This is a genomic window from Paenibacillus ferrarius (assembly GCF_002027705.1).
Classification (GTDB): Bacteria; Bacillota; Bacilli; order Paenibacillales; family NBRC-103111; genus Paenibacillus_E; species Paenibacillus_E ferrarius.
Genome location: NZ_MBTG01000022.1, coordinates 1 through 57,671, shown reverse-complemented (window position 1 = coordinate 57,671; position 57,671 = coordinate 1). Strand labels below are relative to the sequence as shown.

Below are 57,671 nucleotides of genomic sequence, written 5' to 3'. Positions count from 1 at the left end.
AGCAGGACGCGCGCGCGATGCGCGCCGCAAGTGCGAAGGCACTAGGCGTGGCGGAGCATCACGTCGGCGTGACGAGCACAGGCGTCATCGGCGAGTTATTGCCGATGGGCAAGGTGCTCAGCGGCATCGAGCAGCTGCCAGGCCGTGTGAAAGTAGACGGAGGCGAAGACTTCTGCCAATCGATCCTGACAACGGATCTTACGCAGAAGATGACGTGTGTCCGTGTTGTGGTTGGCGGCAAGGAAGTACATATTGCCGGGGCGGCGAAGGGTTCGGGGATGATTCATCCGAACATGGCGACAATGCTCGGTTTCATGACAACCGATGCACCGATCGAAAGCGTACACCTGCAGCAGCTGCTGGGCAGGATTACAGACAGCACGTTCAACATGATCACTGTTGACGGAGATACAAGCACCAACGACATGGTCGTGGTGATGGCTAGCGGGCTGGCCGGCGGCGAAGCGTTGAATCCGGAACATCCGGATTGGGAAGCGTTCGCGGCAGGGTTCCAGTACGTTGGCGAATACCTCGCCAAAGCGATTGCTCGCGACGGCGAAGGCGCGACGAAGCTGATCGAGACGACGGTAGTCGGCGCGGAGAGCGACGAGGCGGCTCGCAAGATCGTCAAGTCGATCATCGGGTCGAGCTTGGTGAAGTCGGCTGTTTATGGAGCTGATGCCAACTGGGGTCGGATCATCGCGGCAGTCGGATACTCCGGTCAGCCGGTGAACGTAAACACGGTCGATATTCGCCTTGGCGATATCGCGGTGTTGGAGCAGTCGCGTCCAGTGAAGTTTGACGAGGAAGCGGCGCTTGCTTATTTGAAAACAGACACGATTCAAATTCACGTGAATTTGCATATGGGCACTGGCAAGGCAACAGGCTGGGGCTGCGATTTGACATATGATTATGTGCGGATCAATGCGGCTTATCGCACATAAGGAAGCAAAGGGGAACGAACGGCTGTGAAGAACAATTGCTTTGTGATGAAATGCGGCGGGAGTACGCTTGCGGCTTTACCGTCCAGCTTTTTTGAAGATATGCGTCAGCTTCAGGACGAAGGCATCGTTACTGTCATCGTACATGGCGGTGGTCCTGCAATCTCGGAGACGCTGGGGAAGCTCGGAATTGAGTCTGGTTTCGTGAACGGCCTGCGGGTGACGAACGAAGCGGTGTTGGATGTTGTAGAGATGGTGCTATCTGGTCAGATCAACAAAGAGATCGTCCGCCGTATTCAATTAACGGGCGCAGCTGCACTTGGATTGTCCGGTGTGGATGGACATCTGATCGAAGCGAAGCCAGTGGCGAACAGCCATGAAGTTGGACTTGTCGGCGACGTGACGAAGGTCAATGCGGAGTTGATTCAGGGCATCGTGAATATGGGCTATATTCCGGTCATCGCACCGGTTGGACTTGGCGCAGATGGCGGACAGCGTTACAACATTAATGCGGATACAGCAGCGGGAGCGGTCGCTTCGCACCTTGGTGTCGAGCAAATGGTTGTTGTGACTGACGTTCCAGGCATCATGAAGACGGTTGACGGCGAGAAGCAAGTACTTCCGGTTGTGAGCGTGGCAGAGATCGAAGAAATGATCGTCAGCGGTGAGATCTACGGCGGCATGATCCCTAAGGTCCGTGCAGCGATTGCTTGTATACAGGGTAAGGTGCAGGAAGTTGTTATCGTGAATGGATCTGAGCCGAATGTACTGAGCAAAGTGCTGAAAGGCACCGGTATTGGTACGCGGATTGTGCGTTAGAAGGTTTTAATCATCTCGGAGCATATTCGTTTTGAAATAGCAGCAATTATCTATAGGACATCACTTAAAGGAATCATAATCAATACGCACAAAAGTGCGCATTGGAATAACCACTAAGGAGGGAATGTACATGACAGAAACGGGAAAAAGCTCGCTCTTTCCAACTTACACCAGATATCCGATTACATTGGTGAAGGGGGAAGGCAGCCGACTGTGGGATGACACAGGCAAGGAGTACATCGATTTGATGAGCGGCATCGCGGTGACGAACCTCGGACACGCGCCTCAAGCGGTGAAAGAGAAGCTAGTTGAACAGCTGGATCAGCTTTGGCATGTGAGCAATCTTTTTCATATTCCGAATCAGGAGAAGCTGGCCACTTTGCTTACGGACAACAGCTGTGCGGACGCGGTATTTTTCTGTTCCACGGGTGCGGAAGCGAATGAGGCGGCAATCAAATTAGCTCGTCGCTACTCCCAGAAGGTGCTGAACAATGGTCGGTACGAGATTATCACGTTCAACATGTCGTTCCACGGACGCACACTGGCTACGCTGACCGCTACAGGTCAGGATAAAGTAAAGGAAGGCTTCCATCCGCTTCCAGGCGGTTTTGTCTATGCGCCTTATAACGATATTGATGCTGTTCGCAGTCTCGTGAATGATACAACTTGCGCGATCATGCTTGAAATGGTTCAAGGCGAAGGCGGCGTTCTGCCGGCTGATCCGGAATTCGTGAAGCAGATTGCTGAGCTTTGCAAACAGGAGAATTTGCTGTTAATTGTAGATGAAATCCAAACAGGCATTGGGCGTACAGGTAAATTGTTTGCGTATGAGCATTACGGTGTGGAGCCGGATATTTTCACATTGGCCAAAGGTCTTGGCGGTGGCTTCCCGATCGGAGCTATGCTGGGCAAGGCGCATTTGGCTGAAGCTTTCAGCGCAGGCAGTCACGGCTCGACGTTTGGCGGAACACCAATTGCGACAGCGGCGGCTCACGCGGCTTTGGACACGATTATTTCGGAGAAATTGTCTGAACGTGCAGCAGAGTTAGGCGAGTACACGGTGAAGAAGCTGGAAAGCAAGCTTGCGGGCAATCCGTTAATCGCGAAGATTCGCGGTGTTGGTCTGTTAATTGGCATCGAGTGTACGCAACCAGCTGGTGAAATCATCAGTGAAATTCACAAACAAGGTGTATTGGTTATTCCAGCAGGGCCGAATGTGATTCGTTTGGTACCGGCTTTGACGATACCGCAAGCAGATTTGGATCAAGCGCTGGATGTCGTGTGTGATGTCCTCTCCCAGAAGGCATCGACGATCAGCAGCATTTAGACAGAGTTAACGTAGAGAGGTTGGATGAAATGAATATTACCTTACAAGAAGAAATGGCTGCCCAACTGAAGGGCAAAGATTTTCTTGCTTTGGTTGACTATACACCGGAAGAAATCGAATATTTGATTCACTATGGCATTGAGCTGAAACGCAAGCAGAAGGCTAGAGAGCCTCATGCTGTATTAGCAGGCAAAACGTTGGGGATGATTTTTGAGAAATCATCGACGCGTACGCGTGTATCTTTTGAAGTCGGGATGTACCAGCTTGGCGGTCAGGCGCTTTTCTTAAGCAAAAATGATCTTCAGCTTGGACGCGGAGAAACGGTTTGGGATACGGCGCAGACGTTGTCCCGTTATCTGGATGGAATTATGATTCGTACGTACGAGCACCGTAAAGTGATCGATCTGGCTCGTGGAGCAACGGTGCCGGTTATTAATGGGCTTACTGATTACGCGCACCCTTGCCAGGTTATGGCTGATTATCAAACGGTTCTGGAGAAAAAAGGCCGTCTGAAAGGGATCAAAGTGGCTTATATCGGGGATGGCAACAATATGGTTCACTCTCTGATGATGGGTGCGAGCAAATTAGGCATGGACTTCGCGATTGCTTCGCCGGAAGGGTATGACCCGGACAAAGAAGTGATTCAGATTTCCAAGGAAAATGCTGCGCAATCCGGAGGCAGTGTGCTGCTTACTCGTGATCCGCGCGAAGCGATCGAAAATGCCGATATCGTCTATACAGATGTATGGGCGAGCATGGGCTTTGAAGCGGAGCAGCAGGAGCGGGAAGTCGCTTTCAAAAATTTCCAAATTAACGAAGCGCTTGTGAAGTATGCGAAACAGGATTACTTGTTCATGCATTGCTTGCCAGCCCATCGTGGGGAAGAAGTGAGCGAGGGCGTCATCGATGGCGCGCATTCGATCATTTTTGATCAAGCCGAGAATCGTCTTCATGCGCAAAAGGCCATTATGGCCGCGACAATGATATAATAGCTATCAATCAGCAGAATTAGAAACGGAGAGATTAGTAGACATGGCTAAGGAAAAAATCGTACTCGCCTATTCCGGCGGACTGGATACATCGGTAATTTTGAAATGGTTAAAAGAGACTTACGACGCTGAAATCATCGCGTTCACAGCGGATATCGGGCAAAAAGACGAGCTTGACGGTCTGGAAGAAAAAGCGCTCAAAACTGGCGCATCCAAAATCTACATCGATGACCTGCGCGATGAATTCGCGAAGGATTTCATCAACCCGATGTTCCAAGCGGGCGCTCTGTATGAAGGGCAATACCTGCTCGGCACGAGCATTGCGCGTCCGTTGATCGCGAAGCGCATGGTCGAGATCGCCCGCGCTGAAGGCGCAACAGCGATTGCGCATGGCGCAACCGGCAAAGGGAACGACCAAGTGCGCTTCGAGCTTACAGCAGCGGCGCTGGCGCCTGAGCTGTCCGTTATCGCGCCTTGGCGTTTGGAACAATTCCGCGAGGAATTCCCAGGTCGCGCAGAGATGATCGCCTATGCCGAGAAGCATGGCATTCCGGTGACGGCATCGGCGGCGAAGCCGTATTCCACAGACCGCAACCTGCTGCACATCTCCTTCGAGAGCGGCATGTTGGAGGATCCTTGGTTCGATGCTGCACATGACGACAACAAAGGCATGTACGTCTTGAGCGTAGCTCCAGAAGACGCTCCGAATGAAGCGGAATACATTGAGCTTGAGTTCGATAAAGGTGACTGCGTAGCGATCAACGGAGCCAAATTGACTCCGCTGCAAGTGATGGAAACTTTGAATGAAATCGGCGGCAAGCACGGCATTGGTCGTGTGGACATGGTTGAGAACCGTTTCGTTGGCATGAAGAGCCGCGGCGTGTACGAAACTCCGGGTGGTACGATCCTTTTCACGGCTCACCGCAAAATGGAATCCCTCACGATGGATCGTGATGTGATGCACCTTCGTGATTCCTTGATTACGAAATATGCGACACTGGTTTACAACGGCTTCTGGTTTGCGCCTGAGCGTTTGGCGATTCAAGCGCTTGTGGCAGAAAGCCAAAAGAACGTTTCAGGTACAGTGCGTTTGAAACTATACAAAGGCAATGTAATCGGCGCTGGCGTCAAAAGCCCAGTATCCCTATACAACCCAGATATTGCAACGATGGAAGCAGATCCGACGAAAGCATACGATCAAGGCGATGCAACTGGTTTCATTCGCTTGAACGCGCTTCGTTTGAAAGTATCTTCCGGCGTGGAGCAAAACGCGAAGAAATAAGTTCGCAGTCTTTCAAGGGCTTTCCCACTGTGGAAAGCCTTTGGGCTGTCCATTAGAGAGGGGTAGTGCAACGTGTCAAAGCTTTGGGGTGGACGATTTACGAAGCAAACCGACCAATTGGTCGAAGAATATACAGCATCGATTACATTTGATAAAGAGTTGGCTGAGGAAGATATTCAAGGCAGCTTGGCGCATGTGACGATGTTGGGCAAATGCGGTATCTTGCCTGCTGAAGATGTAGAGAAGATCAAAGACGGCCTGCTGCAAGTCCAAGGCATGATCCGCCGCGGCGAACTCGAGTACACGATTCAGAATGAAGATATTCATATGAATATCGAGAAAACGCTAATCGACCTGATTGGTCCTGTTGGCGGCAAGCTGCATACGGGCCGCAGCCGCAATGACCAAGTGGCAACGGATATGCATCTTTACCTGCGCAAGCGGGTTGTTGAGTTTGTGGGACATCTGATCAAGCTGCAGGAAGCACTGATCGACCAAGCCAAAAACAACATTGATACGATTGTTCCGGGTTATACGCATCTACAGCGTGCGCAGCCGATCCTCTTTGCACATCACTTGATGGCCTACGTCAGCATGTTCCAGCGCGACTTGGAGCGCTTGCAGGACAGCTACAAGCGCGTAGATATTTTGCCGCTTGGCGCTGGCGCGCTCGCCGGCACGACGTTCCCGATCGACCGCCATTTCGTGGCGGAGCAGCTTGGGTTCGGACGCGTGTACGAGAACTCCCTGGATGCGGTCAGCGACCGCGATTTCATCTTGGAGTTCCTCTCTAACGCGTCCATGATCATGATGCACCTTTCTCGCTTTAGCGAGGAGATGGTGCTGTGGTCTTCGACCGAGTTCGCGTTCGTCGAGCTCGACGATGCTTTCTGTACCGGCAGCTCGATCATGCCGCAGAAGAAGAACCCGGACGTGGCCGAACTCGTCCGCGGCAAAACCGGCCGCGTCTACGGCAACTTGTTCGGTCTGATGACCGTGCTCAAGTCGCTGCCGCTGGCTTACAACAAGGACATGCAGGAAGATAAAGAGGGCATGTTCGATACGGTTCGCACCCTGCAAGGCGCGCTCCAATTATTCGCTCCGATGGTCGCTACGATGAAGGTCAACACGGATCGCATGAGACAAGCGGTTAACCAAGACTTCTCTAACGCTACGGATATCGCGGATTACCTTGTTAACAAAGGTCTGCCTTTCCGCCAAGCGCACGAAGTGATTGGTAAAACGGTTCTGCACTGCATCCAGAACAAAAAATATTTGCTCGATATGAGCATCGAGGAGTTCAAAACGTTCTCAGAACTGTTCGAATCCGATATTTATCAAGTTTTACAACCGGAGCAAGTGGTCAATGCACGTAATGTCTTTGGTGGAACTGCAAGCAACCAAGTGACAGAGGCGATTGCTCGCGCTGAGCAAGTTTTGGTTCAATCCAACGTGTGGCTCCAAGCTTTTCTAGAAAAAAGCAAATAAAACAAAAGCCTTCAAACTCATCGGTTTCGATGGGAATGAAGGCTTTATTATTAGTTGTTGGTTACTGAGATGGAACCCGTATCGGTTTGCACTTTCACTTGTTTGCTGCCATCACCGATGGCACCTTTGGCCGAATGACGCCCACTATTCTCGTTGCGCTCCATATTTACACCTGGGATAGTTAGATTAACATTGCCTATATCCGATCTTAAATCAAAACTTGCGTTCTTCGGAGCGGGATCCAATTTAAGGCGAATGCTGCCTACGTCCGATTGCAGCGAAACGGAATCACCGATATCGTTTAATTTCGCTGTAATACTACCGGTATCTGTTCTTAAAGCCACATTGCCCTGACCATTGTCGACGGTAATGCTTCCTGTATCCGTTCGTAGATTAAGCTGCTTTCCTTCATAACGGTCTATAGAAATATTGCCTGTATCTGTGGATGCTTCCAAGCTTGCCGCCTTGATTTCTTTGAGATGAATAGCTCCTGTATCAGAAGAAATGGTGATAGCTTTGAACATTTTATCGGGAAGGGAGATTTCTGTTTTTAGCTGTTTGCCGCGACTGGCAATCAGGCTTTTTAACTCGGACAAACTAATGCCAATATTAATTTGATTTTTTTTATGCGTAGCAACATTTACCCGCCACACGTTATTTCCTTCCGTAGCTGCATCAATGACGCAATCCTTGGCAGCCTTTTCCCCTACTGTTCCTACCAAGTGTACTTTAATTTCATCCGAATTGCTCGGAACAAAGGTGATCCCGGAGATATCATTTTGGAGAATTAACGTATCGATGTTAGCGGCGGAAATTTTCTTTTCGATATCGATGTTGGCTATTCCCTCGTTCAGGTCGACGCTTTTGAAAGAGACAGCTGTTCCAATAAGCCCAATGGCCAAGCAGGCAAAACCAATCAGCAAGAAAAATTTAGGTCCACGTTTCATGGCTTACGCCCCCTTTATCAATTTGGCATTGAATTGGATATATGTCCAAGTGAGTTTGAAGAATACTTTGAACAGCCAGGAGCTGAACGTTGTTAGAATAATTCCTAGGCCAAATAAAGCGAGCATGGCGAATCCGATAAAGCGCATATCGTTGTCGAAGGTTCCCGTAAAGGCAGTGAGAACTTCGATGATGGGTGCGATAATTAGCGCAAACCCTGAAATAAACAATGCGACCAGGGTTGATAACACAGCGAACCATGGCCCAACGATGAAGATAAGGTTGAAAAAACCAAGTCCAATGCTGACAATAATCGCCTTAATCCCTGTCTCTGGCTTCACCGGATAAGGGTAAGGAGCATTATTTGCATACGGGTTCGTTTGATAAGGCGGTGTATAGGGCGGAAACCCATTCGCTTCAGGGGCCTTGGTAGGTGCCGGTGGCGGTGTGGGTATTGGCTCTTGCTGGACATAAGCCTTCTTCTCTACGGGCTCAGTGAATGTGCTGCCTGCTGGCTCCTTATGGCTGCTTGGCGCTTCCTTCTGCCCATTCCATTGAGGTACGCGCGGGTAGCCTAGCGACTGGGCCACGTCGTCCTCATGTTTCCCGTTCTCAAGTGCTTTTTGAAATAATTCTTCATAGACAGACAATATATTTTGGCGCTCCTTCTCGGGAAGTCCGCGCAGTCGATAGTGGAGTTCTTTGAAGTAATCGATTTTGCTCATCGTCAAACCTCCTTGTTTGCTATTTCGTACTTTAATCATAATAGAAAAAAGTCATAATGACCTAGTAACTACAGTCACATGACCTTTTCTTTTTTTATCCATATTTGCTCGTAGGGACCATGACCTCGGTAATTAGCGAAATGCTGGCCCTTTCACGCCATCCTCCAGAAGAGGTTGATTGGACTCAGTCTGGTTGCCATCCTCGGGCTTGATATTCCCTTGATTTGCAGCGATCAAAGTGGGTACAGGCGAATATTGATCTTTGGAAATCAACTTTTTCTCCACGATTATGCCGTTCTCTCTTTTGGTGCGATACGTTTCAACCTTATACCCAACTTTACCCGTACTGATCGTTTGGGTCGCCCCCGCACGAAGGCTAGGGTTGTGCAAGTATTTGATTGGAGGTTGAATAGTTTCAATAATCGTAGAGTCGATATCATAGGAAATGGAGGGGGTCATATGCCCAAAAAGCTTCACGGTAACTGCTTGCTCCGTTGTGATCGTGCGTATTAATACAAAAGCGTCCGTATTATTGCGGAATTTGAAATTGATATAGCCATTGGCAAAAGTCGCATCCTGGCCTAATGGAACATAGCTGACAGGAAGCGAATGATTGCGCCTCTCGACGATTTCCAGTCCGCTTCGCAGAACAGCGTTATAAAGGGTCGATGACACTTGGCAAATGCCGCCCCCAATGCCAGGCACCAATTTGCCGTTCAGAATGACAGGCGCCTCTTTATAACCGAATTTCGCCTCGGTTTGTGCAATGATTTTGCTGTAATCGAACGTTTCTCCCGGTGCCATAAGCAAATCCTGAATAGATGCGGCAGTTGAACGGATGTTATGAATGCGGCCTTCCCCGGATAAAGGGAACGAGGTTGTGAATTCCGATATTTTGCCATCAATGCCTTGCTGTGTCAAGCTTTCAACCGTTATAGCTGGACTTTGCTCATACAAAGGAAGTGTCAGGCGCACGGGTGCGGTATTGTTGATATACGAAATAGAAGGAGCGATTTCTTGCAAATGCTCGAGCAGGTGAGCGATGTCGACGCGCAGCACGTTTTGTTCCTTTTCATAGGTTAGCGAGTCTTGTGCGGTGACGATTCTCTTGGCGGGAGTTGGCTGCTGGGCATAAAGCGCGCTCCAGGCTTCTTTGACAGCTTTGACGAGCTGCGCTTCATCGACCGTAACCTCGAGAGGAATATCCGCGTGACGAAGCGACCAGCGAGCTTTTATTCGCTCAAATGGCGAGCTGTCAAAAAGCTGTTTCAGCGACTGCTCAAGCGCCTCATTTTGATAATGAATGCCTAGTTGGCCTAACGTTAACTGTCGATTGGGAATATCGGGATAAGAGGTGTCTATTTGAATAGGAAAGGCTAAGAGCTGCTCAAGACGCTTGTTGTATTGCTGTTGAAAGGCTTCGTAACGCATATCTCCAACACGCCAGCCTGCGACAGAGAAGTTCGGCGGGAGGGTAGTTTGAGAGCCATACATATATAAAGCGATGCTAATGGCGCCAAACGCACCAAGAATGATCGACACATAGAAGATAATTTTTCTGATTTGAAATGGCATGTACAGCGGCTCCTTTACTTATGAATTAGTCTCGGGCCTGTACTACCATATGTATCGTTCATCAAGAGATTTTAGTACTTGCCTCATCTGCTCAAGCTTGATAAAAAAATAACCGCCGAAAAGAAGCTTCGACGGTTTCGTATTTCGCTTTATTTGGTTCCTGTAAAGGTAATGCCCTTGATGAAGAACCTATTGCCGAACACATACACTAGCAAGGCTGGCAGCGTGAAGACCATGGATGCTGCCATGATATAGTTCCAATAAGAAATGTATTGGCCTTTGAATGTATTCAACCCTAGCGGGAGGGTGAACATAGCGCGCTCTGACATGAAGAGCAATGGTTTCAGGAATTCATTCCATGAGCCCATGAAGGTGAAGATCGCCATAGCAGCGAGCGGTGGTCCGGCCAGCGGAAGCGCTACCCGGAAGAACATGCCGATACGGCTCATGCCATCCATCTCTGCTGCTTCTTCTAATTCTTTAGGGAAGCTGATGAAAAATTGGCGCATCATGAATATATAAGTCGCTTGCACCGCGGCTGGAATGATCAAAGAGCGGTAGCTGTTCAGCCATCCTAGGTCTTTGATGATCAAATATTGCGGAATGAGCGTAACTTTATCCGGCACCATTAGAATCGTTAAAATAAAGAAGAAAATAAGTTTGTTGCCAGGAAAGTCAAAGCGGGCTAAGGAATACCCGGCCAGAGAATTCAGCAGCAAATTGAGCAGGGTAACGGAGATGCCCACCATAACACTGTTTAGAAACCAGCGCGGGAACATTTGCTCGCTTGTGAAGATATATTTGTAATTATCGAGTGTGAAATGCTTGGGAATAAACGATAATCCGGTTGTAGAGATTTCCGCTAGCGTCTTGAACGAAGCGGAGAGCGCCCACAAGAACGGAATGATGGTGATTACCGCATAAAAAGCCAGCATGAGATAGGTTAACACGCGCGCGAAGGCGCGGGATTTGGTTGCTTCCATATTGGGTCTCTCCCTTCTAGTTCAATTTCTCTTCGCCGCCGAACAGCTTGCGCTGAATCAATGTCACAACCATGATGGCACAGGTTAACATGAAGGCCAAAGCGGAAGCGTAGCCCATGTCTAAGTTCTTAAAGGCATATTGATAAATCAGCAGGACAAGGGTCAACGTAGAATTATCAGGTCCGCCAGAGCCGTTAGAGATGATATAGGCCTGATCGAAAAGCTGGAAGGTTCCAATCAACCCCATCGTAACGACGAAGAATGTCACAGGTTTGAGCATGGGCACTGTAATTGAGATGAATCGGCGCCAGGTGCCAGCACCATCCAGTTCAGCTGCTTCATATAGCGTATCGGGAATATCCTGCAGCGCAGCCAAGTAAATAACCATAAATTGAGGCGCTGTGGAAAATATATTCATGATCATAATGCCTTTGAGGGCGACGCTTGGGTCTCCAAGCCAGTTGTAGCTGTCCAAACCTACGAGGTTGAGCAAATCGTTCAATAAACCATCGGATTTATATAGCCACATGAAAATGAGCGTTAATACCGCAGATGAAGTGATCGTCGGCATAAAATAAACAACTCGGAAGAAATTGCGAAACTTAATTTTTGAATTCAGTACCGAAGCCATCAGCATGGCGACGATGGTTTGTATCGGAACGACATAAATGGCATATTCAACGGTATTGCGGAGTCCTATCCAGGCACGGTCATCATCTGCGATCCGAGCAAAGTTGCGAAGCCCGATGAATTTGTAACTGACGCCGCCTAGCAGTTCCACCTTATGTAGAGAGAGGAACACGGCATACAGAATAGGCAGCAAGAAGAAGGCGCCAAGTATAAGCAGAGACGGAGAAACGAACAAATATCCCGAAATCACGTCCCGCCATTTGCGGCGGTTCCAGCGTCGTTTCATTATAAAGCTCCCCCTTTCCTGTAAAATACGTAAAAGAGGAAGGCTCTCCTCTTTTACGGTTACTATGCTGTATTTAATTATTTCGCAGCAGCAATTTCCTTGTTGGCAGTATCTTGCGCTTTCTTAAGTGCTTCTTCCAAGGTTACTTTGCCCTGATAAGCGGAAATAAACTGATTGTTGAAGTTGTTCATAATGGTTGGCAATGTTTCTTTGGCTTGCCAAGGAATGGAGTAGGAGTTGCCGGCAACCAAAGCAGCGCGAAGCGGGTCTTTGTCGAATCCGAGTTCTTTCGATACGGATTTGCGGGCAGGCAGCGCTAAGCCTTTGCTAGTCCAAGTTTTCATGCCTTCTTTGCCAGTGAGATAGGAAATGAGTTCCCATGCCTCTTGTTTGTGTTTCGAGCTTTTGTTCATGACATAAGCAACGGTGTAAGCCATTGTCGCTTTTTTGCCGAACGTGGTAGGGACTTCAGCTGTACCGAAGTCGAGATCTTTGAATGTCGTTTGCAGGTACGGAATTGCCCAGTTTCCTTCAATAACCATGGACGCTTTGTGCTGTCCGAACATTTCGCCGCCCCAGCCAGCGCCCAAATCTTTTGGCTCGCCTGCGGATTTATCTTTCAAATGCATATCGACAACAGGCTGCAGCCCTTTCAAAGCTTCAGGAGAAGCGTAAGCCGCATTGCCATTATCGTCGGATATTTTGCCGCCAGCCGCCTGGATCATGAACATTTGGCGAGCGAGCTCAGGCGCCGCGCCGAATCCGAAGCGGGAGACTTTGCCGCCGTCTGCTTTGGTAAGCTTTTTAGCTGCATCTTGAAGCTCTTCCCAAGTGGTAGGAACCTTCGTGATACCTGCGTCTGCAAAATCTTTTTTATTATAGAAAAGCGCTAATGTTGAGGTATCTTTCGGGAAGCCATAGCTTTTGTTGTCTTTCCCTTTGAAGGCATTCACAAGCGGTTCTTCGAAATCAGCCACGTCAAATTCAGGTTTGACATAGCTATCAAGCGGTTCAAGCACGTTTTTGGCAATGAGGCCAGGAGCTTCAAAAGCATCCAGGAAGAAGACATCAGCGCCTTCGCCACCGACTAAACGTGTTTTGATCACGTCCATGTATTGATCCGCGATAACGTCAAATTTAACGGTAATGTTCGGATGTTTGGCTTGGAAATCTTTCAGAACTTGTTGAAACAAGGCTGTTTCTTCCGGGCTGGAGCCCCAGCCATTCAAAGTGATGGTGACAGGTTCTGCTGTCCCAGCGGAAGTCGCGGCAGGGGATGGAGATGCGTTGTTCGTTTGGCTGCCGCAGCCGGAAATAACGATCATGGATGATACAGCAGCGAGTGAAATGCCAGTAAGCCATTTTTTCATGAGTAAATGCCTCCCTTTTTATAAACAGCTATTTATGAATGGTGAATCACTTGAAGCCCTGTTGTATTGTTCAATACTTGGACTACCGGGGTCTTCGTCTGCGGGCTCAGTTGAATAGATAGACTCAATTTGCCTTGCGCCACTGTCATATTGCGGACGGTAAGGTCCGTCATGCCAGATGGAAGCACAGGGTTTAAACGGATGGTACTGCCCAGCGTGTCAGGCTCAATACCAAGCATCGTTTGCAGAAATACGAGTGGAGTGCCGGCTGCCCAAGCTTGCGGAGAACAAGCGACTGGATAAGGCACAGGCTCGCCAATAGATTCGTCGTATCCGCAATATAATTCAGGCAGTCTATGGTATTCGAAACTTTCAGCAGCCTTCATTAAGCCTTCGATGACTTGCATCGTTTCGGCTTTGTAGCCGCAGCGGCTCATGCCGAGCAGTACAAGTGAATTGTCGTGCGGCCAAATGCTGCCGTCATGATAGCTCATCGGATTGTAGCCAGCTGATTCCGTACTCATCGTGCGAATGCCATAGCCGCTGAACATGTCAGGAGCTACCAGCCTTTGTACCACGGCTGCGGCGCGATCCGGCTGCAGCATGCCGGACATAAGAACATGACCCGGGTTAGTCGTCACGGATTGAACTTGCTTCTTGTCAGCGTCCAGCGCAATCGCGTAGAAGCCTTCTTCTTCCATCCAGAAGCTCGCTTCAAAGCGTTGGCGAAGCTCTTCTGCGGAGCTTTCGAGCTCCTGCGCCATCGCTTCTTTGCCAAGCTGGCGAAGGATCGGTGCCAGTTTCACTTTGGCATGATAAACGTAGCCTTGGACTTCAGCAAGCGCAATTGGCGCTTTGGCATAATCGCCGTTGCTGTGTACGACGGAATCACCGGAGTCTTTCCAACCTTGGTTGGCGATACCTTTGGATGATTTCTGGTAGTATTCCACGAAACGGTCGCCGTCTGCATCGCCATGCACGTCGATCCAGTTCAGGGCTTGCTCGATGTTCGGCATCAACTGCTCGATCAGTGCCGTATCACCGGTCCATTGCACATATTCTGCTGCAAGAAGCAGGAATAAAGGTGTTGCATCAATGGTTCCGTAGTAAGGCGTGAACGGAACTTGATTCGTTAGCGCCAGCTCGCCGTAGCGGATTTCGTGCATAATTTTGCCAGGCTCTTCATCACGCCAAACATCATGTTTGGTCCCTTGATAAGAGGCTAGGGTTAACAAGGTGCCTTTGGCCACATTCGGCTCGGCAGAAAGCATTTGCAGCGCGGCGATTAAACTGTCCCGTCCAAAAGGAACGGCATACCAAGGCAGTCCGGCAACGGGAAATTGTCCATGCCCGAGGTCGGTCAGGAGCACGCGCAAATCCTGCAGTCCGCGATCGTATAGATGATCGAACAGCGGAAGATTGCTTTCTACGGAAGTAGTGTTCGTGTCCCATTCTTGATAAGAAGCTTTCAGCTGTTGAATTGCCTGCTCGGCAGGTACTTGTTCAGGTCCTTGGCCATCGATATAAGGAGCGATGAAGAAGGTCACGGACTGCCGCTCTTTGGGAGCCAGCTCAAACGTGAACGCTACTGTGCTGTCTTCCTGAACCGTTGTTTCTTTGCGATCCCAGCCGATATGGGTTTGACGCTCGACACCGTCGGTCCCTTTGTAGCGCTTGACCAGCTTCTGAGGGTCCTGAATGTCCGGAAGCAGTTCGCCGAATGTTCCGTTCTGGAAGCCTCGAACGACGAACATGTCAGCGAAGTCGCTTTCGAAGCGAGCCGTAAAGTCGAAAGCGACCGGTTTAGGATAAAAATTCGTGAAGGCAATCGTTTCGTATAAAGCGCCTTCATAAATAAAACGTTGTCTTTCCAGTTCAATGGACTCTCTCCAAAGAATCAACTGCCCATCCGATTCCATATGAGGATTAGTCATACGAATGGTGGCGATATAGTTCGTTCCTGCGGAAGAACTAAGCAGAATCGGCGTCATGCCGTTAATACGAATCTCCATCCCACTTAAAAAGCGGGTATCCTTCGTATATAAACCGTGTCCTGCAGTATTCCCTGCTGGAATATCGCCGGTTTTATCGGTCATGAGGAATAGATCATTCTCCTTGATGACGCGGTAATCCATTCGGGCCACCCCTTTTCTCTGTTATTCTTGATGAATTTACAATTCTTATCCTTCCGAAACGTTTCGGGTGCGATTAAAAAGAAAAGGAAATTAAAATCAAAAGGGGATAAGCCCGATAAATTTTCTTTTCCAATTTTCAAAAATAAGCCAATGAATGTTTTCCGAAACGTTTTGGTAAACTACATTTTTGATTATACATAACGCTGTAACCATTTTCAATCCCTTTTATACATTTTTTAAGCGTTTACATCGTTTGATAATTAAGATTGAAACTGGAAGGGGAATATATTAATATAGAAATTATATAAAAATCCGCAAAATACACTCCAAAACGTTTTGGATGAGGAGCGAGCACGCTACGAATGATTACAATTAAAGATATTGCCAGAGAAGCAGGCGTGTCCGTCACGACGGTATCTCGAGCGCTTAACGGATACGATGATGTTAATGATAATACCCGGAAAAAGATTCAGCTTATTGCTAATGAGCTTGGTTATAGTCCTAATATGGCAGCACGCAGCCTAATCTCGAAGAAAACCCAGACCCTCGGACTTCTGCTTTCCGGCATTACTCGCAGCAGCTCCAAGGACAGCATAGCGTTTGAAATTCTTTGTGGCATGAACGATCGGGCTGGCGAGCTGAACTACGATCTGATTTTATTCAGTACGACTCCGCAGAAGCAAGCGGCAAAGTCTTACAAAGCGCTCTGTCAGGAACGCGGGGTAGATGGCGTTATTATTATGGGCATTCGGCTGGACGACCCTTATTTGAAAGAAATTGTCACTTCAAGCCTGCCCTGTGTACTGATCGACATTCCTTTCAAGAACAGCAACGTTGGCTATGTGACCTCGGATAATATTCAAGGTGCGGCTCGCATGACACAGTTCTTGATTGAACAAGGCCATACCAAGGTGGCGCTCGTGAATGGTCATGAGCAAGCGGATGTCAGCATTAAGCGGCTGGATGGCTACAAGCAAGCGCTGAAGCAAGCAGGTATCGCTTTTGAGCAGGATTTGGTGCTCGACGGAGGGTTCTCGGATGAGGGAGCACGTGATGCTACCTATAGGCTGATGTCCCAGCATCCGGACGTAACCGCTATTTTTTGCGCCAGCGATATTATGGCTCTGGGGACGATGCAAGCGCTCCGCGGGCTTGGGCTTGATATTCCTGGTGACGTCTCTGTTGCCGGATTCGACAACATCAGCATTTCCGCGTTTTGTTCTCCTACGTTAACGACGGTTAGCCAAAACCCCTATGAAATCGGTTATCAATCTGCCCAGATGATTATTGATATGCTGGAAGGACGCCAAGTTACCAAACAATTGGTACTTCCTACCGAACTTCTTATCCGAGCTAGTGTAGCAGCACCCAAAAATGCAACCAAATAACGAACAGGACCGTCCTATACAGGGCGGTTTTTGCGTATAGTATGGTTTTAGTGCTTGAAATGACTGGCGCTGAATTTCTCTAAATCTGCAAGATAATGATATAATGACGGTATTCACCATAAAATTCGAAACGATTTTAGAAGGATTATCCGCTTTTGTGTCGAATGGATAAAGGCTATCTAACTAATTAGGATGTGATATTGTGATCGAAATGCAGGACGTATGGAAAACGTACTCCAACGGCACTCATGCATTGCGAGGGATTAGTGTAAAAGTGGACCGCAACGAGTTCGTTTATGTTGTTGGACCTTCCGGCGCAGGTAAATCGACATTTATGAAGTTGATGTATAGAGAAGAACGGCCGACCAAAGGCCAAATTTTTGTGAATGGATTTAATTTAGAAAAACTGAAGCAGCGAAAGATTCCTTATCTGCGCCGCAATATCGGCGTTATTTTTCAGGATTACCGCTTGCTGCCGAAATTGTCTATTTTTGATAATGTAGCTTTTGCAATGGAAGTTATTGAAGCGCCGAAGAAACAAATCAAGAAGCGCACAATGGAAGTGCTTGAGCTCGTAAAGCTGAAGGACAAGGCGAATTCGCTGCCTTCACAGCTTTCTGGAGGCGAACAGCAGCGTGTAGCCATTGCCCGGGCAATAATCAACAACCCCTCTGTCATCATCGCCGATGAACCGACAGGCAATCTCGACCCTGAAACCTCATGGGGCATTATGAAGCTGATGGAAGAAATTAATTTCCGCGGCACAACGATTGTCATGGCTACGCATAACAAAGAAATCGTGAACACGATGCGCAAGCGAGTGATTGCAATCGAGAGTGGCCTTATTGCTCGTGACCAGTTGCGGGGGGAATACGGCTATGAAGATTAGTACAGTCGCACGTCATTTAAGGGAAGGTACCAAAAATGTTGTTCGGAACGGTTGGATGACCTTCGCTTCGATCAGCTCTATTGCCATCTCATTATTGATTCTGGGTATTTTCGTGCTCATCACGCTGAATGTGAATGATATTGCGGCTCAGATCGAAGATCAAGTAGAAATTAATGTTTATCTCGAAGTCAACACTTCGCAAGAGCAAATTGATACGCTGAAAACGCAGATTCAAGGGATTCATGAGGTCAAGAGCATTAAATTCGTCTCCAAAGAAGAAGGGTTAGTCTATTTGCGCCAGAAGCTTGGCGAGAGCGGCAAGGCCCTGCTGGATGGATTCGAGGGGGACAATAATCCGCTGAATGATGCCTTCACGATAGAAGTAGATGACCCAAGGAATGTGGCCGCGGTTGCAGATCAGATCAGCGCGCTGAATGTCGGCAAAGATCCAAAGCCTATTTACAAAGTGAATTATGGCAAAGGAACGGTTGAAGCCTTATTTAAGGTGACACAAATCGTACGTTGGATAGGATTCGGAATCGTTATTTTATTATCGTTTACGGCTGTTTTCTTGATTGCCAATACGATTAAAATCACAATTTTAGCTAGACGCAAAGAAATTTCGATTATGAAAATGGTGGGGGCAACGAATTCGTTTATTCGTTGGCCGTTCTTTATAGAAGGTGCATTACTTGGATTTATCGGTTCCGTCATTCCGGCTGGGCTTATCTTAGGCGGGTATTGGGAACTGCTCAACACGAGCTCATTGAATTTGAATTTGCTTATGATTCAGTTAACGCCTTTTGGCAAAATTGCTCCTACGATGGTGGTTTTGTTATTAGGTATTGGAATGGTAATTGGCGTCTGGGGTTCCCTAATCTCCGTCCGCAAATTCCTCCGCGTCTAACAAGGTAGCTTTAAAAACCGACTTTGATAACGAAGCTTCTCTGGAAGTATAGTCGGCGTCGAATCTTGAATGAAAATGGGGCACTGCGGTACTCATGTAGCTTGCTACAATCCGCTTCTCCTGCCCTCATTTTCATCCAACCTTCTCGGTTCTGAAAGCCGATTTTTAAAGCTTTTATTTATGTTTTCATAGATACATAGATTAACAGATTCAAAGAACAGTAGATTCACAAAGTAACATCAGGCTATTGATGATGGGGAGGCTACGTGCTTGAAGAAAAAGATTCTACCCTTGGTGATGACACTTGGGATTGCGGCTTCGGTTGCAGTTGTTCCCTATGCGGGTTATGCCGCATCCACAACGGATAAGATCGATCAGCAGTTGACTCAGCTTAAGAAGCAAAAAGCAGATGCACAGCAAAAGGCGAATGATGCGCAGAATCAGATAACGAAGGTACAGAACGAGAAAGATCAAACGGCTAAGGATATGACGACACTCTTGAATCAGGTTAATGAAGCCAGCAAGAAACTGACGATGCTGAATGAGCAAATCGATCAAGTTTCGGATACGTTGGAGAGCAATGCCAAACAGCTGGACGAAGCGGTTGCACGCGTGCAAAGCCGTGATAGTATGCTGAAATCCCGTGTTCGCTTGATGTATATGAATGGATTTGTTTCCTATATGGACGTGCTGTTGAGCGCGACCAATTTCTCTGATTTCTTGAATCGCGTTGAAGCTTTGAAAGCCATTGTGAGTCAGGATAAGTCTATACTAGAGTCAAATAAGAAAGATAAAGAAACAGTAGCTTTGAAGAAAGAAGAAACAGAGAAGCAGCTGGAGCAGGTAAAAGCGTTGTATGCCAATGCCGATGCTCTTCGTGATGATCTGCAAGCCAAAGAGAAGGCCAAGGAAGTTAAGATTGCTTCGCTCTCCAAGCAAGAGAAGGTGTTAGAGGATATTTCTGAGGAAAGTGATAAGCAGATTACGCAGATTGCCAAGCAAGAGGCGGAACTTCAAGAGAAGAAGCGGGCTGCGAGCAAAGCGAAGTCTCCCTTTACATATGCAGGCGGGAAGTTAGGGTACCCGCTTGCCGCGCAAGCACAGATTACATCAGATTTCGTGAATCGCATCAATCCGGTAACAGGCAAGTCGGAGAATCACAAAGGGATTGATTTGGGAGCAGCCAAAGGAACAGGAATTCTCGCTGCAGAGAACGGTTCCGTCATTTATGCTTCTTGGATGAACGGTTATGGCAATTGTGTCATCGTGAATCACGGGAACGGTTTATGGACGGTCTACGGGCATATTATGAACGATGGCATCTATGTGAAAGTCGGCGATGTTGTGAAGCGCGGACAGAAGATTGCAGGAGTGGGCTCTACGGGACAGTCGACAGGAAACCATCTCCATTTTGAAGTTAGGTTGAATGAAGTTCCGACCGATCCTAAACCGTTCCTGCGATAGGACAACTTGGTTATAAAATGGGAATAGCTTGTCATATACTACAAACAGGCGAACTCAAATGGGTTTAGGAAAAAAGGTGGTGTATCACGCTTTGCAATTCAAAGGTCGCACGGTCATTGTATTTGTTTTGTTAGCTATGTTTGCAAGTAGTATTGTCACACTGACGATTGTGGATTCATCCTTCTCATGGGGGCGTAATGAACAGCCGACAGGCAGTAAAGCTGCGGCTTCATCGAGCACCTCCGGACTCTCAAACAAAGATTTGAACAAAATTTCGACAACCTTCCAATTGATTGAAAGCAAGTATTTGAAGCAGCCGGATCATGATAAATTGGTTAACGGTGCGATCAATGGGATGCTGGAATCTCTGGAAGATCCGTTTACTGTTTATATGGATCAGAAAGAAGCTAAGCAGTTCGATGAAAGCATCACATCTTCTTTTCAGGGAATAGGCGCAGAGGTCTCCATTGAGGAAGGCAAATTCGTGATCGTGTCCCCGATTAAAGGATCGCCGGCGGAGAAAGCCGGTATCCAAGCCAAGGACGTCATTGTTTCTGTAAATGGTGATAAATTGGATGGACTCACGCTTAACCAAGCCGTCATGAAGATTCGCGGACCCAAAGGGACGCAAGCCAAGCTTGATTTATTGCGCCAAGGCGCCGGCGATCCCGTTCAAGTCATTGTCGTGAGAGACAACATTGATGTCGAGACGGTATACGGCGAAATGATGCAAGATCAAATCGGGAAGATTGAGATCCGACAGTTCTCATCCAATACGGCAGTGCGCTTCGCTGAAGAGCTGAAGAGCCTTGAGGCGAAAGGGATGAAAGGTCTTGTCATCGATGTACGCAATGACCCAGGCGGTCTTTTGAACGTCGTTGTAGACATTGTGAATCCGTTCGTGAAGAGCGGCAAGCCGATCGTTCAGGTTGAGAACCGCGATGGCAAGAGAGAGCCAACGCCTTCCACAGGAACAGGCAAAAATTATCCGGTTGCCGTTCTCATCAATAAAGGAAGCGCGAGTGCCTCGGAGATTCTGGCAGGAGCTTTCCAAGAAGCGGTCGGAAGCAAAATTGTGGGTGAAACTTCCTACGGCAAAGGAACCGTTCAGGTTACTTTCGAGAAGGAAATGGGCGACGGCAGCAATATTAAGATGACGGTCTACAAATGGTTGACGCCTAACGGCAACTGGATTCACAAAACGGGTATTACACCGGACATTCCCGTTGATCAGCCTGGTTATTTCAAAGCCGCTCCGCTTTCCAAGAAAAGCGTGCTTAAACAGGATACAACGAGTGATGATGTGAAAAACCTGCAGTTGATGTTGGCGGGTCTTGGTTTCAATCCAGAGCGTTCGGATGGTTATTTCAACGACAAGACCGTTACTGCGGTTAAAGCGTTCCAACGGACGAACGATTTGCCAATGACAGGCGAAGTGGACGTGGAAACAGCGAATAAAATTGAGAAATCGATTATGGTACAAATTCGCGAATCCAAAAATGACTTGCAGCTGAAAGCGGCAGTTGGACAGATCCAGAAACAGCTTGGGAAATAATTGTTGGTGTGTTAATGGAAATTCACTGCGGTTGGCAGGAAATGAAGCCCCTGTAGTCGAAATTAGGTAGGAAGGTTGCGTATGCAGCCTTCCTACTTCTTTTTTATCAAGGAGCCCTTGTATGGATGTGTTGAATCAATTTTTGGACAGGCTGCTGCAGGCTCTGGGGCAGTTGCTTGTGAATCCTTTCTACTATATAGGCATTTTATTTATTCTCCTGCACTATCGGAAGCAGATTCAGATGGAACGCAAGTTATTTCATACGCGTCTGCATTCATTATTAAATGAAACGTGGCGCACTGTGCTTTGGGGCTGGATTGGTGGACTGATCGCTTCCCTCCTTCTGCTCTTCATTGGTGTCAGTGTTGAGGCGGATGTGGTTATTCTTCTGTGGGTTCTAACGGTTGTTCTCGTTATGTTTCGGATTCGATTCCTCTGCCTGGCGTACGCTGTAGGCATTATGGGATTGGCGCAGGTCATTCTTTCCTGGCTTCCTAATTCAGCTAACCTTCAAGCGGATGTACCGATCCTTGGGGTGGTAGCAGGCGCGGACATTGCGTCCTTACTGGTAATTGTCGCTGTGCTGCATCTGCTGGAAGGTTTCCTTGTTGGATTTCAGGGCGCACGCATGGCAACGCCACTTTTCCTTGAAAGAAAACGGGGTCAGATTGTTGGCGCGCAGCAGCTGCAGGGCTTCTGGCCCGTTCCGTTATTTCTCTTAGTCCCTTTGGCTGGAGGGAGCACATTAAGCCTGCCATGGGAAACGCTGTTTGGATCGAACCTTGCTTCAGGATGGACGCTGCTTGCGTTCCCAGCGATGATCGGTTTCACGGAGCTAACGATCTCCAAGCTTCCGCGCAAACAAGCGCGTTTCAGTGCAAGTCTGCTTTATCTCTATGGACTTGTTTTATTAGGAGCAGCGATTGCTGCACACTACTGGTCGCCTCTAATACTCTTGGGAGCATTGCTTAGCATTGCGCTTCATGAAGGCCTAGTGCGTTACAGCCAATGGAAAGAAGAGAAGCAGGTACCTTTCTATGTGCATTCCCCACGGGGGTTAATGGTTCTTTCGGTCGTGCCGAACAGCCCTGCGCAAGATTTAGGCATTCAAGTGGGCGAGCTTTTGCACAAGGTAAATGGCCACAAAATCAAAACGAAGACGGATCTGCATGTCGCAATGGGCATAAACTCAGCATTTTGCAGGCTCGAAGTACTGAATGATCAGGGTGAGGTGCGGTTCCTTCATCGTGCGATTTATGCGGGAGAGCATCATCAGTTAGGCATCATTCTAGCGCCGGATCAAGATGCTTTGTACTTCACGGAACACCGTCCGATGCATCTATTTTCCTATTTGCGGAGTAAATTGACCGGTTTGTTATCCAACGATTCAACGAAATCCATGTAAATAAAAGACCCTATCTCTCCAAGTTTGAAGAGGTAGGGTCATCTTTATTTCAGCGTAGCTATGGGGGCTAGTCCATCACGCAGGACAATGATTTCGACGCGGCGGTTTTTGCTGCGGTTCTCATCGCTGGTGTTGGGAACTTTGGGCATCGTATCGGCGTAAGCCGTTGCGATGAATTTGTTGTTATCAAGCTTGGCGGTGTCGCTGAAATAGCGAAGCACCGAAAGGGAGCGGGCGAACGACAAGCCCCAGTTATCCTGAAAAGGCGATCCCGTAGCAAGCGGTAAATTATCGGTATGCCCTTCAATACTTACTTTACTGTTCAAAGTAGGGAACAGGGAGGCAAGCTTTTGCAGAATTGGTGAAGAGGCAGGCTTGAGATCGGCTTTGCCCAGATCAAATAGGAATAAGTCATTCAGCGTGATGGCAACACCACGTTCGGTATCGCTGGCAGATACTTGGGCTTCCAAATTTTGATCCTTAATATAAGCTTGCACTTGTTTTAAAAGATCTTGAAGCTCCTTCTCGCGCTTCTCTTTCTCACTGTCTTCCGGCTTCGTTTTATTCTTCTCTTCTTTCTTATCGTCCAGATTCTGCTTAGTAAAGTCTTTGTCCTTGCTGTCGGAGTCACCTTGTTTTGGGGTCATTTGACCGCTGATGCCATGGCCTTTATCCAAAACCGAATCTGCCTTTTGGAACTGCAGGTTTAAGACTTGGGCCAAAACGGCATACTTTTGAACATCGACTTTACTCATGGCATACATAATGATGAAGAATACGAGCAGCAAAGTGATTAAGTCCGCATAGGTAATGAGCCATCTCTCATGATTGACATGCTCTTCGTGCTTCTTACCTCTCCGCGCCATTGTCGGCTTCCTCCTCTTTGACTGTTTTTTTGGACGATTTATCGTGGAGGAAGGAATTCAGTTTTTTCTTAATTAACTGAGGGTTTTCACCCGCTTGCAGGGCAAGAATGCCTTCGAGCATCAGTTCCATTTCGGAGACCATCTCTTTGCCGCGCACTTTAATTTTGTTGGCAAGCGGGAGATAGATCAAGTTAGCGCTCATAACGCCATAAAGAGTAGCTGTGAAGGCTACTGCGATGGACGGTCCAAGACTGGAGGGGTCATCGAGATTGCCCAGAACGTGGATAAGGCCCATAACCGTACCAATGATTCCCATCGTTGGCGCATAGCCGCCCCCAGCTTCAAATACTTTGGACATATTGTCAACTTGGTGCTCAATCGCATCCATTTCCAGTTCGAGAATTTGCCTGGTCAGTTCAGGATCAGTTCCATCCACGACCATCAGCAAACCATCCTTCAAAAAAGGATTCGTATGTTCCTGTGCACGCTGCTCGAGCGCCAAAACGCCTTCTCTGCGAGCAATAGATGCCATATCGACAAGCTCATCAATTGTTGCGCTGGGATCTCTTTTTGCTTCTTTGAAGGCAATGCCCAACGCTTTGGGGATTTTGGCTAACGTGGAGAGTGGAAAGCTAATAGCAACTGCTCCAAAAGTTCCGCCGAATACAATTAACATGGCGCTTGGAATAATTAGGGAACTGATGTGACCCCCATCCCAAACATAACCGCCTATTAAACCTACAAGACCTAATACTAATCCTAAAACTGTTGTCAAATCCATGACTGTACCACTCCTAATTAGCGTAAAAAGAATTGAGATTTTACAAGCCTTTTGTGTGACATTCCAAGGGTGTCTAATCATGCTGCGGACGGGATGTAACAGATATTGCCGTTTGCATCCATGATTTAAAAAGAGTATAATGGAAAAACCAGAACAAACATTCTTATGAGGGCTATTGGAAATCCCTTCATAATTGGACTTTCGAGTTCCATAAACTTCTATATCGGATATTACAAATGGAAAATGAATAGGATAAAAGTTCGATTTATTTCATAAAGTGTAGGTGATAAGTGATGAGTGATCTTGTTGTTAGTTCTAAGAAGTTCGAGCTCGTATCTGACTTTTCTCCACAAGGTGACCAGCCTCAAGCGATTGAGGAAATCGTCCAAAGCATACAATCTGGCAAAAGGCACCAGACGCTTTTGGGTGCGACAGGAACAGGGAAAACTTTTACAGCGGCGCAAGTCATTGCCAAGTTGAACAGACCGACCTTGATTATTGCCCATAACAAAACGTTAGCCGCACAATTGTGCAGCGAATTCAAAGAATTTTTTCCTCACAACGCCGTCTCCTACTTCGTTAGCTACTATGATTACTACCAGCCAGAAGCCTACATTGCCTCCTCTGATACTTACATCGAGAAAGATTCCAGCATTAATGAAGAGATCGATAAGCTTCGCCATTCCGCGACCAGTTCCTTGTTCGAACGACGCGACGTTATTATCGTTGCGAGCGTCTCGTGTATTTATGGTTTGGGTTCGCCGATTGAATATGGCAATATGCTGCTTTCTTTGCGTGTAGGGATGGAGAAGTCGCGCAATGAGATTCTTCATAAACTCGTAGACATTCAATATCAGAGAAACGATTTGAATTTTGTCCGCGGGACGTTTCGCGTGCGCGGAGATGTCGTTGAGATTTTCCCGGCATCGCATGGGGAACAAGCGGTAAGAGTCGAGTTGTTCGGCGATGAGATTGAACGTATTACGGAAATCAACGTGCTGACTGGTGAAATCATTGGCGAACGCGAACATATTGCGATTTTCCCAGCGTCTCACTTTGTGACGCACGAAGATACGATGAAACGTGCGCTCGTGAATATCGAGCGGGAGCTTGAGGAACGTCTAGCTGAGCTGAAGGAGCAAGGAAAGCTGCTCGAAGCTCAAAGACTGGAGCAACGAACACGTTACGATATGGAAATGATGCAAGAGATGGGATTCTGCTCCGGGATCGAGAATTACTCGGGACCGTTAACTTTCCGTGAGCGAGGAGCTACGCCATACACGTTAATCGATTATTTCCCGGATGACATGCTGTTCATGGTCGATGAGTCGCACGTAACATTGCCTCAGATTCGTGCTATGTACAATGGCGATAGAGCGAGAAAAGAAGTATTGGTTGACCACGGTTTTCGTCTGCCATCCGCACTGGATAATCGCCCTCTGCGGTTTGAAGAGTTTGAAGAGAAAGTCAATCAAATTTTATATATATCGGCAACACCGGGACCTTATGAGTTGGAGCATTGCCCAGAGATGGTGCAGCAAATTATTCGTCCTACAGGCTTGTTGGATCCTATTATTGAAGTGAGACCAACGAAAGGCCAGATTGATGATTTGATTGCCGAGATTCATGATCGAATACGCAAAGATGAGCGTGTGCTCGTGACGACATTAACGAAGAAGATGTCGGAGGATTTAACGGATTACTTCAAAGAAATCGGGATTAAAGTTCGTTATCTGCACTCCGATATCAAAACGTTTGAACGAATGCAGATTTTACGGGATCTGCGGTTGGGAACGTTCCATGTTCTTGTAGGGATTAACCTGTTAAGAGAAGGGCTTGATTTGCCGGAGGTATCGCTGGTTGCGATCTTGGATGCGGACAAAGAAGGATTCTTGCGTTCGGAACGCTCTCTGATTCAAACTATCGGCCGTGCCGCACGGAACTCGGATGGCCGCGTGATTATGTATGGGGATAAGATTACGGATTCCATGCAGAAGGCTATCTATGAAACAAGCCGGCGTCGGAGTCTGCAAGAAGCGCACAACGAGAAGCTCGGTATTACACCACAGACGATTGCCAAGAAAATTCGCGATGTCATCGAAGCTACGAAAGTAGCGGAAGAGAAAGCCGATTATCTGGCAGATGTGAAGGGTGCGAAGATGTCCAAGAAAGACCGCGCATCGTTGATCGAACGTCTGGAAGGCGAGATGAAAGAAGCCGCGAAGAATCTGCAATTTGAACGAGCGGCACAACTTCGTGACGCTATTATGGAAATGAAAGCTGACGCCTAGATGGGCGTTAGCTCCACATAGGAGAGGAAGGGTAACGTGTCTAGAGACCAAATCGTCATTAAAGGAGCTAGGGCTCATAATCTCAAAAATATCGACGTCATAATTCCGCGTGATAAGTTCGTTGTTTTAACCGGCTTAAGTGGTTCGGGGAAGTCATCGCTTGCCTTTGATACGATTTATGCGGAAGGGCAGCGCAGATACGTGGAATCTCTATCTGCCTATGCCCGGCAATTTCTAGGGCAAATGGATAAGCCGGATGTGGATTCAATTGAAGGGCTGTCACCGGCGATTTCCATCGATCAGAAGACGACGAGCCGTAATCCCCGTTCAACGGTTGGAACGGTTACGGAAATTTATGATTATTTGCGATTGCTTTACGCTCGTATCGGGCGGCCGCACTGCCCGACCCACGGCATCGAGATTACATCTCAAACCGTGGAACAAATGGTAGACCGCATTATGGAATATCCGGAACGCACGAAGCTTCAAATTCTGGCTCCGCTTATTTCAGGACGCAAAGGTGAACATGTGAAACTGTTTACGGACGTTCAGAAGCAAGGCTTCGTCCGTGTGCGTGTAAATGGCGAAACGCTGGATCTCTCTGAGAAGATTGAGCTGGATAAGAACAAGAAGCATACGATCGACGTTGTTGTTGACCGTATTGTCATTAAAGAAGACGTCGCGACACGTCTAGCTGATTCTTTGGAAACAGCGCTTAAGCTGGCTAATGGACGCGTCATTGTCGACATCATCGATCAAGAAGAGTTGATGTTTAGCCAGAACTTGGCCTGTCCTGAATGCGGCTTTAGCGTTGAAGAACTGGCACCTAGAATGTTTTCGTTTAACAGCCCCTTTGGCGCTTGTCCGGATTGTGATGGACTAGGCAGTCAGATGATTGTTGATCCGGATCTGCTCGTACCAGACATGAAGCTGACGATCGAAGAAGGTGCGTTCGAAGCTTGGGCTGGCAGCACATCCAATTATTATCCGCAGTTTCTTGCCGCAGTTTGTGAGCATTACAACATCAAGCGGAATGTATCCGTTTCTGAGTTAACCAGCGAGCAGATGAAGGTCATCCTCTATGGAACGGGCGGCGAGAAGATTCGCTTCCGCTACGAGAATGATATGGGAGCTACGAAGGAGGCGTTGGTGCCATTCGAAGGCATTATTCGCAACTTAGAGCGTCGATTCAAGGATACGTTCTCTGAGGGCATACGTGAGCATATACAGACGTATATGAGCACTAAGCCTTGTCCGAAGTGCAAGGGACAGCGGTTGAAGCCGGAAACATTGGCAGTAACAATCAACGGCAAAAATATTGCGCACGCAACTTCGCTCTCTATCGGAGAAGCGGAGGAATGGTTTAAAGGTCTTGATTTGAATGAGAAAGAATTGACGATTTCCAATCTGATTCTCAAAGAAATCAGGGCTCGTCTAGGCTTTCTAGTGAATGTAGGTCTCGATTATTTGACGATGCATCGGGCAGCAGGCACGTTGTCAGGTGGAGAAGCGCAGCGGATTCGGCTGGCTACTCAGATTGGATCCAGCTTGATGGGGGTCCTATATATATTGGATGAGCCAAGCATCGGGCTCCATCAACGGGATAATACGCGTCTGATTCAGACGCTTGAACATATGCGTAATCTTGGGAACACATTGATTGTCGTTGAACATGATGAAGATACGATGATGGCAGCCGATTATATTATCGATATCGGTCCAGGCGCTGGTATCCATGGCGGACAAGTTATTGCGCAGGGAACGCCTGCTGAGCTGATGGAAGATGATAACTCGCTTACAGGGCAATACATGAGCGGCAAGAAGTTCATTCCTATTCCCGCTGTCAGACGCAAGCCGAATGGGAAATGGCTTGAGGTCAAAGGAGCCAAAGAGAACAATTTGCGCAATGTCTCGGCGAAAGTGCCTCTTGGGGTCTTCACTTGTGTGACAGGGGTATCCGGTTCAGGCAAAAGCACATTAATTAATGAAATCTTGTTCAAAACCTTGGCACGTGACTTGAATGGAGCCAAAGTGCGTCCAGGCGAGCATAAGGAAATTGTCGGACTGGAGCACATTGATAAAGTGATTGATATCGATCAATCTCCGATTGGTCGTACGCCTCGCTCTAATCCTGCAACTTATACAGGGGTTTTCGATGATATTCGTGATGTGTATGCCAATACGAATGAAGCCAAGGTACGTGGCTATAAGAAAGGCCGCTTCAGCTTTAACGTGAAAGGCGGACGTTGTGAGGCTTGCCGTGGAGATGGCATCATTAAGATCGAGATGCATTTCTTGCCAGACGTATACGTGCCTTGTGAAGTGTGCAAAGGCAAACGATATAACCGTGAGACGATGGAAGTGAAGTACAAAGGCAAGAGCATTTCAGAGGTGCTGGAGATGACGATTGAAGACGGCTGCGAGTTCTTTAAGAACTTGCCGCGCATTCATCGCAAGCTGACTACGCTTCTGGACGTAGGGCTGGGCTACATGACGCTTGGCCAGCCTGCAACGACGCTGTCCGGCGGCGAAGCCCAGCGTGTGAAGCTCGCGGCGGAGCTGTACCGCCGCAGTACAGGCAAGACGATCTACATCCTGGATGAGCCCACAACGGGGCTCCACATCCACGATATCGATCGTCTGCTGAAGGTGCTTCACCGCCTCGTCGAGAACGGTGAAACGGTGCTTGTCATCGAGCATAACCTCGATGTCATTAAGACGGCGGACCACGTCATCGATCTAGGCCCCGAGGGCGGCAACCGCGGCGGGCTGATCGTGGCTTCTGGTACGCCGGAGGATGTCGTGAAGGTGGCCGGGTCTTACACCGGCCAGTACTTGAAACCGATCCTCGAGAGGGATCGGGAGCGCTCTGAGAATTACGCGAAGCGATTAGCTGTTCTGGAAGAATCCGTAGGCTAAGCAGCAGCACATAAGCATGGCAATCCGACGCTTAAGTTGGAGGCCATGCTTTTTTTTGACCATAATCGAAAGTATAGGTTTTCGTTTTTCGAAAAGGTCTTTCTATTTGGTGATACAACCTACCTCTCAACGCGGTAACTCATTTTAGGGAATGGCCTCGATAGAGGTTTTTCTTATTTGGGCTGCTCAAAAGTGTGTCATTTTTCACACTTTTGAGCAAATTTTAATGAGTTTGTCAAGACTTAATTGAATTCGACAATTTAACCCTCTATCGCGGAACAAGAGAGTAGACTTATAATGAAAGTACAAGATAAGTTAAACATTATTGTCGCCGACCCTACTACTGATAATCGAGAGATATAGACAGATCTAATCTATCTGCATATTTGGAGGCCGTTATGAAACCTACGTTAGAGTTACAACAGATTGTATCTGCTTTAGGGATTGACCCGTTTCGTTTCTTGGCATGGCAAGAGAAAGAACAGGCTATTAAACAACAAAGCGTAGCAGCGCTGGAACAACATGCAGAATCAACCACTTCCTTTGAGTTAGTCGTTTAGTTGGGACTACCTATTGTTTATGGCTGCCAGTAGTGCCCGGATATCCCCTGTGGAGATTCGGGCTTATTTGTTGCTAGGCGGACAGACATTTCAGTGCCGCTATAGTTATAAATAAACGAAGAGTTGGACATTTTAACCTTACAAGGAAAGATCATTTTAGATGTTGAAGAAGGGGCGTTGCACCCAAAAGGTGACAAACTTGTTACACATCGCTGGAATCACTTGCATCTAGTGCCCAATCAAGCTAACATAGAATTAAAATAGCAGGACGTGTGCCTTGCACCGAGTTACTATAAGGAGGTTTCACCATGTTATTGGCAGAAGCAGCAGCAACGACTAGCACGTATACGAGCTTTGATATTTATGTTTTGATCTTCACGGTGGTCATTGCCATTGCGGTTATTCGACAGTTGATCAACCCACGAAGAAATTTGTTTGCTCTAGGATTCGCAGGAGTTTCCTTGATCGTATTCGGCATCATGGATTACGTCATGATCAGCGGCTGGTAAATCGGAGTTAAACAAGATAAAAGCCCACAGGACTGAGATCGAAGGATCTTCAAGCCTGTGGGCTTTTTTGTAACCTATGGAAGGTTGCAATGAGTGGGAATTATACCCACCACATTTCACCAAGCGGTTCCTTGATGAGAACTTGTTGCAGATTCTGAACAGCTTTGGAGAAGCCTTCGTCAACGGACATTAATCCGTCTTCGTGCTCAATGCTCACGACATAGTCATAACCAACAAGACGCAAAGCGCTGATGATATCAGCCCATACTTTCATATCATGGCCATATCCAACAGAACGGAACTGCCAAGCGCGGTCCAGCATGTTTGTGTAGGACTGCATGTCCGTTACACCATGGCGGTTGACGTTGTTCACATCAAGGGATGTATCCTTGGCGTGGAAATGGTGAATCGCTCCAGCGCGGCCAAGAATTTGAACAGCTTGTACAGGATCAATTCCTTGCCACCACATGTGACTCGGATCCAGGTTGGCCCCGATTACTTCGCCAGCTGCTTCACGCAAGCGGAGAAGGGTTGCTGGGGTATGTACGGAGAAACCGCCATGCAGCTCTAGTCCGATTTTGATATTGCGGTCAGACGCGTATTTACCTGTCTCAGTCCAGTAAGGAATGACTTTAGTCCCCCACTGCCAGTCGAGAATCTCTTGGAAATCATTCGGCCAAGGAGCAACCGGCCAGTTCGGATACTTGGCATCCTCATGGTCGCCAGGGCAGCCTGAGAAGGTGTTCACAACAGGCACTTCTAAGCGCTCAGCAAGGTCGATCGTTTGTATAATAGCGTCGTGAAATTCTTTGGCGATGTGTTTTTGCGGGTGCAGCGGGTTACCGTGTGCACTAAGTGCGCTGATTGTTAAACCGCGGGATTCCACCGCATGTTTGAATGCTTTAAGTTTGCCGGCATCTGCCAACAATTCGCTTGGGTTGCAATGTGATGTACCAGGATAGCCCCCAGTACCAATTTCAACGGCATCCAAGCCCTTCGATGCAATGTAGTCCAAAGCTTCCTCGAAAGGTTTTCCACCGAACAGAACCATAAAAACGCCTAACTTCATAGGTACACCTCCATAAATGGTAAACAGCCAAACAAATTATACCACTATCATCCAGTAAAATGAAGCAAGCCTTTGTAGATGCGAAGCACTGTCTCATAATTAGAGCTATAGATGATAACCGAGAATGTTACCAATGTTTGTGTCACAAAACAACGGAAGTAAAAGTACGTCTTCGACACTTTCTTTTTATTCACGGTAGTCAGTTTAAGCAGATTCTCGATAGCTAGAATGAGGCCATGATAGAGCCCGTAGAAGAAATACAGCCAGGTGAAGCCATGCCATAAACCCATCAGCACCATGATAAGAATGGATAGACTGGAGGCGACCCAACGCGAGGGCACTGTACGGGAGAAGAACATGAAGATATGGTCACGGAAAAAGTCGCCCAGTGTTGCGTGCCAATTGCGCCAAAACTGCGTCATGGAAGGTGAGAAGAGCGGACGCTTGAAGTTTTCAGGCATCGTGTAGCCCATTAAACGTCCGAAACCGATAGCCATATCGGAATAGCCGGAGAAATCCATGTAAATCAGTATGTAGAACCAGATTAATAGAAACAACGATTGGTGCGTATGCAAATCCTGCTTCAGCACTTGATCGAAGATGCTGGTCATCCACGTGACGACAACGATTTTTTTGAACAAGCCTAGAATGATGCGTTTGATACTATTTTCGAAGAGGGCGGCGTCTACGGTGTAAGGTTTCTTGCTGTCTGCCATAAAGTCGCGAAATTTCAAAATTGGGCCTGAGGTGAAGGTTGGAATAAACAACAGATAATTCGCGTAATCAATGGCGGGAACTTGACCCTCTTTGCCAAAGAAATATGCGAAATAATAGGCGTCGATGACTTTGAGCACGTTATAGATGAGGCCTAAATAAATAACTGTATCGAAAATAGGATTATGGAAAATCCCCATAACGAAAAGCCGAACACCCAGAAAAACCCCAATGACATTAGCGGCAATGGCTAATATAAAGATAGCTTTCCGCCAAATGGTCGTCCGGCACAAATAGACGAAACCTATATAGTTAATGACGGTGAAGGCAGCATAAAATACGAGCAGCTTCTGACTGAAAAGCAGCAAAAAGCAAAGGCTGAAAATAATCATTAGAATGCGTTTGTTGTCAGCCCACTTCCGAGTGAGCATCAGAACAGCGATCATGCCAATCATGGCGATCATGGCGTTCATATGCATATAAAACATAGCTAAAGTACTCCTCGCTTGAAAAGCTTATTCCTATTTGAATGTCACCTCTGATAAGGTCAGAGCGTTAAAATTTCTCATAGATAAACAAGCCCTTGCCGGTGAAATAGATGAATACCAAATACAGCATCGCGAGATAGATCAGGACTTCGATGGTTTTCCTAAGGATTTTAACCATGTGTCTACCTCCTTCGTAAATAGCGGAGCGCCTTCTTCACGGTTCAAATGAACAAGATCATGGAAGTAACGGGGATCGTATGTGTGCATCAAATCCAATACGGGTATATCCGCAGCTTTCAGCTGGTTGTTCACCTCTTGTTTGAGGGAGGCGACGTAAGGCGGGTCGGCGTAGCCTTTGTTCCAAGGCATCCAGATCACTCTCACAGACAGCTTATGCTCGTTCGCATAGCGAATCATCCACTGCAGAGCAGCTAGGTTATCCTTGAAATCTTTCAGCGTCATGGAGCCGAAGCGCTTATCATAATCAGCCCATTTGGTTTTCAGGAATTCATCATCCTTACGACCGGGATACAGCTCTTTATCGATCCATCGCGGTTCATAAGCAAGGCTTCCTTTGGCCAAATTACGAGCAAATTCTTCACCCGAATCTCGGAAATAATCCCGATAGGTATAGACATAAGGCTGGTACCAGGGTTTGAACCATGGGTAGGTTGGATCTGTTTCCAGAGCATCCAGCATGGTATGGACATCGATGCCGATGACCAGTTCATCTTGGACCTGGTATAAGTTTCTCTCTAGAATGCCTTTGAGATCCGTGAGCTTGCCATAAGAAAGCCCCATCTCGATCAGGTGGGCATCGGACTTCTCTTCGATATAAGCACCCGTCACGGAGGAATTACCGAAGAAAACCGGTCCCGAATGAGACCAGCTGTGGTGGTAGAGCGTTTTGGTAAAGTCGTTTTTGTAGAAACGGCGTGTGCTAACCATCGGGTTCCACCAGGAGATAAGCAGGTCGGAAACGACAATCGCTAGCAGCAGGCCCAGCACGAAGCTATTCTTTTTGAGAAATGTGGCTGCTTTCAACGGGATCACTCATTATCTTGTATGGGATGGATGATACTCACGAGGAGTCATCAGAAGTAATCATGTGGCCCATAGCTGTTTACCGACTGCAGCATGTACAGGCAGGTCATACAGCGTATGGGCCATTAAGGTTATAAGGTGATGGAGAATTGAAATTCAATGAGTTACAGCGCTTTGTCCTGCCAAGCTTGGTACTGCTCACGGAAGGTTGCAGGCCATTGCTGCTCATCCAATCCGTATTGCGCCAAGAAAGCGAAAGCCCAGCGCTCGATGCCGAAGCCTACGCAGCCAGTCACGGCGTTGCGTTTGCCCATTTTAATATTAAAAGCATTGCCGAATGTGTTGCTGTGGAAATTAACAGATGAGCAGGCAATCGATTTCTTAACATGAGGGATCGTTAGGCGCAGCTCGTATTTCATCTCTTGATTGCGTTGGAAGGACGCTTTCACTTGGAAATCGTTCGTGAAGAACGGATCGTTGGCGATCTCCATCATGCTGTCAACCTGCCATTCAACGGCAAGTTCTTTCAGATACTCAATGGATTTCAGACGATTTTCTTTGACGAAGTCCGGCTTGCCGACGAAAATAATTTCACGCATCGAGAAATCAAGCAAGCGACCGAAATCACTGTGGTTTTTGGACTCAAAGCGGTGACATTTGGCAATGGCGGTTACAACGATGCCGTCGCCTTCCAGCGTTTCATTTTCGAGCCCCTCATAGCAGTGATAGCAAGTAGAAGGATTCATCATGAAATTCGGCTTCACCATGTTGTTATCCAGCGCCAATGGCTGCTCGGCGTTCCAACCGCCAGCTTCGCGAATGGACTGGGAGAACGATTCGATGACATCCAGGTCTTCACGCAAATGGGTGACGAAGTGAATGTGTTCAGGGAATGAAGTGAAATGATTCGTTTTGTTCAATGTATGACTATGAATGACAGCTGGATAGGATTCTTCCTGCATCCCTTCGAAGCGTTTGGCAATCTTCGTAACGAAGGAATAGTCGAGGAACCGCATCAAGCTGGAGAAGGGCTCACGGAAAATGAAGAGACCAGGCTCCAATACCTTAATAGCTTTGCGTTCTACGAGCTCAGCGATAATATCGCCTTCGTAGGGGGTGTCCACTTTATTTTCGAACAAAATATTTTCTTTGAAACCAAAATCGCCATGCGAGAAACGCTCGATCAGGCGTTGAACCCGCTCGGTGATGCCCTCGTCGCCATGGGGAGAGTTATGCGTAATAACAATGTGGCCATCAACCAAGGCGATATCTTGAATATGCTCATCTGCAAAGGCAGATGCATATTTGACTTGTCCATGCTGGCTTTCAGCAAGACCCTCTAGAGAAATTCTACATGTCATCATGAAATGGCTACCTCGCAGTCTTCTTGGAAATAAAATCGGCAATTTCGCTTACGGTATTCATGGAGTACAGCATAAGATCTTGATTCGTGACTTGGATGCCGTACGTTTTCTCGATATGAGCGATCAATGCTGTGGCACCGATCGAGTCGATAAATCCATAATCGAACAGATGAACATCAACGTCAAAATCATCGTCGTCCTCGGCAATTTCGTAACGCTCGCGAATATGCTGTTCAAGCTGCGCTAATAAGTCTTCATTAGACATGATGGAAAGCCTCCTGATTAATGGAAAGTGGTAGTAACTGCAGTGCTTAAGCTACTGCTTAATGCTGGTCTTGCTAGTGAAAGAGAGAGTTGCTAGATCCCCATAGCGTGTGATCGTGTACATGTGAGTTGAGGCATCATAGGACACCTTCACATCGGCTGTATCAAAGGTCAATTCTGCAGGACTATATATTTTCACTTGCTGCAATCCGGCTGATTTTAGTTCTAACTGATGAGTCGTTCCTTCAAGTTTCAGAACAAAAGGGACATTCGAACGTACAACATGGAATTGATCCTTCTGGGGGCCAATCCCGATGGAAGTCGGTTTAGCCAAACCAACGTAGAACTTATTATCTACCGTTGTATAGGTGTCGGAATCGCTTTGCAGGGAGTATAGCGCCAGTTTTTCACCTTTTTCGATGGCGACTCCCAGTGTGGAAGCATATTCACCCGCCAAGTTCGGCACGTTAGCGGAATTCGGTGCCAGTGTCGCATGGAAATGCGGACTGCCGCCAGCTAATCGATCCTTCAGCTTGTCCCATAAATAGGAAGCCCAGGACTGGCTGATCCGAATCTCGCTTTTCATAGCGGTCAAGAAGGATTTGGCCATCTGATTTTCGGTCATAAAATTATAATCATGCTTCGTGCGAAGCTTGTCAAAGTAGTCAGCGAATTCGGCTAAATCAGCAATTTTGGCAGGTACGGGAAAATGGTACTCGATGTGCTCAAAATAATCAATCGGCATATCCAATTTCACCATGGATTCAAAGATATCTGTCGTTGCGTAATCGCCTGTCCGCAGCACCGGTGTCGGTGTGTGGATGAGCATCGTTTGATCCGTCTTGCCTTCCTTATCCTGTAGAAGAAAAGGAAGAGACCAAACAGCATCAGGACGGGCAATGACAGGCGATTCAGAAGGCAGGAATCCGAAGTTGTACCACATGCCTTGCTGCTGCTCGCTTAGCAGCGTTTGGGTATGGTCTTCGTTATTAATGCGCCATGTATGCTGATTCGTACCCAGATGCAGCCATGGAATGCCAAGTTTATCGAAGGCTTGCTTATGCAAAGTCAGCTCGGTCCGCTCTTGATCTGCACTTTTGAAATTATGTACAAACACATGCGGATTCAAATCCAAATGGTTATCACGCGCATATTGGATAAATGCTTGAAGCTCCGCAGGATAAGGAAACTGCGGGTCGTCGATCGAAACGGGGGACCCGAATTCGATACCGCCGACGACCAGATCGTCTTTGCCGTCGTGATTGAGATCTACCCAAAGCGGGACGGAGTAGTGGCCGGCAACCAAGGCGTGATTGCCGACTTGGTTGAGGGTTGTGCCCTCCAGGGGACCTTGTGGCGTCCAAGCGCCGTCAGCGCCTTGGAGATACACCAGCAGGTCCCCATCGCTGCTGCCGACCACGAGATCGAGTCGGCCGTCGTTGTTCAGATCGCGCGCGCTGGGCGCGGCGTGCGTGGCTTGGTTCGGCAGCGTAAGGATCACGCTGCCTTGCGCCAAGTCAAGGGCCGCTGCGCTGCGGCCCTTGTAGAGCCACACTCGTCCATCGGCTCCGCCGAGGACGAGGTCGAGCTTGCCGTCGCCGTCGATGTCGGCGACCAGCGGCGCTGCAGGCCCTCCGGGCAGCTGCAGCGGCTTCCCGCCCGCGAGCACCGCCGCGGGCTTCGCGAACTTGCCGCTCGCAAGCTGCGGCACAAGCCACACGGCCCCGGACTCATCGGAAACGATGAGGTCCGGACGGCCGTCCCCGTTCACGTCTGCGGCGTGAACGGTGCTGTAACGGCCAAGCTGGAGCGGCGCGCCGCTCTCCAGTAAGAGCTTCTCCGGCGCGCCGAACGTGTCGGGCAGCGCCAGGCCCTCGGGCGGCGGCTCGCTCGCATAAGCCGCCGCCGCAGGGCCAAGATTCGTGTACTTATACACGAATCCGTCCGCACTGCCGGCCAGCAGATCAACGCGGCCATCGCCGTTCAGATCCGCCGCGGCCGGGTACGCGCGGTAAGGCAGTTCAATCGCGCTCGCCAGATCGCGATACTGAGGGAACAGCGCCTGGCGCAAAGGCTTGCCGCCAGACATGACATGCAAGCCGCTTGCGTAGCCGGAGCCGGGCAGTTCGCCGACGAACTTGGGCTGCGCATTCGTCCCCGTGTTCAGCTGCACCGTCACGCTCTCGCGCCATTGCCCCCAATAGAAGGCGTTGCGGACGAGTGTAAACGAAGGAACCTCGTTATACTTCTTGAGCAGCTCCGCCCAAGCGATGCCGTCTTTCTGCTGAATGGCCGGCATCGCCTCAAAATGATTCTGAAACGCCATAGCCGGCCGCCCGTAAGGGCCAAGAACCTTGCGCACACTGTAGCCCAGTGTTTCCTTCGCTACATAAGCGAGCAGCTCGCTGCGGTACTGCATGTTCGCGGCAGCAAAATCGAAATTGAAGTAAGGTTCAATCGGCAAAGCTCTTTTATTGAAATAAGTCGTTCCAGATACAGGCTTGCTCTCCGCTTGATATTTAGCGGCCCATTGCGAGAAGCCGAGCTTCGGGTCCATTCCGCTTTTCATATCATAGCCGGTTGGAAAATACCGATTCGGCAGAAAGTTGCTGCTGATCAGGACGGTGCCTTTGCCCACGTGATTCTGCATGGCGAGTGAAATCGGCTGTCCGGAAGCAGTCATGGCAACAAGGGTTTGTCCGGTTGAAGGAACAAAGCCGTACCCCATATGGAAGCCAGGCATGTCGTCCAAGGCGTGATGCTTAAGATAACTCTGGGTAAATAATTGAAAGGTTTGCTGTAAGCCCTGCAGATTAACGGGAACCTGAGGGTAAGTAAGACTCGGTGTGTTGGTTAGCGTAGTGAGCGGCAATTTCTGCAAATCAACAACACTCGCAGCACCTAGAAAGTCTAGCGGAAAGCTGGTAGAGAACCCATTTTCAACTAATAAATGGCCGCCATGCTTCACATATCCGGTTAGCTTCTCTGCTTGTACGGACCACGAGGCATCTTGCACCAGCGCAGGGTCCAAATAGATGGCATCGTACTTGCGCAGCTCGCTTGCGGATAGATTAGGCAGGTTTTGTTTGTTAAGCTTGATTCCTGCTTGCAAGGTTTGTTGGAAGTTTCCGTAGGCTGCCGTATCATATACATCCCCGCTCGTCGCATAAAGGAGCTTAGTTTCGTCTATTTTTGGTAAAAATAGTAGGATGCAGAGCATGATTAAGAGGCAAAGGCCTAGTCCAATCACTACTGGAAGAACGCGAATTTTCGACAAAGCCAAAGGGATCCCTCGATTACTGTAATGGTCACTATCCTTGACATTATAGCATTCATAGGTAAGTTTGTTAACTTCTAAAGGGGTTGAGCGCGCGTAGGCAATGATTGGAATTGTACAGTATGTGTCGGATTCTGGGTAACTTTGTAATTGTTCCTTGCCCTAGATTCCTACCTATCCTTTCTGTTACACTAAAGAGAAGACTTTGAGGATGACCCGAGGATCTATTATTGAAAGGATTTGCTGCCATGCGTACGATACGCAGAGAAGATATAGAATTGTTGGCCCCTGCGGGGGATTGGGATTGTTTGCGAGCGGCTGTTGCCAATGGGGCGGATGCCGTGTTTTTTGGTGTGGAGAAATTTAATGCACGAGCTAGAGCGCATAATTTTACGATGGCAGAATTGCCGGATATTATGTCGTTTCTTCATCTGTATGGGGTTCAAGGCTTCCTGACGTTTAACATCCTTGTTTTCGAGGAAGAGTTGAACGAGGCGAAGCAGTTGATTGAGGCTTGTGTGGATGCGGGTGTCGACGCGGTTATTGTGCAGGATCTTGGTCTGGTTAAAATGATTCGCGAGATTTCTCCGGATTTCCCGATTCACGGATCGACACAGATGACGATTACATCGCCGGAAGCCGTTGAATTTACGAAGCCGTTCGATATCGAACGCGTCGTTCTTGGTCGTGAAAATAACCTGAAGCAGATCAAACAAATCGGGGATCAAGCCAAACTCCCGATGGAAGTTTTCGTGCATGGTGCGCTTTGCGTTTCCTATTCAGGCCAGTGTTTGACCTCCGAAATGTGGGGCGGGCGCTCCGCCAATCGCGGGGAGTGCGCGCAGGCTTGCCGCTTGCCGTATGACCTGATGGTGGATGGCGTCCAAAAGCCGATGGGTGACGTCACTTATCTGCTTTCGCCGAAAGACTTGGCGGCTATTGAGATTGTGCCGGAACTGATTGAAGCTGGCGTGCGTTCTTTTAAAATTGAAGGGCGTTTGAAAACCCCTGAATATGTGGCCAATGTCGTGAGTAAATATCGCCGTGCCATTGACCGTTATTTTGATGGAGAGGATGCTCGTCCGTCGAAAGATGAGGTTCGTGAGCTGCAGCAGAGCTTCTCGCGTGGATTTACCGTTGGTTTCTTGAATGGAACCAACAATAAGCAGCTTGTTGACGGCACATTTCCCAAAAGCCGTGGGGTTTTCGTTGGCCGTATCAAGCAAATTTTGCGCGATGGCGTGATTTGCGAGCTCGAGGCGCCGATTAAGCGTGGAGACGGTGTCGTCTTCGATGCCGGGGACCCAACGAAGAAAGAAGAAGGCGGGCGAATCTATGATTTGCGCCGCAAGGGAGAGAAGCTCGAAGGCGAAGCCGAGGGCGGACTCATCGAAATTATTATGGGCCGCAACGATGTCGATTTAAGCCGTTTGCATGTCGGCGACCGCATATGGAAGACGAATGATCCGCATCTCGACAAGCGCCTGCGCCAGACCTTCGAGACCGATAAGCCATACCGGACATTCCCGGTTAGCGTCAAGATTAGCGGTGTTGAAGGCGAGCCGCTCAAAAGCTGGTGGACAGATATCCGAGGCGGTCATACCGTCTTCGTACAATCTGAGCTTCCACTGGTTCGCGCGGAAAAAAGACCGATGGACGAACAGCTCTTCACCGAGCAGTTCGGTCGCCTTGGCGGCACGATTTACGAACTCAGCCAGCTGGAAGTCCAGCTGGTCGGTGAGCTTATCGTGCCGATGCGCGAGCTGAACAGCATGCGGCGCAGCGCTGTCGAGTTGATGGAAGACGAGCGGCAGAAGCCGCGCGCGTACAGGAAGCGTGACATCGGCGTGTACGACGATGTGCTTCCTTCAGCGGCTGCGTACCAAGCCGCCGCTGCGAATGCTCCTGCGCTATCCTTAGCAGAGCGCAGCGCTGTAGAGCTAACTGCACTTTGCCGCAACCTGGATCAAGTGAAGGCTGTGCTGGAAACGACAGATGATGTGCAGCTCATTTACGCTGATTTTGAATTTATTAAGCAGTTCCCTGCAGCCGTTGAAGCTGTTCATGCCGCCGGCCGCCGAATCGCATTGGCGACTCCGCGGATTCATATGCCTGGGGAAACAGGCTATTTTAACAATATTCTCAAGCTTAAACCTGATGCGGTGTTGATCCGTAACACGGGGGCTGCCTACTTCTTCTTGAAGCATCGCTTGGAGAATCCAAGTGCACCGCAGCCGCAATTAATCGGCGACTTCTCGCTGAATGTGGCCAATCACAAAACGGCGGCGCTCTTCTTGGAAGCGGGTCTCTCCAAAGTGACGCCTTCGTACGATTTGAACATTCAGCAAATGGTTGATCTGCTTCGCCGTTCCGAAACGTCCAAGCTGGAGGTCGTCATTCATCAGCACATGCCAATGTTCCACACGGAGCACTGTGTGTACTGTACATTCCTGAGCGAAGGAACCGACTTCACGAACTGTGGCCGTCCTTGCGAGGATCACAGCGTTTCCTTGCAGGACCGTGTTGGGATGTCGCATCCGGTGCGTGTCGATGAAGGCTGCCGCAATACGGTATATAATGCCGTTGATCAATCAGGCGCAGAATATCTGAGCCATTTCATGGATCTGGGCATTCGCTCATTCCGAGTCGAGTTCCTTGAGGAAACACCGGACAAAGTCCGTGAAATCCTGGATTTGTACCGCCGCGCGATCGACGGACAAATCAGCGGAACGCAAGTATGGCGTTCACTGAAAGCGACTAATCAGCTGGGCGTTACGCGCGGCCAATTGGTGAAATAAAGATCCATAGATAGGAAATTGACCCAGCGCCTTTTAGGTGCTGGGTTTGTTGTATATATTTACTGTCATTTGTTTGGCGCCCTGAATAATATGTTACAGCTGATGCCTACGCTTAATGGACATAAGAAGAAAGGGTGGCGATGGATAACAATGAAAAGGACATATAAGTTCACTGAGATCGCTGGTAAAATCGGAAAACCGCGTGCAGCTGTGATGGAATGGTCAAATGATTTTCGTGAGTTTCTTCCGACTAAAGCTATTGGCGGCTCCCTAAGGTACACAGAAGAAGCTATCGAAATCTTTGAGATCATTGCCAAGTTGAGCGATGCCAATAAACCGCTTAAATGGATAAAAGAACATTTACGGGAAATGCGTCAGAAAGCAGCGAATGCACTTCATGATGAAAAGCCTTTATCACCTATACCGACTGTTGTTCCTGACTCTAATTTATCTCCCTCCGCAGACCATTCGATTTCACCTCCAGCTATGAACAACTCTAACTTGCAATTAAGCAAGGAAACCATGGATTTAAGTCACATGGTACAGCTCCTCACGCAAAAGATAGAAGCGAATAAATCCCCAATGAATGGAATGGAGCAAGTAGACGATCTCAATCAAAAGGTGGGTATATCGTCTTTGGCAAGTGGTGGGCGCTTGCTGCCTATGCTGGATCAATCAAAGACTCAGTTCGTTCAATTAAGCAATGAAGTTGCGGAACTTAGTAACATCATCGAGACGATTAAATCAAAGGTTACTGAGGTTTCGGGTTTGTCTGAAGAAGTAACGGAATTGCGAAATGTGATCCAGATTCTCACGCACCATGTAGTTAATTTGTTCGAACAGGACACAAGGAGTGAGGTTGCTGCCACATTAGTATTCCTGCATAGAGAAATAGAGAGTGCAGCTATTGAAGTAAAAGGGTTGAAAAATGTGATCGAAACCGTTCAGCAGAAGGTTGTTGAAGTTTCACTGCGAGATCTCCAAGGTGAAATACTTGCGTCCACAACGGAGTTATTGAATCGACGCTGCGAGAGCACTTCGCTGGATATACAAAACTTGTATAAGGTAAATCATCTCCATACACAAAAGGCAACAGAACTGCAAAATGTGATCGAAACGGTGCAGCAGAAAGTTGTTGAAGTTTCGGAGCGAGATCTCCGAGGTGAAATACTTACGTCCACAACGGAGCTATTGAACCAACGCGACGAAAGCATTTCGCTGGAAATACAGAACTTGCATAAAGGAAATCATCTCCATACCCAAAAGGTAGTAGAACTGCAAAATGTAATCGAAACCGTTCAGCAGAAGGTTGCTGAAGTTTCACAGCGAGATCTCCAAGGTGAAATACTTGTGTCTACAAGGGAGCTATTGAACCAACGCGACGAAAGCATTTCGCTGGAAATACAAAACTTGCATAAGGTAAATCATCTCCATACCCAAAAGGTAACAGAACTGCAAAATGTGATCGAAACGGTGCAGCAGAAAGTTGTTGAAGTTTCGGAGCGAGATCTCCGAGGTGAAGTACTCGCGTCCACAACGGAGCTGTTGAACCAACGCGACGAAAGCATTTCGCTGGAAATACAAAACTTGCATAAGGGAAATCATCTCCATACGCAAAAGGCAACAGAACTGCAAAATGTGATTGAAACTTTGCAGCAGAAGGTTGTTGAAGTTTCGGAGCGAGATCTCCGAGGTGAAATACTCACATCCGCAACGGAGTTATTGAACCAACGCGACGAAAGCATTTCGCTGGAAATACAAAACTTGCATAAGGGAAATCATCTCCATACCCAAAAGGTAACAGAACTGCAAAATGTGATCGAAACGGTGCAGCAGAAAGTTGTTGAAGTTTCGGAGCGAGATCTCCGAGGTGAAATACTTACGTCCACAACGGAGCTGGTGAACCAACGGTATGATGAAATGTCTCAACAATTAATATCACAGCAAAGACTACTAGACAAGATTGCCAAAATATTAGGTTTTTAACGCCACTGAAAAACGCTTGTTTTGATTTTGTAAAATTGACTAAAGTAGGTAAAGGCCTACCATTTGCCGATTCTAAGGAGATACTACATCAAACTGAGACTGCCTTTTTTTCGGCGGGCTCAGCCTGCTTTCGCGTCGATGCCGACTGATTCGATCGGTGAGACAGCCTTTTCGGCAGACTCAGCTTACTTTAGCAGCTATGCTGCTTTTTCGCACGATGAGACTCAGGCAGCCGGGTAATTCCTGCGAATATGCATCCTTTTCGGCTTGGAAATAAGTAAAAAGGTGAAAAGCCTGCAATCATGCATCCTTTAGAGAACTTTTTTCGATTCTGGGACGGAAAAGCTTAAAAAGCCTGCACTATTGCAGGCTTTCTCGATTTTCAGACGATTTGAACGAAAAAGGCTGCACTATTGCAGTCTTTTTCAAAATTGGTGCGGTAAGACGGCCTTTTCGGCAGGCTCAGCTTGCTTTCGCGGCGATGTCGACTGATTCGATCGGTGAGACGGTCTCTTTTGGGCTGTCTCAGAGCGAGTTCTATGCTTTTTCCCCTTATGAGACTGCATCGTTTATAAGATTGGGGCTTTTTCAGTGGCCTCGCAGCTAGGGGGTTTTTATTGTTTAAACACATGCGAGTTCAGTCTGCTTTCTAGCATTCGATGATTGAGCATGCTAACAACCCTCTACTCCATTCCATTAGTTCACAATTTAGACACATTTTTTTAATCTATTTTTCAGATTTGCTTAAGGTTGGTTTATTGTTCCACGGGTATAGTGATGATGGTTATATAGGAACGAAAAGAATGAATGGGGGATCTTGGATGCTTGAGGTCAAACAAGTCAGCAAGCTGTACGAAAATGCCCGAGGCGTGCATAACATCGATTTCTCGATGCAGCGCGGCGAGATCGTCGGCTTCTTAGGGCCGAATGGTGCTGGCAAAACAACGACAATGCGCATGATTACCGGCTATTTGAATCCAACACACGGGCAAATCTGGGTGGATGGCCACTCCATGGCGGACAACCCGAAGAAAGCACGCCGCAAAATCGGCTACTTGCCGGAAACACCGCCACTCTATCCCGAGATGACGGTGCAAGCCTACTTGCGCTTCATCGCGAACCTGCGCGATGTGCCTGCCCGCGAGCAGAAGCTGCGTGTCGGCGAAGCCATCGACAAGCTGGGCTTGCAAGGTCGCGAGAAGCAGATCATTCGCTCCTTGTCCAAGGGCTACAAGCAGCGCTTAGGCCTCGCGCAAGCTATTTTACACCAACCTGATCTGCTGATTCTGGACGAGCCTACGTCCGGCCTCGATCCGAAGCAGATCATTGAAATCCGCCAGCTGATTCATGAGCTGGGCGAGAACCATACGGTGCTGCTGAGCACGCACATTTTGCCGGAAATTAACGCGATCTGCAACCGCGTTCTAATCATCAACCAAGGCCGCGTCGTACTGGACGAGCGCCCTGAGCATCTCGGCCGCACGATGGGCGAGACGTTCGAAGTATCGCTCGAGGTCAAGGGACCTCGCGAGCGGATCTTGACCGAGCTGCGCAGCCTGGAGGCGGTCGCAGAGGTCAAAGAAGTCGACACAGCCCAACCGGCGGCGTCCGATCAAACCAGCGAGCCTGTCTCCGAAGCAGCTGAACTAGCCGTAGACCAAGAGCCGGCAGCGGAATCTGTGAAGCTGCTCGTGACTTCAGCGGATCGCACCGACATCCGTGAAGCGCTCTTTTTCCGGTTAGCCGGCGCAGGTTACCCAATTCTCGAAATGAAGCGGGAAAGCCTCAGTCTGGAGGATATCTTCCTCAAGCTGACGACCGACGAACCTGCGGCATCCGACTCTGTTCCTAACGAGGAGGTAGATACCGATGCGTAGAGTCTGGGCGATTTGCTCCAAAGAGCTGCAAATGTATTTCTTTTCGCCGGTAGCTTATGTGGCGTTTGCTTTCTATGTGCTGCTGTCGAGCTTCTTCTTCTATATCAATTTCGTTAACGGCCAGCCGCCGATTGTCGATGCGCGCTCGGTTGTAGGCAACACCTCTTTCGTGTATCTGTTTATCATCCCGCTGCTAACGATGCGGCTCATCGCTGATGAGTTCCGTCAAGGAACGGATGAATTGCTTCTCACCTCACCTGCGGGCATTGGCGAAATTGTGCTCGGCAAGTATTTATCCGCTTTTATCGTGCAAATCGGACTCGTGGGGATTAGCTTAATCTATCCGCTGATCATGTCTACCTTCGGAACCTTGGATAAGCCTGTAATGTGGCTGTCCTATCTGAGCATGTTCCTATTAGGCTGTGCGATGATGGCAATTGGCTTATTCGCATCCAGTTTATCCAACAACCAAATGGTTGCGGGGATGACCGGCTTTGTTATGCTGCTGTTGCTTTGGCTGCTCGATTGGGTCAGCAGTGGGATGACAGGTAAATTGAAGGATTATGTGGGTCAGTTCTCGTTGACGAGCCACTTGACGAACCTGCAAAAAGGCGTTCTGCATGGCGGCGACATCGTCTTTTATATTACATTAACAGCGGTTTTCCTCGTTCTGAGCATACAAGTCCTTGAAAGAAAGCGTTGGAGGTGAGCAGGATGAACAAGTGGATACGGGGAACTAATGCGACAGTTTTATCGATCGCTGTCATCGGTATTTTCATCATTCTGACCATTTTCCTTCACTCGCTGAAAGGCTTTCAGGTCGATTTGACGAAAAATAAGAGCTTCACGCTCTCCGAGCAAACAGTGGCGACACTCAAAAACTTAAATCAAGATATCCATATCATTTCCTTCACAAACAGTGGCGACGGCAATGAATTTATTACGCGTCAAGTGACGGATATGATCACCGAGTACAAGAAGCAAAACAGTAAAATTACTTACGATGAATACGATATGCTGAAACAGCCTTCGATGGCTAAGCAGTATGGCGTTGATCAAGGTGGAACGCTTGTTTTTGAAATGGGCACCAAGAAACAAAATGTAAACTTCTATGAACTATTTAACGGACAGCAGGACGGTTCCTACACATTTACTGGTGAAGAGAAGTTTACACAGGCCATTACGAGCCTAACTTCCACAGAAAAACACACCGTTTATTTACTTTCCGGTCATCAAGAGTACCCGTTAACGGCGATGACGATTCTGAAAAGCAGTCTGGAAGCCGCCAATTATGTGGTGAAAGACCTCAATCTTTATGTTGCGGGTAAAATACCGGACGATGCGCAAATGCTGATGCTGCTTGGACCGCAAAATGACCTGAACGATAAAGAAGCGGAACTGATTCAGGCTTATTTGAAGGATAAAGGCAAAATTTATATCGCGCTGGGTTTCAATAAAGATATGGCGACCAAGTGGAAAAATATTGATGCGATCATGAAAACTTACGGTATCGTTGATCAACATGCTATTGCCATTGAGCCAAAACAAACGTCGCTATATGATCCGTTAACGATTATTCCGGACTATGGCTCACATGAAATTACGAATAAGCTGTCTAGCAATAATCTGGTGACGATGCTGTCGCTGGCTGCCAGCTTGACTGCGGATGAGAGTGCGCCGGATTATACCCAATCGCTGCTCTTGAAAACAACAGATAAAGCTTATGGTGAAACAGATATCAACCTTCTGGCCCAATCGAAAACCAAGCAGGATGCAACCGATATTAAAGGTCCGCTCAACTTGGGTTACGCGATTGCGAACAAAGATAACAAGCCTAAGGCTGTTATTTTGGGCGGCTCGACGTTCGTGCTGGATCAAGATATTCAGAATCAGGGCAATAAGGATTTCGCGATGAACAGTATTGGCTGGCTGCAGGAACAGAAGGATCAAATCACGATCCGTCCACGCCAAGGGGATGCGTTCCAGCAAGCGATGATTACGCCTAGCCAAGCGAATACGATTTTCTTAGTTACGATTGTGTTCTTGCCTCTCTTGTTCTTAGTCATTGGCGGCTTGATCTGGTGGAGGAGGAGACGAGGATGAAACGGTTTATTCCTACGATTCTGTTAGTCGTTGTGTGCATCGGGGCGTTCTGGTACGCCTCCAGCCAAAACTTCTTTCAAGAGAAGAAAGAAGAGCCGAAATCACTCGTTGTTCTTAAGCAAGAAGATGTGCAATCGCTCAGCGTTCAAACCGAGGAACAACAGGTGGAGCTAGCACGCAACGGCAGCGGATGGGATATGAAAAAGCCGGCAGCGGCGCCAATCAATGCGAATCAAGCGGATTCGTGGTTGGATGCTCTGGGCTTGATCACCTCTGCCAAATTAGTGGAAGATCAACCGAGTGACGTTGCCAAATACGGCTTGGATAAGCCTGTGGCTGCTTATGAGGTACAGCTGAAGGATGGCTCCAAAAAAGGGTTGAAGGTCGGGACAGCCCTTCCTATTCAAGGCTTCTCTTATGTTCAGGTTGAGGGTTCCTCTGCTGTGTACCAAGTGAGCGATCAGTCGCTCTCTGGCTTAAACAAAGCACCTGTTGATTTTGCCGACACCAGCCCGTTCAAATTTGAGAACGACAAGGTGCAGTCTGTCAAAGTGACGTGGAAGGGTCAATCCTGGACACTTGCCAAGACCGATAAGGATAAAGTTGCCGCTGAGGCGAGCTGGAAGCTTGGAGATAAAGAGTTAAAAGGCGCGGACGCCAATCCGCTGCTCGATAGTCTGATCTTCCTTCATAGTGCGGCTCTGCCGGAGCCCGCAGCTCAGAAGCCTGCAGCAGGCGGTGAGCTTAAGGTAGAACTTGTCATGAGCGTAGATGGCAAAGATACAACTCAAGTGTACGAAGGCAAGCTGGACCAAGACCAAGTCTGGTTAGCTAAGCAAGGGGGTTCGTGGGCCTATCAGCTCACAACTGCCGATATACAGAAGTTAGCGGATGCTTATGCCGGCAAACCGGCTCAGCCCGCCTCATAGCGTGTAAGGAAGACTGCTCCCTGTAGTGATTTTGCTGCAGCGGAGCAGTTTTTTTAGCTTTTTTTACCAATGCCACATAAAACGGCATATTTTGGGAAACCTACAAGAAAGGAATGGAAAGGAGGTAACAACGACATGTACAACAACCAAAACCAAGGGAACCAAACCATTACTGGCAAAGAGCTCTCGTACCTATCGGACACGTTGAAAAATGAGGAATTGTTAGCCAAACTTTGCGTTCAAGGAGCAGCTAACAGCCAGAGTCAATCTCTGAAGCAAACGTTGTCTCAACTATCTCAGGAGCGCCTGCAAAACGTAAGCATTCTCATGAATACCTTGCAGCAGCAATCCGGAATTACCCATTAATCCCTACATACAAGAGGAGGTGCACGAAGCATGTATCAACAAAATCAGAACTCTTATCAACAGCAGCAGCAGCAATCTCAGCAGCAAGTACACTTGCAAGAGCAGGATTTCGCGAATTTCGTTCTTTCCGAGCTTAAGCGCAGTGCGCGCGAGTATACAACAGCTGCTCTGGAAGCGGCGAACCCGCAAATCAGACAGACGTTTCAGACATTATTGCTAAAAACCTTGCAAGATCAAGCAGCTGTTTTCAATGAATTGCAGAAGCTGGGCGCTTATGAAGTTCAACCTGCGCAGCAGCAGCAAATTCAACAAGAGCTGCAAAAGCAAAGCCAGACGGCAGCGCAGCTGCAGACCTTTGTTCAACAGAACTTGAACAGATCAGCCACGGCTGGCTATCAACAACAGGATCAGATAGCGATCGGGCAGCAGCATGCCCAGAACCAACAACAGCCGCAGCACCAGCAGCAAAGCCAACAACAGAATCAAATTGCGGCTTTGCATCAAGCGCCCATTCAGCCGATGATCAATGCCTCCCAATATCCGAATGCGGTGTACAACAGCCAAGGTCAGGGCTTCGCCTCTCACCAGCAGCCAAGCTATAGCAACCAACAAGGACAAAGCTTTCAGGATCAAAGCTATGGACAATCCAGCTATGGTCAATCGCAAGCTGGTTACTCTGCGTCATCAGCTTTTGGCTCGACCGAGAGTACGCCTATAACAAGCAAAACGGCGAATACCAGCATTACATCGCGTGCTCAAACAAGCATGCTGGCTCCCTCCTCAAGCGCTGTGAGCGAAAGCTCCTATATCAGCAAGCATCATGAAGGAAGTAAATACAGCTTCTAAGTTGTCTGCTTCTAAGCCAAGACGTCTGCAGCCCATCCGGCTGCAGGCGTTTTATTTTCACCCCATTCTCATGTTTTGTCCCACTTTTCTCATAATCATGGTATGGAACCGGCTTGTCACACATATATAAGAGACAAAGGATGTCCAAACTTATGAGAAAAGGGTGTATCTCTGATGAAAAAAACGTGGATTTACGGTACAGCGACTTTATTGGTTCTTGGCGCTTTGACAACTGCATGCGGCTCCAAAGAAGAAGTAGCTAGCTCTAATCTCGGACCTAAAACAGTCACAACAGTATCGCAAGGAAAGACGGAGAGCAGTGTGAAGACGGTCGCCTCCAACGCGAAACCTGCCATTGATGCTCAAGTGTCCAAGGTTGATGGAAGGAACGTGACGATTACCTATCAGACAACGAATTTCCAATTGTCCGCCGATCATATGAATCAAAAAGCTGTGCAAGGTGAAGGGCACCTCCACCTCTATGTTGACGGCAAGCAGAAAGCGATGATTGGGAAAACAGGCCCGTTAACACTCAACAATTTGGCGGCCGGTAAACACGAAATTAAACTCGAGCTTCAGCAGAATGATCATACAGATCTCAAAGTGGAGAAAATCCTTAATATTGACGTAAAGTAAGTGGAGAACATTTGTGCGTATTTAGCCGGAAATCAGGCTTGAACGAACATCAGCCGACACTAGGTGCATATTCCTTGAAAAGACGGGCAATTAGCCCGTCTTTTGTCATTTGACACACCTGAATGCGTAGCATAGACTGTTGATAGTATGGCAATATTGCCCCTAATCGGAGGGAAACAATTGATCGTCGATATACGTAAGTGGAAACATGTGTTTAAGCTTGATCCGGATCGTCACATTTCAGATGAGGCGTTGGATCGCCTTTGTTTGTCAGGGACGGATGCCATCATGGTTGGCGGCTCCTCAGGAGTAACCTTTGATAACACGGTGGATCTGCTTTCGCGGATTCGTCAGTACGAGGTTCCTTGTGTGCTGGAAATTTCCAATCAAGAAGCGATTGTTCCTGGGTTTGATCTTTTCTTAATTCCTGTTGTGCTGAATGCGGATGATCCGAAGTGGATCGTTGGGCAGCATCATGAGGCACTGAAAGAATATGGTTCCATGTTGAATTGGGACGAAATTATAGCGGAAGGCTATATTATTTTGAATAGCGAAGCTACGGCCGCTCAGCTGACGTCAGCTCGCACGAACTTGGATACCAGAGATGTCGCCGCATATGCGCGTATGGCGGACAAGCTGTTTCACATGTCTATTGTGTATTTGGAATACAGCGGAGTGTTTGGCGATATGGAATTGGTGCGGCGGACGCGGCAAGTGCTGGAGAATGCCCGTTTGTTTTATGGCGGCGGGATTGACAGCTTGGAGAAGGCGCAGCAGGCAGCGGAAGTTGCAGACACTATCGTCGTGGGCAACATTATTTATAGTGATCTGGAGCAGGGGCTTCAGACCGTGAACGTGAATTTTGATAGAACAGGAAGGTAACTTTATGAACGAGACAGTCAATATCTTAGATGCGATTAAAAGGTTAAATCCTGAGCAGCGCAAAGCGGTTGAAGCCGTAGATGGGCCTCTGCTGATTATGGCTGGAGCGGGAAGCGGGAAGACGCGCGTGCTGACGCATCGAATCGCTTACCTCATTGGCACGCGGAGAGCGGCGCCGTGGAGCATTCTAGCCCTGACCTTTACGAATAAAGCAGCACGTGAGATGCAGGATCGTGTGGGCAAATTGGTAGGCGGCAGCGGCAATGACATCTGGGTCTCTACGTTTCACTCCATGTGTGTGCGGATGCTGCGCAGAGATATTTCGCGAATCGGTTTTACTTCGAATTTCACTATTCTGGATTCCGGCGATCAGCTCTCTGTCATCAAGACCTGCTGCAAGGAGCTCAACATTGACACGAAGAAATTCGAGCCGAAGGCCTTCCAAGCAGCGATTTCCACAGCCAAAAATGAACTCATCTCTCCTAAGCAATTTGAAGATAAAATCGGTGACTACTTCGATGGACTAACCTCCAAAATTTATACGCTCTATCAGAAAAAGCTAAGAAGCAACAACTCCCTGGATTTCGATGATCTGATCATGGCCACCATTCATTTGTTTAACGAAGTTCCGGAAGTGCTGGACTACTACCAAAACAAATTTCAATATATCCATGTGGATGAGTATCAAGATACGAACAGAGCACAGTACATGCTGTGTCAGATGATCGCGGCCAAACACAAGCGCATTTGTGTTGTAGGGGACAGTGACCAGTCTATTTACCGTTGGCGCGGGGCTGATATTACGAATATTCTTAATTTCGAAAAAGATTATCCGAATGCCACTTCCATTCTATTGGAGCAGAATTATCGCTCAACCTCGAATATCCTGCAGGCGGCTAATAAAGTCATCGCGAACAACACAGGCCGCAAGCCCAAAAACCTGTGGACCGATAAAGAGGGCGGCGTTGGCATTAAGCTGTACCAAGCGGATACCGAGTATGAAGAAGGCTATTTTGTAACGAATGAGATTAACAAAAACAAGTCAAACGGCAAGAGGTTCGGGGATCATGCGATTCTGTACCGGACGAATGCCCAGTCCCGGGTCATTGAGGAAATTCTGATTAAATCCGATATCCAATACACCATCGTTGGCGGCGTAAAGTTCTATGATCGCAAAGAGATTAAAGACATCTTGGCCTATTTGCGCCTGATTTCGAATCCAGACGATGATATCAGCTTGAATCGTATCGTCAACGTACCGAAGCGGGGCATTGGCGATACCTCGATGGACCGAGTGGCGGATATGGCAGGGCGAAGAGGGATTTCGCTGTATGCGATGCTGGAGGAAGTTGATTCGCTTGAAATTACGTCGAAGGCGAAGCACGCTTTGGCCGATTTCCGTGAAATGATTGAAAACCTGAACCGTATGGTTGAATACTTATCGGTTACCGAGCTGACGGAGAAGATTTTGGAGCTGTCGCAGTACCGCCTTGAAATGCAGCGCGAGAATACGATTGAATCCAAGGCTCGTCTCGAAAATATTGAAGAGTTCCTGTCTGTGACGATGGACTTTGAGAAGCGGAATGAGGACAAGTCTCTCATTTCCTTCTTGACCGATCTGGCGCTGATTGCGGATATTGACACGCTGGACAAAGAAAAACCAGAAGAAGAACAAGATGCCGTTGTGCTTATGACGATGCACAGCGCCAAAGGACTCGAGTTCCCGGTTGTTTTCATCATCGGGATGGAAGAAGGCGTCTTCCCGCACAGCCGTGCTTTTGCCGACAACGAAGAGCTCGAAGAGGAGCGCCGTTTGGCCTATGTTGGCATCACGCGCGCCGAGCAAGAGCTGTTCCTCACGTGCGCACACATGCGCACGCTCTTCGGCCGCACCGCGGCGAACGCGCCGTCGAGATTCCTCCAGGAGATTCCGAAGGAACTCCTGGAGAACGTCACGAGCGGCAACGCCATCGGCGGTGGATTCTCGCGAGCTGGCCGCAGCGGCGGCAGCTCGTGGGGCAGCAGCGCTGCATCGACGACGAGCCGCGGTACGACCGGCTCGTCCGCTTGGGGCACGCCGTCCTCCTTCGGACGGCCGAGTGCCGGCGCGGCTGCGCCAAGCCCTGCAGCAGTCGCAAGACCGGCTGCGTTCCGGGCTCCTCAGCCGGCCGCAGGCGGCGCGGTGCCGGACTACAAAGCCAGCGACAAAGTGGCACATGGCAAGTGGGGCATCGGCACCGTCGTGTCCGTCAAAGGCTCGGGTGATGACACCGAGCTGCAAATTGCTTTCCCGGCGCCAGTGGGTTTGAAGCGCCTGTTGGCTAAATTCGCGCCAATTACCAAACAATAGGCAATGAGTTCATTTGTTGAAGTCCCAATTTCCTATTTCCCATTAGAGAGGAAGAGCCCGTAATGACAGATGCCATCGCGGCAATGAAAACCCTCATTCAAGAAATCAATAAGCACAATCATAACTACTACACATTGGATCAACCCACCATTACAGACGCCGAGTGGGACGCTCTCTATGATAGACTGGCTGCATTGGAGAAGGAAACAGGAACCGTCCTGCCGTCCTCTCCCACCCTGCGTGTGGGCGGCGACATTCTTAAAGGCTTCGAGCCGCACCGCCATTTGGCAAGACTTTGGAGCTTGGACAAAGCTCAGAATGCTGCCGATCTGCAAACCTGGCACACGCGTGTACTCAAGCTAATCGCGGATTATAATAGCAAGAATCCTGAACAGCCGCTGCCGGACCCTACGTATGTTGTCGAGCTGAAGTTCGATGGCCTCACGCTGAACCTTACCTATGAACAGGGAAAACTCGTCCAAGCTTCTACACGAGGCAACGGAACAATAGGGGAAGGTATTTTGGCTCAAGTCAAAACGATTAAGTCCGTTCCCTTGGAAATTCCCTATGACCAAGGAGTTCTTGAAGTTCAAGGCGAGGGTCTGATGTTCCTTTCCGTGCTTGAAGCGTATAACCAGACGGGCGCAGATCCGCTCAAAAACGCGCGCAACGCAGCAGCCGGAGCTCTGCGCAACTTGAATCCCAAAGTAACGGCAGAGCGGAAGCTGAACGCCTTTATCTATAATGTGGGTTATTCGGATGGCATCCAATTTGAGAATCATTTCGATATGGTTCAGTTTCTCCGTGACAATCACTTCAAGGTGAGCAATCGTACACGGTATTTCAGTACCATTGAGGAAGTTAGCGCTGAGCTGGAGCAGATTGCGGAAGAACGCCTCACCTTCGATTACCTGATCGATGGAAGCGTTGTGAAGCTTACGGATATGAGAACAAGAGAAGTGCTGGGATATACGGATAAATTTCCACGTTGGGCGATTGCCTATAAGTTTGAAGCCGAAGAAGCAACAACCATCTTGCAAAGTGTTTCATGGGAAGTCGGCCGCACCGGCAAAATCACGCCGCTGGCCCGCGTTGAAGCCGTAGATCTCGCAGGGGTTACCGTACAGAACTGTACGCTCAACAATGTCGGCGATATCGAACGCAAAAACCTCAAGCACGCCTTGGGCAGCCTCGTCTACATCCGTCGCTCCAATGACGTCATTCCGGAGATTCTCGGCAAAGTCACCGAGGAGAATGACGGAGAAGAGATTGTCGCTCCGACGTTCTGTCCTGCCTGCGGCAGTGAGCTGGAGATGCGCGGGGCTCATCTCTTCTGTCTGAACCGTCTCGGCTGCAGTCCGCAGCTCGTTGGCCGGATGTCGCATTTCGCTTCGCGCGATGCGATGGATATTGAATTTTTCAGCGAGATGACCGCATCACAGCTGCATCAAGAGCTCGGTGTCAATGATCCTGCGGATCTTTACACGCTGCAATTCGACGATCTCGTCAAGCTCGATCGCTTCGGAGAGAAGAAGGCGCGTAATCTTCTGGACGCGCTGGAGAAGAGCAAGTCTCGCGATCTCGCCTCCTTCCTCTACGCCCTCGGGATTCCCAACTCGGGCAAGACGACAACCAAGGTGCTGGCTGACTATTATCGCAGCTTAGAGAAGATCATGGCGGCTGCGCCGGAGGAGCTCATCGCCCTGCCTGACGTAGGGGGGATTGTTGCCGATAGCATTCATTCGTTTTTCCGCGACCCTGTGATGGTGTCCAGCATTGAACGTATGTTAGCCGCAGGTGTCAATCCGATTGCCGAAGAACCAGCTGTCGTTCTGGCCAGCCCGGATAATCCGTTTTTCGGTAAAACCATCGTCCTCACAGGCACGCTGTCAACCATGGGCCGCGACGAATGTGCGAAGAAGCTGGAAGCTCTTGGCGCCAAAATATCTGGCAGCGTTTCTAAGAAAACGGATATCGTCATCGCTGGGGAAAGTGCCGGCAGCAAGCTGACCAAAGCACAAGGGCTGGGCATTCGTATTATTGACGATGAGCAGGAGCTTTTGCAGTTGTTAGGTGAGGGTTGAAATTTAGTAGTGATTAGGGGGAGACAACGCCATGTCCAAGCTGCTTCATATTATCAATGGTGATGCTTTCGGTGATAAGCTTCGGGCTTCAGGCATCGATGGGGATATTTTGGTGTGGCGTGAATCTCTTTACGAAGGACCTATTTGCATGCAGATGTCGGATAGTGTCCTTCTGCCTATTCGTGCAGCTTATATGAATCGACGGCATGGTATTCCTGAAATGTTGTTTTCCACTGCGGCACGAGAGCAGGAGGAAGCACTGGATAACCTCTCGACGAATGTAAGGGAAGTTGTTCTCTGGTTCGAGCATGACCTTTACGATCAATTGATGCTTAACTATCTTTTGTCACGGATGTATGCGATGCCTAGTCGAGCCTTTCAGCTCTTTCTTTTGAACATTGGCGAGTTTCCCGGCATAGACTTATTTTATGGATTAGGGCAGTTGACTGTTGATCAAATAAGAAGTCTTCATCACAAGTGGGAGCCAGTGCAGGAAGATCAGCTTCGCCTTGCTTACAAAGTATGGACAGCCTATTCGGCTTCTGAGCCGTTGCCTTTAGCTTCTTTAATAGAAGAAGACTTATCCCTCTTTCCTTTTCTTAAAAAGGCCCTGCAGGCCAATTATGATCGTTATCCATCTAAGCTTAATGGCTTGAACGCCATCCAGCAGCTTATTCTGACGCTGTTAGCAGAAGCAGAAGTGTCTATCTTGCAGTTATTTCATCAAATAAGTAAAAGCATTAGCGGATATGGTCTTGGTGATTTGCAGTTTTGGAGTATCATCGAGGACCTCAGGCAATGCGAATTTCCTTTGGTTCAGTTAATCGGAGGAGGCCACCTGCCGAGATACGGAGATCCATTGCCACCCGGATTCGAGAATTGGCGAGTGGGACTAACGGAATGGGGCATACTTGTTCTTGGGTGTGAAAGGGATCATCTTTTCCTAAATGGCATAGATGATTGGATTGGCGGCGTTCACTTGCTTGGCAAAGAGGGGATATGGCGTCAAAATACCGCAACCACGGGGTTTCTGAGGATGTAAGATAATGGATGTAAAAAGACGCTTGCAATTCGTTTTGAAACCTGATAATATATGTTCTTGTCACCGCAAGAGCGATACATTAACGCTTTAAACGGTAACGTAATAAAGCTCCTTGAAAACTGAACAAATGAATGAAGCAAATCAGCAAATTCAGTCACGCAAGTGACTACAATTGAGATTGCAAAATCTCGCTAGCAAGTCAATGAGCATTTCAGCTTTCAGATATACGGACGAGCAATCGTCCGCTACTATGGAGAGTTTGATCCTGGCTCAGGACGAACGCTGGCGGCGTGCCTAATACATGCAAGTCGAGCGGAGTATTTCCTTCGGGGAATGCTTAGCGGCGGACGGGTGAGTAACACGTAGGTAACCTGCCTATCAGATCGGGATAACTATCGGAAACGATAGCTAAGACCGGATAACTGGTTTTCTCGCATGAGAGAATTATGAAACACGGAGTAATCTGTGGCTGATAGATGGGCCTGCGGCGCATTAGCTAGTTGGTGGGGTAACGGCTCACCAA

General features: G+C 48.3%; 44 protein-coding genes and 1 rRNA gene (1 of these 45 running past the window's edge). 30 read left to right on the top strand and 15 right to left on the bottom strand.

Features of this window, described 5'->3' with window-relative positions; all coding sequences use genetic code 11:
• The 6 genes from argJ to argH form a co-directional block, all read left to right on the top strand.
• A protein-coding gene (gene argJ, locus BC351_RS22385; RefSeq protein WP_079415077.1) for a bifunctional glutamate N-acetyltransferase/amino-acid acetyltransferase ArgJ crosses the window boundary here: on the top strand, positions 1-944 show its 3' portion. Its footprint begins 283 nt before the window's first position; the window shows 944 of its 1,227 coding nt (coding positions 284-1,227); its start codon lies beyond the left edge, outside the window; its stop codon occupies positions 942-944.
• Positions 945-989: 45 nt separating this feature from the next.
• Positions 990-1,760, top strand: coding sequence for an acetylglutamate kinase (argB, locus tag BC351_RS22380; RefSeq protein ID WP_079415183.1), 771 nt, complete (start codon positions 990-992; stop codon positions 1,758-1,760).
• A 130-nt stretch (positions 1,761-1,890) separates the two neighbouring features.
• Positions 1,891-3,087: an acetylornithine transaminase gene (locus BC351_RS22375; RefSeq protein WP_079415075.1), complete on the top strand. Its 1,197-nt coding sequence runs from the start codon at positions 1,891-1,893 to the stop codon at positions 3,085-3,087.
• Between the two features lie 29 nt (positions 3,088-3,116).
• Complete coding sequence (argF, locus tag BC351_RS22370) at positions 3,117-4,076, top strand: ornithine carbamoyltransferase (protein WP_079415073.1); 960 nt, start codon at positions 3,117-3,119, stop codon at positions 4,074-4,076.
• A gap of 43 nt (positions 4,077-4,119) precedes the next feature.
• Complete coding sequence (locus BC351_RS22365) at positions 4,120-5,358, top strand: argininosuccinate synthase (protein ID WP_079415071.1); 1,239 nt, start codon at positions 4,120-4,122, stop codon at positions 5,356-5,358.
• 72 nt (positions 5,359-5,430) lie between these two features.
• Complete coding sequence (argH, locus tag BC351_RS22360; protein WP_079415069.1) at positions 5,431-6,846, top strand: argininosuccinate lyase; 1,416 nt, start codon at positions 5,431-5,433, stop codon at positions 6,844-6,846.
• Positions 6,847-6,896: 50 nt separating this feature from the next.
• On the opposite strand, the gene BC351_RS22355 is transcribed toward argH, so the two are convergent.
• From BC351_RS22355 to BC351_RS22325, 7 genes are all read right to left on the bottom strand, one after another.
• A complete protein-coding gene (locus BC351_RS22355) occupies positions 6,897-7,793 on the bottom strand; it encodes a DUF4097 family beta strand repeat-containing protein (protein ID WP_079415067.1) in 897 nt (298 codons plus the stop codon).
• 3 nt (positions 7,794-7,796) lie between these two features.
• Positions 7,797-8,516, bottom strand: coding sequence for an HAAS signaling domain-containing protein (locus tag BC351_RS22350; RefSeq protein ID WP_158082192.1), 720 nt, complete (start codon positions 8,514-8,516; stop codon positions 7,797-7,799).
• 132 nt (positions 8,517-8,648) lie between these two features.
• The gene (locus BC351_RS22345; protein WP_079415063.1) at positions 8,649-10,091 is read right to left on the bottom strand and encodes a VanW family protein; all 1,443 of its coding nucleotides are present in this window, start codon (positions 10,089-10,091) and stop codon (positions 8,649-8,651) included.
• A 149-nt stretch (positions 10,092-10,240) separates the two neighbouring features.
• Positions 10,241-11,074, bottom strand: a complete 834-nt coding sequence (locus BC351_RS22340; protein ID WP_079415061.1) for a carbohydrate ABC transporter permease — start codon at positions 11,072-11,074, stop codon at positions 10,241-10,243.
• A 16-nt stretch (positions 11,075-11,090) separates the two neighbouring features.
• Complete coding sequence (locus BC351_RS22335; protein ID WP_079415059.1) at positions 11,091-11,990, bottom strand: carbohydrate ABC transporter permease; 900 nt, start codon at positions 11,988-11,990, stop codon at positions 11,091-11,093.
• Between the two features lie 77 nt (positions 11,991-12,067).
• Positions 12,068-13,360 (bottom strand): ABC transporter substrate-binding protein, encoded by a 1,293-nt coding sequence (locus tag BC351_RS22330; RefSeq protein ID WP_079415057.1) that lies wholly within the window; start codon positions 13,358-13,360, stop codon positions 12,068-12,070.
• 32 nt (positions 13,361-13,392) lie between these two features.
• Positions 13,393-15,495, bottom strand: coding sequence for an amylo-alpha-1,6-glucosidase (locus BC351_RS22325; RefSeq protein WP_079415055.1), 2,103 nt, complete (start codon positions 15,493-15,495; stop codon positions 13,393-13,395).
• Positions 15,496-15,857: 362 nt separating this feature from the next.
• On the opposite strand from BC351_RS22325, the gene BC351_RS22320 reads away from it, so the two are divergent.
• The 6 genes from BC351_RS22320 to BC351_RS22295 all read left to right on the top strand — a co-directional run bounded on the left by BC351_RS22320 (position 15,858) and on the right by BC351_RS22295 (position 23,103).
• Positions 15,858-16,883, top strand: coding sequence for a LacI family DNA-binding transcriptional regulator (locus BC351_RS22320; protein ID WP_079415053.1), 1,026 nt, complete (start codon positions 15,858-15,860; stop codon positions 16,881-16,883).
• A gap of 202 nt (positions 16,884-17,085) precedes the next feature.
• Complete coding sequence (ftsE, locus tag BC351_RS22315; RefSeq protein WP_079415051.1) at positions 17,086-17,772, top strand: cell division ATP-binding protein FtsE; 687 nt, start codon at positions 17,086-17,088, stop codon at positions 17,770-17,772.
• Complete coding sequence (gene ftsX / locus BC351_RS22310; RefSeq protein ID WP_079415049.1) at positions 17,762-18,679, top strand: permease-like cell division protein FtsX; 918 nt, start codon at positions 17,762-17,764, stop codon at positions 18,677-18,679. Before ftsE ends, ftsX begins: the two co-directional genes overlap by 11 nt.
• 270 nt (positions 18,680-18,949) lie before the next feature.
• Positions 18,950-20,143, top strand: a complete 1,194-nt coding sequence (locus BC351_RS22305) for a murein hydrolase activator EnvC family protein (RefSeq protein WP_079415047.1) — start codon at positions 18,950-18,952, stop codon at positions 20,141-20,143.
• 91 nt (positions 20,144-20,234) lie between these two features.
• Complete coding sequence (locus BC351_RS22300; RefSeq protein ID WP_079415181.1) at positions 20,235-21,698, top strand: S41 family peptidase; 1,464 nt, start codon at positions 20,235-20,237, stop codon at positions 21,696-21,698.
• A gap of 121 nt (positions 21,699-21,819) precedes the next feature.
• Positions 21,820-23,103: a PDZ domain-containing protein gene (locus BC351_RS22295; RefSeq protein WP_079415045.1), complete on the top strand. Its 1,284-nt coding sequence runs from the start codon at positions 21,820-21,822 to the stop codon at positions 23,101-23,103.
• A 44-nt stretch (positions 23,104-23,147) separates the two neighbouring features.
• On the opposite strand, the gene BC351_RS22290 is transcribed toward BC351_RS22295, so the two are convergent.
• Entirely contained in the window at positions 23,148-23,969 is an 822-nt protein-coding gene (locus BC351_RS22290; RefSeq protein ID WP_079415043.1) for an OmpA/MotB family protein, read from the bottom strand.
• On the bottom strand, positions 23,953-24,750 hold the full coding sequence (locus BC351_RS22285) for a flagellar motor protein (RefSeq protein WP_079415041.1): 798 nt from the start codon (positions 24,748-24,750) through the stop codon (positions 23,953-23,955). The genes BC351_RS22290 and BC351_RS22285 overlap by 17 nt, the downstream gene beginning before the upstream one ends.
• A 293-nt stretch (positions 24,751-25,043) precedes the next feature.
• Here BC351_RS22285 and uvrB point away from each other — a divergent pair, with 293 nt between their 5' ends.
• The 4 genes from uvrB to BC351_RS22270 all read left to right on the top strand — a co-directional run bounded on the left by uvrB (position 25,044) and on the right by BC351_RS22270 (position 31,029).
• A complete protein-coding gene (uvrB, locus tag BC351_RS22280; protein ID WP_079415039.1) occupies positions 25,044-27,041 on the top strand; it encodes an excinuclease ABC subunit UvrB in 1,998 nt (665 codons plus the stop codon).
• Positions 27,042-27,077: 36 nt separating this feature from the next.
• Positions 27,078-29,960, top strand: a complete 2,883-nt coding sequence (uvrA, locus tag BC351_RS22275; protein ID WP_079415037.1) for an excinuclease ABC subunit UvrA — start codon at positions 27,078-27,080, stop codon at positions 29,958-29,960.
• 398 nt (positions 29,961-30,358) lie between these two features.
• Positions 30,359-30,520: a hypothetical protein gene (locus BC351_RS42370; RefSeq protein ID WP_158082191.1), complete on the top strand. Its 162-nt coding sequence runs from the start codon at positions 30,359-30,361 to the stop codon at positions 30,518-30,520.
• Between the two features lie 308 nt (positions 30,521-30,828).
• Complete coding sequence (locus tag BC351_RS22270) at positions 30,829-31,029, top strand: DUF2759 family protein (RefSeq protein ID WP_047682168.1); 201 nt, start codon at positions 30,829-30,831, stop codon at positions 31,027-31,029.
• Between the two features lie 100 nt (positions 31,030-31,129).
• Here BC351_RS22270 and BC351_RS22265 read toward each other — a convergent pair whose 3' ends face one another.
• The 6 genes from BC351_RS22265 to BC351_RS22240 form a co-directional block, all read right to left on the bottom strand.
• The gene (locus tag BC351_RS22265; protein ID WP_079415035.1) at positions 31,130-32,098 is read right to left on the bottom strand and encodes a sugar phosphate isomerase/epimerase family protein; all 969 of its coding nucleotides are present in this window, start codon (positions 32,096-32,098) and stop codon (positions 31,130-31,132) included.
• Positions 32,099-32,145: 47 nt separating this feature from the next.
• Positions 32,146-33,300 carry an MBOAT family O-acyltransferase gene (locus BC351_RS22260; RefSeq protein WP_079415033.1) on the bottom strand — a complete coding sequence of 385 codons (1,155 nt, stop codon included), beginning with the start codon at positions 33,298-33,300 and terminating at the stop codon, positions 32,146-32,148.
• 141 nt (positions 33,301-33,441) lie between these two features.
• Positions 33,442-34,353, bottom strand: a complete 912-nt coding sequence (locus BC351_RS22255) for a hypothetical protein (RefSeq protein WP_425270937.1) — start codon at positions 34,351-34,353, stop codon at positions 33,442-33,444.
• A gap of 155 nt (positions 34,354-34,508) precedes the next feature.
• On the bottom strand, positions 34,509-35,708 hold the full coding sequence (locus tag BC351_RS22250; protein WP_244209139.1) for a class-II aminoacyl-tRNA synthetase family protein: 1,200 nt from the start codon (positions 35,706-35,708) through the stop codon (positions 34,509-34,511).
• Between the two features lie 7 nt (positions 35,709-35,715).
• On the bottom strand, positions 35,716-35,973 hold the full coding sequence (locus BC351_RS22245; RefSeq protein ID WP_079415029.1) for an acyl carrier protein: 258 nt from the start codon (positions 35,971-35,973) through the stop codon (positions 35,716-35,718).
• A gap of 51 nt (positions 35,974-36,024) precedes the next feature.
• Positions 36,025-39,255 carry an FG-GAP repeat domain-containing protein gene (locus tag BC351_RS22240; protein WP_244209138.1) on the bottom strand — a complete coding sequence of 1,077 codons (3,231 nt, stop codon included), beginning with the start codon at positions 39,253-39,255 and terminating at the stop codon, positions 36,025-36,027.
• A 242-nt stretch (positions 39,256-39,497) separates the two neighbouring features.
• On the opposite strand from BC351_RS22240, the gene BC351_RS22235 reads away from it, so the two are divergent.
• The 14 genes from BC351_RS22235 to BC351_RS22170 all read left to right on the top strand — a co-directional run.
• The gene (locus BC351_RS22235) at positions 39,498-42,047 is read left to right on the top strand and encodes a U32 family peptidase (RefSeq protein WP_079415175.1); all 2,550 of its coding nucleotides are present in this window, start codon (positions 39,498-39,500) and stop codon (positions 42,045-42,047) included.
• 150 nt (positions 42,048-42,197) lie between these two features.
• Positions 42,198-44,033 carry a coiled-coil domain-containing protein gene (locus BC351_RS22230; RefSeq protein ID WP_079415027.1) on the top strand — a complete coding sequence of 612 codons (1,836 nt, stop codon included), beginning with the start codon at positions 42,198-42,200 and terminating at the stop codon, positions 44,031-44,033.
• Positions 44,034-44,854: 821 nt separating this feature from the next.
• A complete protein-coding gene (locus BC351_RS22225) occupies positions 44,855-45,910 on the top strand; it encodes an ABC transporter ATP-binding protein (RefSeq protein ID WP_079415025.1) in 1,056 nt (351 codons plus the stop codon).
• Positions 45,903-46,619, top strand: coding sequence for an ABC transporter permease subunit (locus BC351_RS22220; RefSeq protein WP_079415023.1), 717 nt, complete (start codon positions 45,903-45,905; stop codon positions 46,617-46,619). Before BC351_RS22225 ends, BC351_RS22220 begins: the two co-directional genes overlap by 8 nt.
• A gap of 5 nt (positions 46,620-46,624) precedes the next feature.
• The gene (locus BC351_RS22215) at positions 46,625-48,013 is read left to right on the top strand and encodes a GldG family protein (protein ID WP_079415021.1); all 1,389 of its coding nucleotides are present in this window, start codon (positions 46,625-46,627) and stop codon (positions 48,011-48,013) included.
• Positions 48,010-48,942 (top strand): DUF4340 domain-containing protein, encoded by a 933-nt coding sequence (locus tag BC351_RS22210; RefSeq protein ID WP_079415019.1) that lies wholly within the window; start codon positions 48,010-48,012, stop codon positions 48,940-48,942. Before BC351_RS22215 ends, BC351_RS22210 begins: the two co-directional genes overlap by 4 nt.
• A 135-nt stretch (positions 48,943-49,077) precedes the next feature.
• Positions 49,078-49,308 (top strand): hypothetical protein, encoded by a 231-nt coding sequence (locus BC351_RS22205; protein WP_079415017.1) that lies wholly within the window; start codon positions 49,078-49,080, stop codon positions 49,306-49,308.
• A 30-nt stretch (positions 49,309-49,338) separates the two neighbouring features.
• On the top strand, positions 49,339-50,154 hold the full coding sequence (locus tag BC351_RS22200; protein ID WP_079415015.1) for a spore coat protein: 816 nt from the start codon (positions 49,339-49,341) through the stop codon (positions 50,152-50,154).
• A gap of 174 nt (positions 50,155-50,328) precedes the next feature.
• A complete protein-coding gene (locus tag BC351_RS22195) occupies positions 50,329-50,790 on the top strand; it encodes a DUF6130 family protein (protein WP_079415013.1) in 462 nt (153 codons plus the stop codon).
• Between the two features lie 180 nt (positions 50,791-50,970).
• The gene (gene pcrB / locus BC351_RS22190) at positions 50,971-51,672 is read left to right on the top strand and encodes a heptaprenylglyceryl phosphate synthase (RefSeq protein ID WP_079415011.1); all 702 of its coding nucleotides are present in this window, start codon (positions 50,971-50,973) and stop codon (positions 51,670-51,672) included.
• A gap of 4 nt (positions 51,673-51,676) precedes the next feature.
• Positions 51,677-54,022 (top strand): DNA helicase PcrA, encoded by a 2,346-nt coding sequence (gene pcrA / locus BC351_RS22185; protein WP_079415009.1) that lies wholly within the window; start codon positions 51,677-51,679, stop codon positions 54,020-54,022.
• Between the two features lie 62 nt (positions 54,023-54,084).
• Complete coding sequence (ligA, locus tag BC351_RS22180) at positions 54,085-56,106, top strand: NAD-dependent DNA ligase LigA (RefSeq protein WP_079415007.1); 2,022 nt, start codon at positions 54,085-54,087, stop codon at positions 56,104-56,106.
• Between the two features lie 31 nt (positions 56,107-56,137).
• Positions 56,138-57,148, top strand: coding sequence for a DUF1835 domain-containing protein (locus tag BC351_RS22175; protein ID WP_079415005.1), 1,011 nt, complete (start codon positions 56,138-56,140; stop codon positions 57,146-57,148).
• Between the two features lie 247 nt (positions 57,149-57,395).
• Positions 57,396-57,671 (top strand): 16S ribosomal RNA (locus BC351_RS22170); the annotation flags it as partial.

Coding starts and splice junctions, on each gene's coding strand:
- argB (WP_079415183.1), top strand. CDS start 990: ATGAAATGCGGCGGGAGTACGCTTGCGGCTTTACCGTCCAGCTTTTTT.
- BC351_RS22375 (WP_079415075.1), top strand. CDS start 1,891: ATGACAGAAACGGGAAAAAGCTCGCTCTTTCCAACTTACACCAGATAT.
- argF (WP_079415073.1), top strand. CDS start 3,117: ATGAATATTACCTTACAAGAAGAAATGGCTGCCCAACTGAAGGGCAAA.
- BC351_RS22365 (WP_079415071.1), top strand. CDS start 4,120: ATGGCTAAGGAAAAAATCGTACTCGCCTATTCCGGCGGACTGGATACA.
- BC351_RS22355 (WP_079415067.1), bottom strand. CDS start 7,793: ATGAAACGTGGACCTAAATTTTTCTTGCTGATTGGTTTTGCCTGCTTG.
- BC351_RS22350 (WP_158082192.1), bottom strand. CDS start 8,516: ATGAGCAAAATCGATTACTTCAAAGAACTCCACTATCGACTGCGCGGA.
- BC351_RS22345 (WP_079415063.1), bottom strand. CDS start 10,091: ATGCCATTTCAAATCAGAAAAATTATCTTCTATGTGTCGATCATTCTT.
- BC351_RS22340 (WP_079415061.1), bottom strand. CDS start 11,074: ATGGAAGCAACCAAATCCCGCGCCTTCGCGCGCGTGTTAACCTATCTC.
- BC351_RS22335 (WP_079415059.1), bottom strand. CDS start 11,990: ATGAAACGACGCTGGAACCGCCGCAAATGGCGGGACGTGATTTCGGGA.
- BC351_RS22330 (WP_079415057.1), bottom strand. CDS start 13,360: ATGAAAAAATGGCTTACTGGCATTTCACTCGCTGCTGTATCATCCATG.
- BC351_RS22325 (WP_079415055.1), bottom strand. CDS start 15,495: ATGGATTACCGCGTCATCAAGGAGAATGATCTATTCCTCATGACCGAT.
- BC351_RS22320 (WP_079415053.1), top strand. CDS start 15,858: ATGATTACAATTAAAGATATTGCCAGAGAAGCAGGCGTGTCCGTCACG.
- ftsX (WP_079415049.1), top strand. CDS start 17,762: ATGAAGATTAGTACAGTCGCACGTCATTTAAGGGAAGGTACCAAAAAT.
- BC351_RS22295 (WP_079415045.1), top strand. CDS start 21,820: ATGGATGTGTTGAATCAATTTTTGGACAGGCTGCTGCAGGCTCTGGGG.
- BC351_RS22290 (WP_079415043.1), bottom strand. CDS start 23,969: ATGGCGCGGAGAGGTAAGAAGCACGAAGAGCATGTCAATCATGAGAGA.
- BC351_RS22285 (WP_079415041.1), bottom strand. CDS start 24,750: ATGGATTTGACAACAGTTTTAGGATTAGTATTAGGTCTTGTAGGTTTA.
- uvrB (WP_079415039.1), top strand. CDS start 25,044: ATGAGTGATCTTGTTGTTAGTTCTAAGAAGTTCGAGCTCGTATCTGAC.
- BC351_RS42370 (WP_158082191.1), top strand. CDS start 30,359: ATGAAACCTACGTTAGAGTTACAACAGATTGTATCTGCTTTAGGGATT.
- BC351_RS22270 (WP_047682168.1), top strand. CDS start 30,829: ATGTTATTGGCAGAAGCAGCAGCAACGACTAGCACGTATACGAGCTTT.
- BC351_RS22265 (WP_079415035.1), bottom strand. CDS start 32,098: ATGAAGTTAGGCGTTTTTATGGTTCTGTTCGGTGGAAAACCTTTCGAG.
- BC351_RS22260 (WP_079415033.1), bottom strand. CDS start 33,300: ATGTTTTATATGCATATGAACGCCATGATCGCCATGATTGGCATGATC.
- BC351_RS22250 (WP_244209139.1), bottom strand. CDS start 35,708: ATGATGACATGTAGAATTTCTCTAGAGGGTCTTGCTGAAAGCCAGCAT.
- BC351_RS22245 (WP_079415029.1), bottom strand. CDS start 35,973: ATGTCTAATGAAGACTTATTAGCGCAGCTTGAACAGCATATTCGCGAG.
- BC351_RS22235 (WP_079415175.1), top strand. CDS start 39,498: ATGCGTACGATACGCAGAGAAGATATAGAATTGTTGGCCCCTGCGGGG.
- BC351_RS22230 (WP_079415027.1), top strand. CDS start 42,198: ATGAAAAGGACATATAAGTTCACTGAGATCGCTGGTAAAATCGGAAAA.
- BC351_RS22225 (WP_079415025.1), top strand. CDS start 44,855: ATGCTTGAGGTCAAACAAGTCAGCAAGCTGTACGAAAATGCCCGAGGC.
- BC351_RS22220 (WP_079415023.1), top strand. CDS start 45,903: ATGCGTAGAGTCTGGGCGATTTGCTCCAAAGAGCTGCAAATGTATTTC.
- BC351_RS22215 (WP_079415021.1), top strand. CDS start 46,625: ATGAACAAGTGGATACGGGGAACTAATGCGACAGTTTTATCGATCGCT.
- BC351_RS22210 (WP_079415019.1), top strand. CDS start 48,010: ATGAAACGGTTTATTCCTACGATTCTGTTAGTCGTTGTGTGCATCGGG.
- BC351_RS22205 (WP_079415017.1), top strand. CDS start 49,078: ATGTACAACAACCAAAACCAAGGGAACCAAACCATTACTGGCAAAGAG.
- BC351_RS22200 (WP_079415015.1), top strand. CDS start 49,339: ATGTATCAACAAAATCAGAACTCTTATCAACAGCAGCAGCAGCAATCT.
- BC351_RS22195 (WP_079415013.1), top strand. CDS start 50,329: ATGAAAAAAACGTGGATTTACGGTACAGCGACTTTATTGGTTCTTGGC.
- pcrA (WP_079415009.1), top strand. CDS start 51,677: ATGAACGAGACAGTCAATATCTTAGATGCGATTAAAAGGTTAAATCCT.
- ligA (WP_079415007.1), top strand. CDS start 54,085: ATGACAGATGCCATCGCGGCAATGAAAACCCTCATTCAAGAAATCAAT.
- BC351_RS22175 (WP_079415005.1), top strand. CDS start 56,138: ATGTCCAAGCTGCTTCATATTATCAATGGTGATGCTTTCGGTGATAAG.